We start from the raw sequence: 56,707 nt of genomic DNA, 5'->3' as shown, positions 1-56,707 counted from the left end.
CGATACAGCTTTCCGTCGGGGCTTCTGGTGCCCTCGGGATAGATGCCGAGCAGGTCGCCTCCGCCGAGCACCTGGAGTCCGGTGTTCAGCGAGGCCTCGGAAGCCTTGCCACCCGATCGATCGATGGGGATCTGTCCCGTCGCCTTCATGAAGAACTTCGTGGCCCAGCCTTTGAGGCCGCGGCCCGTGAAATAGTCGCTCTTCGCGAGGAAGGACATCGACCGGTCGATCACCAGAGGAAGGAAGATGGAGTCGGCGAAGGAGAGGTGATTGCTCGCGAGGATCGCCGCACCGTTCGCGGGCACGTTGTTGCGCCCGACGATCCAGGGGCGGAACACCGCCTTGACCACGGGGCCGATCACCACGTACTTCATCAGCCAGTAGAACATCGTGGTGAAGTCTAGCGCCGCGCCCGGCGTCCGTGGAGTCGACTCCTTGCTCCGACCATCCACGCGACCCAGTTCCACCTGAGGCGCGACTGGGTTCCATGCCCTAGACTCGGAAGCAAGTCCGTGCCCGACCGGTACCGAAGGAGCTGCCGTGGTCCAGTTTGAAGTCCCCGCGATCGTCCCCGCCGATCCCGACGCGAACGTCGCCGACCTGCTGGTGAAGCGCGTCGAAGCCACTCCGGATCGTGCGCTGTTCTCGGTTCCGGAGGGAGAGGGGTGGCGAGACATCTCGGCCGCCGACTTCCAGACGGCCGTGACCGCCCTCGCGAAGGGCTTCGTCGCCGCCGGCATCCAGCCCGGCGAGAAGGTCGGATTCCTGGCGCGCACGACGTACGAATGGACGCTCGTCGACTTCGCGCTGTTCTACGCCGGCGCCGTGATGGTGCCGATCTACGAGACCAGCTCGCCCTCTCAGATCCAGTGGATCCTCGAGGACTCCGGTGCCATCGCGCTCATCGTGGAGTCGCCTGAGCACTTCGCCCGCGTCGACGAGGTCCGTGGCGACCTCCCGCTGATCCGCGAGGTGTGGCAGCTGCACCTGGGCGCCATCGACACCCTGACCGCCCAGGGCGCCTCCGTGGCCGATGCCGAGATCGAACGCCGGCGCTCCCTTGCGGTCGGATCCGACATCGCCACGCTCATCTACACCTCCGGCTCCACGGGGCGCCCGAAGGGGTGCGTGCTCACGCACAGCAATTTCGTCGAGCTCTCCCGGAACTCCGCCAAGGCTCTGGACGAGGTCGTCCAGACACCGGGAGCCTCCACCCTCCTCTTCATCACGACTGCCCATGTGTTCGCACGGTTCATCTCGATCCTCGACGTCCATGCGGGAGTGCGCACGGGTCACCAGCCCGATACGCGCCAGCTTCTTCCGGCGCTCGGCTCGTTCAAACCGACGTTCCTCCTCGCTGTCCCCCGCGTGTTCGAGAAGGTGTACAACTCGGCGGAGCAGAAGGCCGAAGCTGGCGGCAAGGGCAAGATCTTCCGTGCCGCCGCCGACGTCGCCATCGAGCACTCCAAGCTGCTCGAAGCGGGCAAGCCGATCCCGTTCGGGATGAAGCTCAAGTTCGCCCTGTTCAACAAGCTCGTCTACAGCAAGCTCCGCGAGGCCATGGGCGGCAATGTCGTCTACGCCGTCTCGGGCTCCGCGCCCCTCGGCTCGCGGCTCGGCCATTTCTTCCACAGCCTCGGTGTGGTGATCCTCGAGGGCTACGGCCTGACGGAGACGACCGCGCCCGCCACGGTGAATCTGGCGGACAAGTCGAAGATCGGGACGGTCGGCCCCGCCCTCCCCGGCGTCGGCGTCCGCCTCGCCGACGACGGCGAGATCGAGGTGCGCGGCATCAACGTGTTCAAGGAGTACTGGAACAACCCCGAGGCGACGGCCGAGGCCTTCAGCGAGGGCGGCTGGTTCCACACCGGCGACATCGGCAGCTTCGACTCCGAGGGCTTCCTGACGATCACCGGGCGCAAGAAGGAGATCATCGTCACGGCCGGCGGCAAGAACGTCGCTCCGGCCGCGCTCGAGGACCCGATCCGCGCGAATCCGATCATCGGTCAGGTCGTGGTCGTCGGTGACCAGCGTCCGTTCATCTCGGCGCTCGTCACGCTCGATCCCGAGATGCTTCCGACCTGGCTCGCCAACAACGGCCTCGAGGCCACCATGTCGCTCGTGGACGCGTCCAAGAACGCGGCCGTCCGGGCCGAAGTGCAGCGCGCGGTCGATGCCGCCAATGCACGCGTCTCGCGAGCCGAGTCGATCCGGAAGTTCACGATCCTCGACTCCGAGTGGACGGAGGCCTCGGGGCACCTGACCCCGAAGCTCTCGATCAAGCGGAACATCATCATGAACGACTTCGCCGACGAGATCGCCGCGATCTACGACGAGCCCGTCGCGACCACGAATGTCCCGATCGGCGGCTGACCCGATCCCCCCGATGAAGAAGGGCCCCGCACGCGCGGGGCCCTTCTTCATCAGTCCGGCGTCAGAACCAGGAGCTCTCCCGCACTTCGCGCATGGCGACCTTGCGGACCTCCGGATCGAGCCGGGTCAGGAAGAGCTTGCCGTCGAGGTGATCGGTCTCGTGCTGCAGCGCCTGAGCGAGCAGGCCGTCCCCCTCGAGCACTACGGGGTCGCCGTCGAGATCGATCCCCTCGACGCGCGCCCAGGGATGGCGCTGCGCGTCGTGCCAGAGTCCCGGGACTGAGAGACAGCCCTCCCCCGTCGGCACCGGTTCACCGCGCACCTCGGTGAGCACCGGGTTGAGCACATAGCCGATGTCGCCGTCGATGTTGTAGCTGAAGGCACGCAGAGCGACGCCGATCTGCGGCGCCGCGACTCCCGCGCGCCCCGGCAGCTCGACGGTGTCGACGAGGTCGGCCACGAGTGCCCGGACCCCGTCGTCGATCACCTTGATCGGGGCGCAGACCGTACGCAGGACGGGGTCGCCGAAGATGCGGATCTCACGGACGGCCATCAGGCGGCCCTGGCCCGCAGGCCCTCGACCAGCAATGCCGCGAGTTCTCGGGCGGCGATGCGGGTCTCGGGCAGAAGGTTGGCGAACACGATCGTGCCACCCCCGGCGATCTGCGGGTCGTAGGGGACCCGCACGACACTCCGTGCACGTGTGCCGAAGTGCGCCTGCAACTCGTTCAGCCGCACGAGGGGCGTCCCGGGCGTGGACTGGTTGAGGACCACGATTGCCTCGCGCGCCTGCTCGGCATACCCGTTGGTCTCGAGCCACGTGAGGGTCTCGGATGCGAGGCGCGCCTCGTCGACACTCAGCCCCGAGACGATGACGACCTGGTCGGCGAGATCGAGAGTTGCCGACATCACCGAGTGGACGATCCCTGTTCCCGTATCGGTGAGGACGAGCGAGTAGTAGTGCGCCGCCACGCCGGCCACGTCACGGTAGTCGCTGTCGCTGAAGGCCTCGGCGATGCGCGGGTCGGCATCGGAGGCGAGGACGTCGAGGCGTGTCGCGTCGCGCGCCACGATGGCGGAGATGTCGTGGTATCCCTTGACGTCATCGTGGATGCGGACGAGGTCGCGCACGGACTTGCGGTGATGCGGACGCACGATGCGCTCGGCGAGTGTTCCGCGATCCGGGTTGGCGTCGACGGCGATCACGCGATCTTCCCGAGCGTCGGCCAACGCCATGCCCAGCAGCGCCGTGATCGTGGTCTTGCCCACCCCGCCCTTGCGGGAGAGTACGGGCACGAAGCGCGCTCCCCCCGCGAGCGGTGCGGCGATCCGCGCGGAGAGGGCCTTGCGCTCCCGCGCACGACGGCCGTCGCCGATGTTGATGCGACGACCGGAGACGGCGTAGAGGAAGTGGCTCCATGCCCCCTCGGGCTCCGGCTTCGCGATCCGGTGCGGGTCGAGCAACCGGTCGGCGGTGAGCAGATCGGCGGACTCGCGTGAGGACTCGCCCAGATCGTCCAGGCGCTTCGAGGTGAGCGTCACGTCCGTGCGGGCCGCCGGGCGAGCCGGTTTCGCCACGACGGGCCTCTCTTCTGGGGTGGACACGGTGGTGGTCTCCTTCTCAGCGGACGCCCGCACGGCGGATGCCGGTGCAGGAGGAGTCGTCTCGATCTCGGATCGAGCCTGGGAGAGGAACCGGGCGGCCGCGGCTTCCTCTGCAGCCCGCCCCTCGGCGGATTCCAGATCGTCGGCGACCGGCTCAGAGTCCGGCTCATCGATGACGACCGCATCGACGACGACCGCATCGACGACGACATCGTCGACGGGGATCACCGGATCGAGTGCGGTCACCTCGATCACGATCCGTTCCGTGCCGGGCGCCTCATCGATGACGGGTGCCTCATCGATGACGGGTGCCTCATCGATGACGGGTGCCTCATCGATGACGGGCGCCTCGTCGATGACGGGCGCCTCGTCGATCACGCCCGTGACGACGGGAGGTTCCACGGTCGACCCGACTGTGGGCTCGACGTTCGAGGAGGCCGCCGGCTCCTCCGCCGGTTCGACGACGGGGGCCGATCCGGAGACTGGCGCGGATGCGGCGGCGTTCGCCGATGGGGTCACAGGACGGGTCTGCGATTTCGGCAGCGTCTTCGTCTTCCCCTTCGTCCCGGACTTCGGGACCTGCTCCACGGCAGGCACCTGATCGATCACGAGGTCGCCGATGACCTCGCCGTCGACGACGCCGTCGTCGACGAGGTCATCCTCCTCGTTTCGGGGAAGGGTCACGCTGACCTGAGCGGTCCCGCCGAGGATGCCGATGCCGGCCGTGTCGAGAGACGCGGCTTCGTCGAGCACCCCCAGCGAGTTCTCCTCGGGGTCGGTGGTGTTCTTCGGTGTCACGATGTCGCTCCAAGCCTGCGCGAGCCTCGGGTGCGCACGCATGCGCGGCCCTCGCCCGCACAAGATTAGTGCGCCGGACGGATCACGACCAAAAGATCTCCGGCGTCCACCTGCTGCGTCTCGGCGATCGCGTGGCGCTCGACCACGCCGTCGACGGGGGCGGTGATGGCCGCCTCCATCTTCATCGCCTCGATGGAGGCGACGGGTTCGCCGGCCCGGACGACGGCTCCGACCTCTGCCTTCAGAGTGACGACGCCGGAGAACGGAGCCGCCACCTGACCGGGGACGGAGGTATCGGCCTTCTCGACCTCGATCGCATCGACCTTGATGGAGCGATCCCGGACGAACACCGGGCGGAGCTGTCCGTTCAGCGTCGTCATCACGGTACGCATCCCCTTGTCGTCCGCGTCGCCGATGGCTTCGAGCCCGACGTACAACCGCACCCCGCGATCGATCTCGATCTGGTGCTCCTGGCCGGCGACGAGGCCGTACAGGTAGTCGCTCGTGTCGAGCACCGACAGGTCGCCGAACAGCTCGCGACGCTCCGCGAACTCCGCACTGGGCGCAGGGAACAGCAGCGTGTTGAGTCGCGTCCGCCGTTCGGCGCTGGTCCCGCCGAGTGCCGCCTCGTCGTCTGCAGTGATCGCGGTGAGACCCTTACGCACGGAGCGCCCGGCGAGGACTTTGGTGCGGAACGGCTCCGGCCATCCTCCGGGAAGATCGCCGAGCTCGCCGGCCATGAAGCCCACGACCGAATCGGGGACGTCGTACTTCTCGGGATGGGCTTCGAAGTCGGCAGGGTCCGCCTTCACCGCCGCGAGGTGGAGGGCGAGATCGCCGACGACCTTCGACGACGGCGTCACCTTGGGCACACGGCCGAGGATACGGTCGGCCGCGGCGTACATGTCCTCGATGAGCTCGAAGTCGTCGGCGAGGCCGAGCGCCTTGGCCTGCTGCCGGAGGTTCGACAGCTGTCCGCCCGGGATCTCGTGGTGGTACACACGGCCTGTGGGACCGGGAAGCCCGGACTCGAAGGGCGCATACTGGCGACGCACCGCCTCCCAGTACGGCTCGAGGTCGGAGACGGCGTCGAGCGAGATGCCGCTGTCGCGTTCGGTATGGGCGAGGGCCGCGACCAGCGACGACAAGGACGGCTGACTCGTGGTTCCGGACAGCGGCGCCGACGCGGCGTCCACCGCATCCACGCCGGCGGCGCTGGCGGCGAGGAGCGTCGCGAGCTGACCGCCGGGGGTGTCATGCGTGTGCAGATGGACCGGCAGATCGAAGCGCGCGCGGAGCGCCGTGACGAGTGCGGCAGCGGCGGCGGGACGCAGCAGACCCGCCATGTCCTTGATCGCGATGATGTGCGCGCCGGCCTCGACGATCTGGTCCGCAAGGCCCAGGTAGTAGTCGAGGGTGTAGAGGTCCTCCGCGGGGTCGAGCAGGTCGCCGGTGTAGCAGAGCGCGACCTCGGCGATCGCGGTCCCGGTGTTGCGGACGGCCTCGATCGCCGGACGCATCTGCTCCACGTCGTTGAGTGCGTCGAAGATGCGGAAGATGTCGACGCCGCTGGCGGCGGCCTCCGCGACGAATGCCTCGGTCACCGCCGTCGGGTACGGCGTGTAGCCGACGGTGTTCCTCCCACGAAGGAGCATCTGGATCGCCACGTTGGGCAGAGCGGCACGGAGCTTGTCGAGGCGCTCCCACGGGTCTTCGCCCAGGAAGCGCAGCGCGACGTCGTAGGTCGCACCGCCCCATGCCTCGACCGAGAGGAGTCCAGGAGTGAGCCGCGCGAGATACGGTGCGGCAGCGACGAGATCCTTCGTGCGCACACGCGTCGCCAGAAGCGACTGGTGCGCGTCGCGGAACGTCGTATCGGTGATCGCCAGCGCCGTCTGCGCACGAAGGCTGCGGGCGAAGCCCTCCGGCCCCAGCTCGAGGAGCTTCTGACGCGAACCCGGCACCGGCTCCGAGGTCAGATCGATCGACGGAAGCTTGGTGACGGCGTCGACCACACCGGGGTGCACGCCGTGGGGCTTGTTCACCGTGACGTCGACCAGCCAGTTGAGGAGCTTCGTGCCGCGGTCCTTAGAGACGCGACCGCGAAGCAGCTCGGGCCGCTCGTCGATGAACGACGTGCTGACGTCGCCGGCGATGAACGCGTCGTCCTCCAGGAGCGCCTGGAGGAAGGGGATGTTGGTCGAGACACCGCGGATGCGGAACTCGGCGAGGGCACGACGGGCGCGGGCGACGGCTGCCGGGAAATCACGCCCGCGGCACGTGAGCTTCGCCAGCATGGAGTCGAAGTGGGGGCTGATCTGTGCGCCCTGATGGACCGTGCCGCCGTCGAGACGGATCCCGGCGCCCCCGGGAGAGCGGTAGGTCGTGATCTTGCCGGTATCGGGGCGGAAGCCCTGCGTCGGGTCCTCCGTCGTGATCCGGCACTGCAGTGCGGCACCGCGCAGATGCAGGTTCTCCTGCTGCAGTCCCAGTTCGGCGAGGGTCTGGCCCGAGGCGATGCGCATCTGGCTCTGCACCAGGTCGACGTCGGTCACCTCTTCGGTGACCGTGTGCTCGACCTGGATGCGCGGATTCATCTCGATGAAGACGACCTCGCCGGTGCGCTCCCCCGCGGTCTCGAGCAGGAACTCGACCGTCCCGGCGTTCTCGTACCCGATGGAGCGGGCGAAGGCGACGGCGTACCCGTGCAGAGCGGTGCGCACGCTGTCGTCGAGGTTCGGCGCCGGTGCGATCTCGACGACCTTCTGATGGCGCCGCTGCACCGAGCAGTCACGTTCGAACAGGTGCACGGTCTCGCCGGTCTTGTCGGCGAGGATCTGCACCTCGATGTGGCGCGGGCGCACGACCGCCTGCTCGAGGAACATCCTGGCGTCGCCGAAGGCGCTCTCGGCCTCTCGCATCGCTTCGGCCAGAGCGGGAGCGAGGTCCCCGGCCGTCTCGACACGACGCATCCCGCGGCCTCCGCCACCGGCCACGGCCTTGGCGAACAACGGGAATCCGATCTCCTCCGCCTGGGCGACCAGCGCCTCGACGTCATCGGATGCCTCGGTGGAGCGGAGGACCGGGACACCGGCTTCGATCGCATGGCGTTTCGCCTCGACCTTGTTTCCGGCCATCTCGAGCACGTTCGATGGCGGGCCGATGAACACGATGCCGTTCGCCGCCGCCTTCTCGGCGAGCTCCGGGTTCTCGGAGAGGAAGCCGTATCCGGGGTAGATCGCGTCCGCCCCCGACTCGAGTGCGACGCGGATGATCTCGTCGACATTCAGGTACGCGCGCACCGGATGCCCGCGCTCACCGATCTCGTAGGCTTCATCGGCCTTGAGCCGATGGACGGAGCCGCGGTCCTCATGCGGGAACACCGCGACGGTGCGCGCTCCCACTTCGACAGCCGCACGGAAGGCACGGATCGCGATCTCGCCGCGGTTCGCCACAAGGATCTTCTGGAACATGCACACCTCTGGGAGCTCGATGCGCAGCGTTTTCGATGCGCATGGGGCGGGGCTGAGTGTTCCCCCAGCCTAGGGGAAGGTAACGTGGTCTCCGTGCACGTACTCAGCGTCAGCTCTCTCAAGGGAGGCGTCGGCAAGACGACCGTGACACTCGGGCTGGCCTCAGCGGCTTTCGCCCGAGGCGTCCGGACTCTCGTCGTCGACCTCGACCCGCAGTCCGACGTCTCCACCGGGATGGACATCCAGGTGGCCGGACGACTCAACATCGCCGACGTCCTGGCGAACCCGAAGGAGAAGGTCGTCCGTCAGGCGATCACCTCCAGCGGCTGGGCGAAGGTGCACCCGGGCACGATCGACGTGCTCATCGGCAGCCCCTCCGCGATCAACTTCGACGGCCCGCACCCGAGTGTGCGCGACGTGTGGAAGCTCGAAGAGGCCCTCGCCTCCGTCGAAGCCGACTACGACCTCGTGCTCGTCGACTGCGCGCCGTCCCTGAACGCGCTGACCCGCACGGCGTGGGCTGCGAGCGACCGTGTCATGGTCGTCACCGAACCCGGCCTCTTCTCCGTCGCCGCAGCCGACCGCGCCCTCCGCGCGATCGAGGAGATCCGACGCGGACTCTCGCCCCGGCTCCAGCCGCTCGGCATCGTGGTGAACCGCGTGCGCCCCCAGTCCATCGAGCACCAGTTCCGCATCAAGGAGCTGCGCGACATGTTCGGGCCGCTCGTGCTCTCCCCTCAGCTGCCCGAGCGCACGTCTCTGCAGCAGGCTCAGGGTGCCGCCAAGCCGCTGCACATCTGGCCCGGAGACTCCGCCCAGGAGCTCGCCGCCGACTTCGACCAGTTGCTCGACCGCATCATCCGCACCGGTCGCATCCCCGTCCCCGAGAGCGGTCAGCAGAGCTGACCCTCCCGACGCGCACAGCGAAACGGCCGCCCTCTTCGAGGACGGCCGTTTTCTGTATGACGTGAGACGTCAGGCGGAACGCTTGGTGCGACGCGCGGACAGCTCGTCGACAGGGTCCGGAGCGGTGGCATCGAAGGCGACGAGCGTCGACTCCACCTCACGGAGCACCTTGCCGACGGCGATTCCGAAGACACCCTGACCGCGGCTGACGAGGTCGATGACCTCGTCGTTCGACGTGCAGAGGTAGACCGAGGCGCCGTCGCTCATGAGCGTGGTGCCTGCGAGATCGCGGATGCCGGCGCGACGGAGTTCCTCGACGGCGGTGCGGATCTGCTGCAGCGAGATGCCGGTGTCGAGAAGGCTCTTCACGAGCTTGAGGACGAGGATGTCGCGGAAGCCGTAGAGACGCTGCGAACCCGAGCCGCTCGCGCCTCGGACGGTGGGCTCCACCAGCTCGGTGCGAGCCCAGTAGTCCAACTGACGATAGGTGATGCCGGCGGCACGAGCAGCGACCGCACCACGGTAGCCGACCTCGTCATCCATGGCCGGAAGGCCGTCGGTGAAGAGGAGTTCGGGTACGAACCGCGGGTCGCCTGTGAGCTCATCCGCATTCATCTGAAATCCTCCCTGGAACGGTTATCTTCCACGGTAGAGCAGTGCCTGGGCACCAGCAATCACATCCGTGCCGCGGCGAAGGTGTGTCGCAATCAGTTCGTTACGAAAGCACGCGCGAGAGCGCATCCTTGACGAAGAGCGAGCGCACTTCGTCGATGCGCGTGGCGAGCTCGGGAGCGAGCTCGCTGGCTTTCGCTCGGGAGGCCGCATCGGTCCGGCGGAGCAGCGCGGACATGGCGGATTCGATGAGGGCGACCTCGCGCTCGGCGCCCTGACGCAGCGAACGAAGGTGCCGCGGCTCGATGCCGTGGCGGTCCAGGCCGACGAGACCGCGAAGCAGCGTCACCGTCGCCTCGGGGTAGCTCTCCTGAGCGGTGATGACGCCGGTGCTGATGGCGTCGTTGAGGAGCTGCGGGCCTGCTCCGGCCGCGGCGAGGAGCTCGTCGCGGCGGTACCGGCGGGGCGCCGGGGTGATCGACGGCGGGGGCACGAGAGCAGTCGCGTCTCCCCCGGCGTCGACGTCGTCGAGCTGTTCGCGGATGACGCTCAAAGGAAGGTAGTGATCACGCTGCAGCGTGAGTCCGAGCCGGAGGCGCTCGATGTCGGACGCCGAGAACTTGCGATAGCCGGAGTCGGTGCGCGAGGGGGTGACGATGCCCTGCACCTCGAGGAAGCGCAGCTTGCTGGAGGTCAGGTCGGGGAATTCCGGGGTGAGCCTTGCGAGCACCTGACCGATACTCAACAGACCCGCGGACGCAGAGCGTTCGCGGGCAGGAGAGGCCGCCATCAGGCGTTCGCCGCCGGGCGGTCGTGCGGAGAGGCGAAGAAGTTCAGACGGAACTTGCCGACGCGGAGTTCGGAACCGTCCACCAGGGTGCTGCGATCGACACGCTCGCCATTGACGTAGGTCCCGTTGAGCGAACGCTGGTCGATGATCTCGAACGTGGACCCCGCGCGCGTGATCTCCGCATGCCGGCGCGAGACCGTCACGTCGTCGAAGAAGATGTCGGCCTCGGGGTGACGGCCGACGGTCGTCACGTCGGTGTCGAGGAGGTACCGGGCTCCGGCGAGAGCGCCGGAGCGGACCAGCAGAAGCGCCGATCCCGCAGGCAGCGCGGCGATCGCCGACTGCTCGACGTCGGTGAGTTCCACTCCGAACGGCACGAACGACAGATCGGAATCGTGCCCGAACGTCTGCGTAACGTCGTGTCTCTGCTCACCGGAACGGTGGATCGCGGCTTCTCCGGCCGGTCGGCTGTCGCTGTCAGTCACTGTGCCCTCCTGGTTGTCCAGACTAACGGATGCCGAGCCGGTCGCGGGAGGCCGCTTCCACACTCAGCCACCCCATACCGAGGATTCATAGGCTGTACTCGTGAAGACCAAAGCTCTGAGCCGCTCGGCCGCCCCGATCGCCCTCGCCGCGACCCTGCTCGCCGCCCTTCTCGTGCTCCTCTCCCCTCTCTCCGCCTCTGCGCACGACGCACTCGTGTCGTCGTCGCCGGCGGCAGACGAGTCGGTCGAGGTCGTTCCCGCCGCGTTGACGCTCACCTTCAACGCGAAGCTGATCGGCGGCGAAGGCGCCACCGAGGTCGTCGTGACCGATCCGTCCGGCGCCACCATCACCGATGGTCCGGCGACCGTCGACGGCGCGATCGTCACGCAGCCCTTGACGGGCTCGGGGCCGGCCGGCGCCTACCACGTGATCTGGAAGGTCGTCTCCAGCGACGGGCACCCCACGTCGGGCGAGTACTCCTTCACCGTCACCGTCGGCGACGAAAGCGCCGCGACGACCGAACCCAGCGCCGCGCCGACCACGACGCCGCCGACGGCCGAGCAGACGGCAGCCCCCGCCCCCACGGCCACGACCGTGACGGAATCCGGCGATTCTGCCGACGGGTCCGCCTGGATCTGGGTGGTCGTGATCGTCGCCGTGCTCGTCGTCGCCGGCGTGGTCGTCTGGATCGTCATGAGCCGCCGCGGCGGAGGCCCCCGGACCGATTCCGACCCCTCCTCCGAGCGATAGGCTTAAGGCATGCCACACTACGACGTCGTCATCCTTGGTGCAGGTCCTGGCGGATACGTCGCTGCGGTTCGCAGCGCGCAGCTCGGTCTCTCCACCGCGATCATCGAGGAGAAGTACTGGGGCGGTGTCTGCCTCAACGTCGGCTGCATCCCCTCCAAGGCACTCCTGAAGAACGCGGAACTCGCCCACACCCTGAATCACAAGGCTGATTTCTTCGGAATCTCCGGTGAGTTCACGATCGACTTCGGCAAGGCCTTCGATCGCAGCCGCGAGGTGGCCGAAGGCCGCGTCAAGGGCATCCACTTCCTCATGAAGAAGAACAAGGTGACCGAGTACAACGGTCGCGGCACCTTCACCGGCCCCAAGGCGATCTCGGTCGCCAAGGCCGACGGCACGACCGAAGAGGTCACCTTCGACAACGTCATCATCGCCACCGGCTCCAAGGTCCGCCTGCTCCCGGGCGTCACGCTCAGCGAGAACGTGGTGACCTACGAAGAGCAGATCATGACCCGTGAGCTGCCCGAGTCGATCGTCATCGTCGGCGCCGGCGCCATCGGCATGGAGTTCGCGTACGTCCTGACGAACTACGGCGTCAAGGTCACGATCATCGAGTTCCTCGACCGTGCGCTCCCCAACGAGGACGCCGACGTGTCGAAGGAGATCACGAAGCAGTACAAGAACTACGGCGTCGACATCCTCACCTCGACCAAGGTCGAGTCGGTCGTCGACAACGGCTCCTCGGTCACCGTCACATACACCGGCAAGGACGGCCAGCAGAGCTCGATCGAGGCCGGCAAGGTCCTCATGTCGGTAGGGTTCGCCCCGAACATCGAGGGCTTCGGACTCGAGAACACCGGCGTGAAGCTGACCGAGCGCGGCGCGATCGACATCGATGACCACATGCGCACCAACGTCGACGGCATCTACGCGATCGGCGATGTGACGGCCAAGCTGCAGCTCGCCCACGTGGCGGAGGCGCAGGGCGTCGTCGCCGCCGAGACTATCGGCGGAGCCGAGACCCAGACGCTCGGCGACTACCGCATGATGCCGCGCGCGACGTTCTGCTCCCCGCAGGTCGCGTCGTTCGGTCTCACGGAGCAGCAGGCCAAGGACGAGGGGCGCGAGATCAAGGTCGCGACCTTCCCGTTCATGGCGAACGGCAAGGCACACGGCCTGGGCGAGCCGGTCGGCTTCGTCAAGCTGATCGCCGATGCCGAGCACCTCGAGCTCATCGGCGCACACATGATCGGCCCCGACGTCTCCGAGCTCCTCCCCGAGCTGACGCTGGCCCAGAAGTGGGACCTGACGGCTCTCGAGCTGGCCCGCAACGTGCACACCCACCCGACGCTGTCGGAGGCGCTGCAGGAGGGCTTCCACGGCCTCGCCGGTCACATGATCAACTTCTGATCGAGACTCCTCACGAAGGCCCGGTCCGCGGACAGCGGATCGGGCCTTCGTGCGTCTCCGAGGCCGTCAGAGGCCGCGCATGGTGAGGAGGCCGGTCGTCCATCCGCGCAGCGGTGCCGATCCGAGCCCCTGCATCAGCATCTCCCGTCCACGCACGACCGTCCGGGGAGCGGGAGCGCCCATCGACATGTAGAACGCCGAGCGGCGCTGCGCCCGGGAGGCCGATCTGCGCGCATGCCGTTCATATCCCGACAGGTCGGGCGCCCGACTCGGCAGCGTCCTGGCGAGGGCGGTGGCGAGGCGAACGGCATCCATCCACCCGAGGTTCATCCCCTGCCCGCCGATCGGACTGATCTCGTGCGCGGCATCGCCGAGGAGCACCAGCCGCCCGCGCTGCAGTCGCTTCGCCGCGTGCTGCGCGGCGACGAATGACGTCGGCATCGCGTCCGCCGCGGGGGCGACGGCGATTCCCGTGCGCGTCTCGATGGTCGCGCAGAATTCCTCGATGCTGCGCAGACCTCCGCCCTCCGCTTCCCGCACCACCCACCGGCGCTGTCCACCGGGAAGTGGGAACGACTCGACGAGTCCCTCCGGTTCGCAGTGCAGCACGGCGCGCGCGTCGGGTGTCGCATCGGCGAGGTCGACCATCGCATAGGAGGCCCGTCCGAGACGGCGGCGCCACCCGGCGTCGATCCGGTCACGGAGTCGGCTGCGCACGCCGTCCGCGACGACCACCACGGAAGCCGACAGCTCGTGCGGTCCGTCGGGGGAAGCGCATGCGATCTGCACGGCATCCGCGTTCTGCCGTACGCCCCGCACGTCGTGTCCGAGAAGCAGCGACTCGGGGGAGAGCGACTGCAGGCGTGCGCGCAACAGCGCGCCGGTCCGCGGCTGCGGGAGGATGAGGATCGGGTGATCCTGCCCGAACGTCAGAGTTGCCAGGGTCCGGCGGCGACTGCGCACCTCGCCGCCGTCGAGGCGCAGCGCCTCCGCCCGCACCGCGTCACCGATGCCCGCGGTATCCAGAGCCTCCAGCCCCGGACGGTGGATCCCGATCGCCCTGGTCCGCTCATCCGCATCCGTACGGCGCTCGCACACAGCGACATGCCTCCCCTCCTGCACCAGCAGACACGCCAGCAGCAGCCCGACGGGCCCCGCTCCCACGATCAGGACGTCATGGTCGGGCACGGTCTCTCTCCCACCGCAGTTCCAGACGAGCGGGCACACCCCCGCTGACGATCCAGCCACTCGGGGCGATCGCTGCGAGCTCGGAGACCGTGTACGAACGGCGGATGCTGATGAGGCCGTCCTCGCGGATGAACGAGTCCGCGAGCAGAGTTCCGGAGACCGGCCACGTCGCCGCGGCGAACAGCGCATGAGCCGTGCGGCTGCGGGCGATGTCGTGATGGGATACCAAGCCGTCTGGAGCCGCGAGCTGCACGGAGTCGCTGAGCACGGTCCGGAGTTCGGCGTCGTCGAGATGGTGCAGCACGTGGTTCGACAGCACCACGTCGTAGGTCTCGCCCGCCGCCACCAGCTCGGTCGTGAGGGCGCGGCGATACCGGATGCCGGCGCCGCGATCGTGCGCCGATGCCCAGCGGATCGCCCGCTCGTCGACGTCGAGAGCGGTGATCTCGGCGTCGAGCCCCTCATGACGCAATCGCCGGGCGAGCAGACGGCAGAGGTCGCCCCCGCCCGCCCCCACGTCCAGGATCCGCAACGACCGGGAGCGCAGAGCCCGAGGCCGGATGTCACGACGGTAGAAGGCTCCAGGGCGGGAGACCAGAGCGTTCACGAACCCGAACCGCCCGTAGGTCCGGGCCAGCTTGCGCGCATCGGCGTGCGGATCGTCCATCAGCTCGCGGGCGCCGACGTCCCGCGTGGCGAGGGACCGCCTCATGACTCGGTCGAGGCGACGACGGTCATCAGCGCGCTCTCGGCGGTGAGCCCCGGGCCGAACGCCATCGCAGAGACCCGGTCTCCTGCCCTCGCCCCCTCCTCCTCCAGGATGTGTTTGAGGACGAACAGCACGGTCGCGCTGGACATGTTTCCGTTCTGCCGCAGCACCTCCCTGGCCGGGTGCAGCTGCGCGTCACTGAGGTGCAACCGCTCCTGCACCTTGTCGAGGATGCTGCGCCCACCGGGGTGGATCGCCCAGTGCTCGACCACCTCCCCCACGCTGCCGGCCTCGAAGGCCTCGCCGAGACTCTCTTCCGCGGCATAGAGCGGACGGAGGGCGCCGATGATCGTCTCGCCGATGATCTGCGGAACCGCGGTGGAGAGGATCATCTCGAATCCGGTGTCGCCGATCGTCCAGGCCATGTCCTTCTCGCCCTCCGGCGCTATCGCGGTGTGGAAGCAGTCAAGGCGCAGCCCGGTCGAAGGAGAGGGAAGGCCGCGGGCCGTGACGATTCCGGCAGCCGCACCATCGCCGAACAGGGACGAGGCGACGATCGTGTCGGGGTCCTCCGAGGAGCGCAGATGCAGCGTGCACAGCTCCACGCTCACGACCAGGACGACCGCGTTCTCGTCCGCCGCGCAGAACTGACTCGCTGCGCGGAGCGCCGGCATGGACGCATAGCAGCCCATGAAGCCGAGGTGGAAACGCTGCACCGCATCGGACAGCCCGAGGGCGCGGACGATCTCGTACTCCGGGCCGGGGGCATGGAATCCGGTGCAGGAGACCGTGATGACATGCGTCACATCGGCGGGCCCGAGATCGGGGTCGGCCCCGATCGCTCGCCTCGCAGCCTCGACGAACAGCCGCGTGGCCTCACGCGTGTAGAGGTCGTTGCGTACTTTGGTGCCGGGGGCGAGCAGCCTCCCGGTTCGCCGGTCGAAGAAGACGGGATCGGTCGTGTCGGATGCGAGCGACAGCTCATCGATCACCGTGTGCCTGGCGTCGATCCCTGAGACGTTGAAGGACGTCGTGACGATGCGCTGCGCCAGCCTCCCGAGGTCGGGCTGCTGCGCGAAGACATCACGCACCTGCTCCTGGACGAGAACGGTGTCGGGGACGATCGTCTGCAGCGATCGAAGCACAGGCGGTCGGCTCATGGTGTCACTCAAGCACTGCGCACCGTCCCGGGGGAAGGGGTTGCGCGCGACCGCGGCCTGCCCTAGAAGCCGAGCGCCCGCGCGAGCTTGGAGCCGGATGCCGATTCGCGGCCTCCGGCTGCGCGGACGGCCTGCTCCACGGCGTCGAAGAACAGGGCACGCCCCGCGTCATCGGACGGCGCCGCGGGCCCGAGCTCCATCTCCCATTCCCGCCATTCGCGCTGCACGTTCTGACGCAGGTCGGTGGCGCGCACCCGATCGTCGACGAACTCGGCGACGATCCCGCCGGGGCCCGTGAGCAGATAGGCGGTGCGGTCGTTCTCGATGCGTGCGAGCGGGGTGAGGGGTGCGCTCGTCCACTCCGAGACGGTCTCTGCGACGGCGGGCGGGAGCTCATCGCCCTCGCCCAGCGGCCAGCCGATCTCGAGTCGCCCGTCACCCTGCCGCGGACCCTTCACATGCCAGCCCTCATCGGGCCCGCCGGTGCGACGACGCAGCGCCACGCCGCTCTGCGAGAGAGCACCGTCAGCGGTATCGAAGTACCGGGCATCCAGGATGCGCTCCTCGCCGGAGGTGACGGTGTCGACTCCGGGGATCGCGTCCCAGTGCGGCAGCGGCGTCTCGAGATCGACGTCGTACTTGCGCTCGACCTCGACCGTACGGGACGGTTCAGTCATCGTCGAGCGTGAGGTCCTCGAGAGACTCGTCGAACCAGTAGTCGACCTCGGTGGGCCCATCGTTCGGGCCGGTGTTCTGCGGTCCGCCTCGGCGGTTGTACACCACCTGCGTCTCGCTGTAGGGGACGATCAGCTTGTCGTCCGCGTCGCCGAGAGGGATGATCTGCCCGTCGAGCGGGCCGCCGTGAAGCCGTGCGAGTGCCATGTGCTCAGGGTAGCGCCGTCGGTGCGGTATCCGGGCGAGGCATGCGGATTCCTCCGAGGGCGGCGTCATCCGAGGACGACGCCGAGAAGGGCGCCGGCGATCATCCACGGCCCGAAGGCGATGCGGGTGGAACCGTCCGCTCTTCGCAGCAGGATGAGCACGAGCGCGTAGAGCGCCCCCAGCACGAAGGCCGCTGCCGCGCCGACCGCCAGTGCCTGCCAGCCGTGCCACCCCAGCACCAGGCCGATGACGGCGGCGAGCTTCACGTCTCCCCCACCCATCCCCGCACAGCTGATGACCCGCAGCACCGCGTAGAAGCCGCCGAGCAGCAGCATGCCGAGGAGGGCACGGAGGAACGGCCCGCTCTCCCCCGTGCACAGGGCATCGATCGCGCCGAGTCCGATCAGGGAGGCGAGCGTCGGCAGCACGATGCGGTTCGGGAGCCGGTGTGTGCGGACGTCGATCACGATGAGCCAGGTCCCGACGCCCAGCAGGAGACCGTGCACGAGGACGACGAGGGCGAGTCGGATATCCATCCCCGCAGAGTAGGAGATCGCCGACCGCTGCCCCGACCCCCTGTGGACAACCCCTGGCCAATGTCCGATGTACGAACTATTGTCAGTCGGACCCCTTGGTATATTAGAATATATCTTCGAGAAAGGATGCAGGTGATCGGGCTCGATGCCATCGCCCCGCTCTCCCCGGCGGGCGATTCCCGCGCGGGAGAAGTGCTGCGACTGCGCCGCGAGATCAGCCGGATGCAGCGGCGACGCAGCGAGCACGCGCTGCTCCCCCTCGACCCCGCCCTCGCCGCCCTCCTTCCGGAGGAAGGGTTGCAGACCGGCACCTCCTACACCGTCTCCCCGTCGCCGAGCCTCGTGCTCGCGCTCCTCAGCGCGGCGTCGCAGAAGGGACTCTGGTGCGCCGTTGTCGGCATGCCGACCCTCGGCGTCGAAGCGGCCGCCGCATTCGGCATCGACCTCACCCGGCTGATCCTGGTGCCCGCACCCGGCGATCGTTGGCTGGCGGCGACCTCCGCCCTGGCCGAAGTCGTTCCCCTGATCGTCGTGACTCCCGGCTCACGGGCTCGAGACGCCGACGTCTCCCGGCTGAGCGCGCGCCTGCGCGATCGCGGATGCACACTCCTGGTCACCGAATCTCCCGGCGTCGAACGCTGGCCGCAGACCGAGGGGACGATTCGCCTGCACGACCCGCACTGGCACGGCCTCGGTGCCGGCTGGGGACTGCTCTCCGACTGCACGGTCACGGTGACGGCTCGGACACGGCACAGCCCTCGCCCGTCGAGCGTGCGCGTGCAGCTGCCGGGCGGACACGGCGCCGTCGAGCCCACCGCCGTCGAGCCCATCGCCATCGCGCCCGCTGCCGTCGACCTCACCGCGCTGTCCGCCCCTTCCCACGAGTCTCCCGTGCCCGTCGAGCCCGTATCGCTGGAGCTCCTGCACTGGGCGGAGGCCGGATGAACAGCCCGCTTCGCGTCCTCGTGCTGTGGTTCCCCGATTGGCCGATGCGTGCCGTCCTCAGCAGCGCGCCCCCGCATCCGCCCGCAGCCCTGGTGCAGGCGAACACGATCGTCGCGTGCACCGCCTCCGCCCGGGAACACGGCGTGCGCACCGGCCAGCGTCGCCGGGTCGCGCAGGGGCATCTCTCGTCACTGCGGGTGCTCCCCCATGACCCCGAGAGGGACGAGCGCGCCTTCCTGCCTGTGCTGCATCTGATCGAGAGACACGCCCCTGGGGTCACGCTGCTGCGACCGGGGCTCGCGATCCTCCGCGCCCGGGGCATCTCCCGTTACCACGGAGGAGAGGCGGAGGCCGCAGAGGCACTCACCGCCGTCCTGACGGAGGCCGGTTTCCCCGAGGTACGTGCGGGGGTCGCCGATGGTCCCTTCACGGCGGAGATCGCCGCGCGCGGTTCCGCCGCGTGCACGGTGGTGCCACCGGGGGGCTCCCGGGAGTTCTTGGCGCCCTACCCCGTGCAGGTGCTGCGCGACGAACAGATCACCGGTCTGCTCGTCCGCCTCGGAGTGCGCACCCTCGGCGAGTTCACCGCCCTCGCCCCTCTCGACGTGCGCGATCGCTTCGGCGAGCACGGCGCGCGCCTGCACGCGCTCGCGGCCGGTGCCGACTCCCGGCCGCTGACACCGCGCCCACCCGATCCGGAGCTGGCGCGGCGGATCGAGTTCGACTCCCCGCTGGGCGGAACGGATCAGGTGGCCTTCGCGGTGCGCCAGACGGCTGATGCGGTGATGCTCGCTCTCGGCGACGTCTCACTCGTCTGCACCGAGGTGCGAATCGAGCTGACCGACGACAACGGGGCCGTCTACTCCCGCTCCTGGCTGCATCCGACCTGCTTCGACGCCTCCGACCTGGTCGACCGGGTGCGGTGGCAGCTGGAGGCTCTGGCCGCGCAGTCCGCCAAGGAACCGGTCGACGAGGCGCGGGCTTTCGGCGGCATCATGGCGGTGCGCATCATCCCCGCCGCCGTCGATGACGCCGCGCATCACCAGCCCGGTCTCTTCGGCTCCGGCACCGATGAGCGCCTGCACCACGCGGTCTCGCGCGTGCAGACCATGCTGGGCCATCAGGGCGTGGTCACCGCCGCCGTCGCGGGTGGGCGCTGGCTCGCCGACCGGCAGGTGCTCACACCCTGGGGAGAGCGCACGGTCCCTCCGCGCGACCCCGGCTCCCCCTGGCCGGGAAGCCTTCCCGATCCGCTGCCCGCCGAGGTCTTCCTCCCCCCGCGCCCCATCGCGGTGCTCGCCGCAGATGAGAGCACCATCGGCGTCGACGAACGCGGGGCGCTCTCGAACGACCCCGCCCGCATCGAGGGAGCGGCTGTGCAGGCATGGGCCGGCCCCTGGCCGGTGCACGAACGACGATGGACCTCGGGCGGAGGGAAGCGAGGGCACCGGCTCCAGATCGTCGACGACCACGACCGCGCGTGGCTGGTCTTCCACGCCGGCGAGCGCTGGTGGGCCGAGGGGAGGTATCGCTGATGGGGTGGCACAATCCCCCCTTGTCCTGGAACGAGCTGGAGCGCACCCTCAGCGGCGAGGAGTCACCCTCGCCTCCTCCCGGCTCCGAGCCTCGAGGGCAGCGGACGGACCCCGGACCGGTGAGCCGTCGCCGCACGCGCACGCCCCCCGTCGCCGCGCCCCGACCCGAAGACCCGATCCCCTATGCCGAGCTGCACGCCCATTCGTCGTACTCGTTCCTCGACGGCGCCTCCTCCCCGGAAGAACTCCTCGCCGAGGCCGACCGCCTCGGGCTGACCGCTCTGGCCCTCACCGACCACGACGGCTTCTACGGCGCCGCGCGCTTCGCCGAGGTGGCCGGCCTCATGGAGAGCCCGCTGCAGACGGTGTTCGGAGCGGAGCTCTCCTTGGACCTGCCCGCACCACAACGGGGTCACGCCGATCCCGCCGGCGAGCATCTGCTGGTCCTCGCCCGGGGCACGGAGGGCTATCACCGGCTCTCGGGGGCGATCACCGCGGCGCAGCTGCGCGGCGGTGAGAAGGGGCGCCCGGTCTACGACCTCGACGATCTCGCCGCACGTGCGGGCGGGCACTGGACGATCTTGACCGGATGCCGCAAAGGCGCCGTGCGCCGCGGTCTCGAGGCCGGAGACGCCGCCCATCCGCTGCGGTCGCTCGTCGACCTGTTCGGGAGCGAGCACGTCGCCGTCGAGCTCTTCGACCACGGAGACCCCCTCGACACCCGTCGCAACGACACCCTCGCCGAACTGGCCCGTCGGATGCGGCTGCCGGTGGTCGCGACCAACAACGTGCACTACGCCACGCCGGCGCAGGCGCCCCTCGCCGAGGCCGTGGCCGCGGTGCGCGCGGTGCGCAGCATGGACGAGCTCGACGGGTGGCTGCCCTCTCACGACGGTGCACACCTGCGCAGCGGGGCCGAGATGTCGGCGCGCTTCCGGCGCCACCCCGGAGCGATCTCGTACGGGCTCGAGCTGGCCGCGGCATCCGCCTTCCCCCTGCGCCTCGCACGACCGGCGCTGCCGCAGCAGAAGGTGCCGGAGGGGCACACGCCCATGAGCTGGCTGCGTCATCTGGTCTGGGAGGCGGTGCCTACGAAGTACCCGCGACTAGACGACGACGGCCGGCACCGGATCGCGCGCGAGCTCGACGTGATCGAGGAGAAGGACTTCCCCGGGTACTTCCTGATCGTGCATGGGATCGTCACGGAGGCACGACGGCTCGGCATCCTCTGCCAGGGTCGGGGGTCGGCCGCGGCGAGCGCGGTCTGCTACCTGCTGGGGATCACCGCCGTCGATCCGATCCTCTACCGTCTCCCCTTCGAGAGGTTCCTCGCGACGACCCGCACGGAAGAGCCCGACATCGATGTGGACTTCGACTCCGACCGCCGCGAGGAGATCATCCAGTGGGTGTATCGGGAGTACGGCAGGGAGCGGGCGGCCCAGGTGGCGAACGTCATCCAATACCGCCCGAAGAACGCGGTGCGGGATATGGCCAGAGCACTCGGCCATTCCCCCGGCCAACAGGACGCATGGTCCCGCCAGGTCGACGGCTGGGGCGTGGGTCTGGAGCCCGTCGAAGGACACGACATCCCCGAGAACGTGCTCGCCTACGCGGGAGAGCTGCTGAAGGCTCCTCGGCATCTCGGCATCCATTCCGGTGGCATGGTGCTCACTGCACGCCCGGTCGGCGAGGTCGTTCCCGTGGAGCACGCCCGCATGGAGAACCGCACGGTCATCCAGTGGGACAAGGACGACTCCGCCTTCATGGGACTGGTGAAGTTCGATCTGCTGGGTCTCGGGATGCTCGCCGCCCTCCAGCACTGCTTCGACCTGATCCGGGAGACCACAGGCGAAGAGTGGACGCTCGAGAGCATCCCCAAGGAGGAGGCGGGGGTCTACGACATGCTCTGCCGTGCGGATTCGATCGGAGTCTTCCAGGTGGAATCCCGCGCGCAGATCGGGCTGCTCCCCCGTCTGCAGCCGCGGAGCTTCTACGATCTCGCCATCCAGATCGCGCTCATCCGCCCCGGACCCATCCAGGGAGGCGCTGTGCATCCTTTCGTGCGGCGCAAGATGGCGAAGGACCGCATCGATGAGGAGAACCGGGAGCGCGCCCTGCGCGGCGAAGAGCCGGTGGAGTTCGTGATCCCGTATCCGCACAGCGATCTGGAGGACATCCTGAAACGCACGCTGGGCATCCCGATCTTCCAGGAACAGCTCATCCAGATGGCGACGGCGATCGGCGACTGCACGGCCGATGAGGCGGACCTGCTGCGCCGGGCCATGGGCTCCAAGCGCGGCCTGGAGAAGATCGAGAAGGTCAGGGACAAGCTGTACGCGGGGATGGCGCGGCGCGGACTCGTCGATGAGGCGGCCGATCGCATCTACGCGCAGATCCAGGCGTTCTCCAACTTCGGCTTCGCCGAGTCGCACTCCCTGTCATTCGCCCTTCTCGTCTACGCCAGCTCCTGGCTGAAGCTGCACTACCCCGCCGCGTTCCTCGCCGGCCTCCTGCGCTCGCAGCCCATGGGCTTCTACTCCGCAGCGACCCTCACTGCCGATGCGCGACGGCACGGGGTCGAGGTCCACCGCCCCGATCTGCATGTCTCCGGTGCGACAGAGACCCTGGAACCACTCGCCGGCGCCTCGGGGAACGGGCCCACCGGCCGGGACGAGTGCCTCACCGACCCTCAACCACCTGTCCTCCGCTTCGACCGTGCGGCACCGGATGAGTCGGCCGCGCACCGCAGGGACGGGGAGTTCGCGGTGCGACTGGGGCTCGGCGGCATCCGTGGGATCGGTGTGCCGATGGCGGAGAGGATCGTCGCCGAACGCGACGCGAACGGCCGGTACCGTGACTTGAACGACCTGGTGCGACGAACGGATGCCACCGCCGCGCAGCTGGAGGCCCTCGCCACCGCCGGCGCCTTCGACTGTCTGGGCCTGGAGCGTCGAGAGGCCATCTGGATGGCCGGCGCCGCGGCGGACGACCGTTCCCGGTTCCTCCCGGGGACGACGGTCGCGGTGCAACCGCCCCTGTTCGCCGATCAGACCAGCTACGAGCGTCTCTCCGCCGACCTGTGGGCGACCGGCGTGTCGACCGACGATCATCCGATGGCGCACTTCCGCGACGAGTTGCGCGCGCGCGGGGTTCTGACGGCGATCGACCTGCAGGGACACGAGGTCGGTCGACGCATCGAGGTCGCCGGTCTGGTCACCCACCGTCAGCGACCCGCGACGGCCGCCGGGATCACCTTCGTGAATCTCGAGGACGAAAGCGGTCTGGTGAACGTGGTCTGCTCAGCCGGGGTCTGGAACCGCTACCGCCGGGTCGCCCGCGATTCACCGGCACTCATCATCCGCGGCATCCTGGAGCGATCTGCGGAGGGCGTGGTCAACGTGCTCGCCGATGGGTTCGAGGATCTTCGCACCGGTCTCACGCATCGGTCCAGGGACTTCCGCTGAGGACGGCCGCCCCGACTCACCAGAATCGCTCGGGCTCCTCCACGGGAGGACGGTCGGCTCCACCCCAGCGGTCCGCCTCGGCCTTCGCGGCGTCGGCGGCTGCGTCGGCTTCACGGAGAGCGACCTTGGCGCCGGTCGGACCGGGCCCGATGGGGTCGACGAGCAGCGAGGTGTGCGCGCCGGCGCCACCCATCGTCACCGTGCAGCGCAGGACGCGCCCGATCCAGCGGGAGAAGTCGCCACTCGGGTCTTCTGCGCGTCGATAGCGGATGCCCGTGTCGAGGTCGACGATGGCGAGGATGACCGGTTCGTCGGTGAGCGGATCGGTCTGCTCCGTCACCTCGATGCGATGGCCGTGGGCGATGGCGACCTGAGCGGTGAGCACGAGCAGTCTGTCCATGAGTCCACCCTAGAGAAGGCCGTCAGGAAGACAACAGGGAGTCCCTCACGAGCAACATTCGTAAATTTCTTTGTCCCCCAAATGGCGGACAAGCGGATTAAGCGATATTCTGCTCTTCGTAGCGGGGGCTACGAGGCTGAGGACTGGGGAATCAGCCGTGAGCGCAGCGATATCTTCGCCGCCTCCCCTACCGTCCGGGAAGGGCGGTGAGCCCTCTCGACGACACCGTCTGGGGCGGGTCATCGAGAGGGCCAATCTCCCCGGTCGACGCGACGCATCGCGACACGGTCAGTCGAGCGGGATGACCTCGAGCGTGTTCGAACGCACCGGCTCCTGACCCATCTCGGGAGCGTATGGGCTCGGCGTGTACTTGCGGAGGTACTCGGCATCGATCGCGGCGTTGATCGCCTCATCGCCGACCCTCTCGAAGCGGACATCCTTCGTGACGCCACCCGCGGAGACACGTCCGCGCAGGCTGGCCAGGGCCGGGGCGTACCACTTGCCCGCAAGTCCCGTGTAGGAGCGGACGAACAGACGACCGTCGACCGCGACCGCCCAGATCCCCACGGTCTTCGGCATGGTGCCGTCCTCGAGCTGCGCGGAGAGATCGAACATCTCCGGCTCGGCGATGCGGCTGAGCTCGTCAGGGTTCCAGGTCGTCATGGGTCCTCCTCGGTATCGACGGATGCGGCAGAGTGCATGCTACGTCAGAACCGGGAAGACGCCTGACCGGTCACGGGCGGAGTGCCGACGAGGCGCGCGCGCAGCGAGTCGAGGAGCAGGCCGACCCCGAGCTCGAATGTACGATCCGACCGCGCACTCCCGCGCTCCGCACCGTCGATGAGACGCCCCAGAGTGCGCGTGCCGCCTTCGGGCTGCCAGACCTCGTCGGGAGAGGCGAGATCGAGACCGAAGCCGATCGCGAAGGCGTCGATGACGGCGATCACCGAGAGCACCTCATCGTCGGGGAAGCCTCCGTCGACGAGCACGGATGCGAGATCGTCGTATGCGGCGATCACCGCCGGGTGCGTGATCGTCTTCCCCACGAGCAGCGGAACGAGCTGCGGGTGGTCTGCGTACATCCGGCGTTGCGTGCGCAGCACCGCGAGCACGAACTCGTCCCAGGGCTCGCCGTGCCACTCGACGCGGTATCCCTCCACGAGTTCTCCGCGCATGAGCTCGAGGATGCCGTCCATGCCGTCGACGTGGTTGTAGAGCGATGACGGGCGCACGCCGAGCTCGCGGGCGATGGCGTTCACTCCGAACGGTTCGCCGGCTCTCGCGAGCGCGAGACCCGCCGAGCCGATGATCTCCGGGGACAGGAGCGGGGAGGAAGGCCTCGGCATCGGGGACTCGCTTTCTCCGGCGGACCGGGTATGAGATCTGGGGGTTCCGCGAGAACCCTCATCTGTGCATAATAATGAACACCATTCGTTTACGAACACCATTCGTTTACGCCTCGTGCCCCACCCGACGCACGTCCGCTGTCTTCCCTCTCTCCGCACAATGCCGTGCCGACTCCCTGGAGCCCCATGACCACTCTCGATCTCCGCACCCGAATCCCCCTCCGCTTCCCGACGGCGACGGCGACGTTCGCCATCGGGATCGCGGGGTACCTGGGCGTCAATCTGTCGCCCTACATGATCACCGCCGCGCAGACAGGCCTCGGCCTCGACGTCCTCACCGCCAGCTGGCTCGTCACCGCGACCCTCCTGCTCACCGCGGTGACCGGCTTGGCCATCGCCCCGCTGTGCGCCGGGGTGCATCGCCGCACTGTCGCGCGCGCCGGGCTCGGCCTCGCCGTCGTGGGCTTCGCGACCGCGGCCCTCGCGCCGGCGGCCATGCTTCCCGGGCTGCTCCTCGGCGGCGCCGGAGCAGGTGGCGCGGTCGCCGCATCGGGCGCGGCGCTCGCCGCTTTCCGCAACCCCGACAGGGTCGCCGGCTTCAACGGGCTCGCGAACCGCGGAGTCATCACGGTGGTCCTCGCCGTGATCCCGCTGATCGGCCTCGCCCCTCTCGACGTCTTCGGTGCGCTGGCGCTGTTCAGCCTGATCGGGCTGATCGCCTCGGCATGGCTTCCCGCCGCTCCGGTCCTCGCCCCGCAGGCGGGGGCGGCCGTCGCCGAGGCGATGCCGATCGAGATCCCTCCGACGGGCACCGTGCGCACCTCCCCCGCCCGCTCGCGGACCGTGACGATCGCCGGTCTCGGACTCCTCATCGTGTTCGCCCTGTGGGCGGCGAGCGAAGACTCCCTCTGGGCGATGGCGGGCATCATGGGCGCGGAACAGGCCGGCCTGACTCCCGAAGGGCTCGGCGTCGCCCTCAGTGGCGCAACAGCCGGCGGACTCCTCGGCTCGCTGCTGCTCATGATCGTCGGAGCCCGATTCGGGCGCGCGGTTCCCCTGGTCGTCCTGCTGGTCGCCGGGGGCGCACTCAAGATCGTGGAGGGGTTCGTCACCGATCCCACCGCCTTCATCGTGGTGTTCATCGCCTGGAACTCGATCTACGCCATCGCGTTCATGTACTTCGTGTCGACGTCCGCGGCACTGGATGCCGACGGGCGCTGGTCGGGGCCGCTGCTCGCCGTCTACCTGGTCGGGTCGGCGCTCACCCCGGTCATCGGCGCGGCCCTCGTCGGCGCCCTGGGATATCAGGGATTCGCGGTGGCGCTCGGCATCGCGAGCTTCATCCTGGCCGTCCCCACCGGGGCGATCGCCCTCATCTCGACCCGTCTGGAACGCATGACCGCACAGGAGATCGACGCATGACCCGCACCCTCTACCGCAACGGCCGCATCTTCACCGGGGACGAATCCCGGTGGAGCTCAGCGCTCGTGGTCGACGACGACGCGTTCGCGCATGTCGGCACCGAGGAGTCGGCACCGCACGCGGACACGGTCGTCGATCTCCACGGCCGCGTCGTGCTCCCCGGATTCACCGACGCGCACACCCACCTGCTCATGATGGGCGAAGCGCTCGGACAGGTAGGACTCACGGACGCCTCCTCTCTCGAGGAGATCCAGCGCCGGCTCCGCACCGCGCGCGAGGCCGCGCCCGGTGTGCTCCGCGGACGCGGATGGCTGTTCGATGCGATCCCCGGCGGTGAACCGACAGCGGCCATGATCGATGCGGTCGTCTCCGACGTTCCGGTCTACCTCGACGCGAACGACTATCACTCGTGCTGGGTGAACACGGCCGCGCTCGCCGAGCTCGGGATCACCCGCGACACCCCCGACCCCATCGGCGGCCGCATCGCCCGCGATGCGGCGGGCGATGCGACCGGGATGCTCTACGAGACCGCCGCGCAGCTGCACGCCTGGGCTCATCGCGACGCCACGACCACCGATGCGCAGCGCGATGCGGCGGTCGAGCGGGTCGTCTCCGCGTACCTCGCCGCCGGCGTGACCGGAGCCGTCGACATGGCTTTCGACGAGCTCGGGCTCGCCGCCCTCGGTCGTGCGGCCGCTCACGACAGCCTGCCACTGCGCATCGCCGCGCACTGGTTCATCGTCAATACCGGCGACGATGCCGCGAACCTCGCACAGGTCGCGCAGGCCGCCGCCCATGCGTCCTCGACGACGGCGGGGGTGCGGGTGCTCGGGATCAAGCTCGTGCTCGACGGGACGATCGACGCGTGCACGGCCGCCATGCGGGCACCCTACGCCGACGGGACGAACGCCGCGCCGATCTGGCCCGCCGAACGCCTGCTGCCGGTCGTCGCCGCGGCGGATGCCGCGGGACTGCAGATCGCGATGCACGCGATCGGCGATGCGGCGAGCACCCTCGCCCTCGATGCGATCGAGCATGCCGTCGCGGTGAACGGCGACCGCCAACGACGGCACCGCATCGAGCACCTCGAGTACGCGGCGCCGGGAACCGCGGAGCGGATGGCGCGGCTCGGAGTGACGGCGTCCATGCAGCCCGTGCACGCTGATCCCGCGATCTTCTCCAACTGGGCGGCACAGGTCGGAGACGAACGGGCCGACCGCGCGTTCGCCTGGTCGGAGTACGACGAGGCGGGCGCGCTCCTCGCCTTCTCCACCGATGCTCCGACGGCGCCGCATGAGGCCATGGCGAACATGTACGTCGCGGCCACCCGTGCTTCAGCTCTGGCTCCGGGCGTGCCGGCGATCCATCCCGAGCAGGCGCTCCCCCTGGAGCGTGCGATCGCGCATGCCACTCGGGATGCCGCGGCCTCGATCGGCGACGGGGACTGGCGCGGACGTATCGCTGTCGGATATGCGGCCGACTTCGTCGTTCTCGATGTCGACCCGTTCGAGGGGGATCCTGCTGCCCTGCTGACGACCCGTGTGGTGCGGACCGTGATCGCCGGCCGCACGGTGCACGAGGTGTAGCTCTCCGTCTGCATTTCCAGGATATCGCCGAGGTGGGGGCTTGCCGCAAGGCCCCCACCGTGGGGCAGAATCGACCCTCGCTCGTGCGAACTGCGCGCGGGCCTGAAGGAGATCCATGCCTTTCGACCCCTTCCATCTCCCCGACGATCTGCGCGCGAAGTCGACGGCAGAGCTCATCGACGCCGACCGCGATCACCTCCGCAGGATCGACGACGCCCTCGAGGCGCACCGTGCCGCCGTGACCTCGCGTCTGGCCGAGATGCGTCAGCGTTCCGCCCGGTTCGGAGACACGGCCGTGGAACGCGACCTCGAGATACGTCGCCTGAGCGGACGGCTGCGCGTGCTCGAGCGCTACGGCATCGACATCTGCCTCGGTCGGATGACCCCGGAACACGGCGACCCCGTGTACATCGGCCGCACGGGCCTGGCCGCCGCCGACGGCACCCGACTGCTGATCGATTGGCGGACCCCCGCGGCAGAACCGTACTTCGCGGCGACCATGGAGGATCCGCGCGGGCTCCTGTCCCGACGTCGATACCGGTGGGTCGACGGACGGATCAGCGACTACTGGGATGAGGCATTGACCGACACCGCATTCGACGGTTCGGCCTCGCTCGACGACCAATCCGCCTTCATCGCCGGCCTGGGCGCCCAACGCACGTCGCGCATGCGGGACGTGCTGGCGACGATCCAAGCCGACCAGGACGCGATCATCCGCGCGTCCTCGCCCGGCGCACTGGTCGTCGACGGTGGACCCGGCACGGGAAAGACCGTCGTGGCGCTGCACCGCGCCGCGCACCTGCTGTACGCCGAGCCGCGACTCACGCAGAGCGCGGGCGGCATGTTGCTCGTGGGGCCTCACCCGCACTATCTCGCGTACGTCGAAGATGTTCTGCCCAGCCTCGGCGAGGACTCCGTCCGGCTCTCGACCCTGCGCGATCTGGTCCCGGAAGGAGCAGCGGCCGTGGACGAGCAGGATGCGCGGGTGGCGCTGCTCAAGGCAGCCCTCGATCCCGTCGCGATACTCGATGCGGCGGCGATGTGGTTCGAGCGCCCTCCCTCGCACGCGATGCGCATCGAGTCGCCGTGGGCCGACCTCTGGATCAGCCGCGAGGAATGGACGGCACTGTTCTCCGGCGCCGACCCGGCGGTCTCGCACAACGTGGCGCGTGACGAGGTGTGGGAGGAGATCCTCGAGTTGTTGACAGACCAGGTGCACGACGATGACGTGCCTCCCCACATCGTGCGACGGTGGCTGCGACAGGACGAGGAGCTCACCGGGACGTTCGTGCGCGCCTGGCCGATGCTGTCGCCGGCCTCGATGGTCGCTCGGCTGTGGAGCTCCCCCGACTTCCTGCAGCGCTGCGCTGCGAGCCTCTCGCCCGGAGAGGTCGCGGCTCTGCAGCGCGAGGACCCCGAGAAGTGGACCGTCGCCGATCTCCCGTTCCTGGACGCCGCGCGCCGGCGGATCGGCGATCCCGACGCCGTCCGCGACGAGCACCGCCGCCAAGCCGTCGTCGCCTCGGCGCAGGAGCAGATCTCCCACGTCGTCGACCACCTGATCGAAGACGATGACAGCGAGATGAAAGTGATGTCCATCCTTCGCGGACAGGATGCGAGGAACGTGCTGCTCGGCGTCGACGCCCCGCCCGCGCTCCCGCCGGACGAGCTGGCGGGGCCGTTCGGGCACATCGTCGTCGATGAAGCGCAGGAGCTCAGCGATGCGGAATGGCGGATGCTCCTCGCCCGCTGCCCCTCACGCAGCTTCACGATCGTCGGAGACCGCGCACAGGCGCGGCACGGCTTCACCGAGAGCTGGGAAGCGCGGCTCACCCGCATCGGCCTCCGTGATGTCCGGATCGCCCACCTGGGCGTGAACTACCGGACTCCGGCCGAGGTGATGGCGGCGGCGGGACCGGCGATCCTCGCGGCGATCCCGGACGCCAATGTGCCGACGTCGGTGCGCGAGAGCGGAACGCCCGTGCGATACGACGTCGTCGCCTCGCTCCCCCGCCTGCTGGATGCCTGGCTCGATGAGCACCCGGACGGGATCGCGTGCGTCATCGGCGCCCCGGACCTCGCCCCGACAGCGCGCGTGCGATCGCTGACTCCCGAGGGGGCGAAGGGCCTGGAGTTCGATCTGGTCGTCCTCGTGCGCCCGGAGCAGTTCGGTGACGATGTCACCGGCGCCGTGGACCGGTACGTGGCGATGACCCGGTCGACACGGGAGCTGGTGGTCCTCCGGTGAGGAAGCCCGGGCCTCGTGTGTTCAGCCCACGAGCGCCCGGCCGGCACGGGCCTGCCATCGCTCATCGCGATGCTCGATCCGGATGGGGTACTCGAACGCCGCGGTCACGAGGGCGGTCGTGAGAACATCGCTCGCCGCCCCCTGCGACACGACCTCCCCCTTCGAGACCAGGGCTGCGTGAGTGGTCGACCCCGGCAGCTCCTCGAGGTGGTGCGTCACGAGCACCGTCGCGAGATCGGGTTGCGCGTCGTGCAGCAGGTCGAGGGTCTCGAGGAACTGCTCCCTGGCGGCGACATCGAGACCGGTGGAGGGCTCGTCGAGCAGCAGCAACGCGGGGTCGGGCAGAAGGGCTCGCGCGATCAGTGCCCGGCCGCGCTCCCCCTGCGACATGGTCGGCCAGGTGGCGTCCTGCCGCCCGCCGAGGCCCAGCATCCCGATGAGGTGGTCCGCCCTCGCGATGAGCGACGGCGACGGCTCCCAGCGGTTCATCATCTCCGTCGTCCCCGTCGCACCGGTCAGGACGACCTGCCGCACCGTCAGCGGCGAGCGCAGCGGATGACGAGGGTTCACATGTCCGATCGATTCGCGCAGCAAGCGGATCTCGACCCGCCCGAGCTGCTGACCGAGCACATGCACGGACCCTCGGGTCGGGTGCGCCTCCGCGCCGCACATGCTCAGGATCGTGCTCTTGCCCGCGCCGTTGGGTCCGATGAGGGCCCAGTGCTCCCCTGCACGGACGGTGAGGTCGACGCCGGTCAGGATCTGGCGCGAGCCGCGGACGACGTCGACGCCCCTCAGCACCAGCACGTCGGACGGGCGGTTCTCACGAGGCTTCTCCTCGGTCATGCCAGCGCGTCCCGCAGTGTGAGGAGGTGTGCACGGCTCCTCGCGGCGGCAGCGCCCTCGTCGCGGTCGACGATCGCGTCGACCTGGGCGGCGTGGGCGTCGTGGTCGGCATCATCGCCGAATTCCCGTCGGATGCGGAGCATCTCGATCATGGCCGCGCGCAGCCGGGGGGTGAAGCTGTCGAACAGGTCGAGGAGGACGGCGTTATGCGACGCGGCGACGACCGCACGGTGGAACGCGGTGTCGGCATCGACGTGACTGTCGATGTCGGAGCGATGCGCGTCGCGATCGGCCAGGGCGCGGCGGATGCTGCGCAGGTCGGAGGGCGTGCGTCGCGCGGCGGCGAGCGCGGCGGCTTCGGTCTCGATCGCGATGCGCGCTTCGATCACCGCGACGATGCCAGCCTTTCGCAGCACCGCGTCCCAGTCCTCGGGCGCATCGAGCGCGATGACGAAGACGCCGGCGCCCTGTCGTGAGGCCAGCACCCCGCGCCCGGCGAGCTGGCGGATCGCCTCGCGCACGGTGGAGCGGCCCACTCCGAGCTGCGGCGCGAGCGTCGTCTCCCCGGGGAGCTTCTCCCCCAGTGCCCATTCTCCGGCGCGGATCCGTTCCAGCAGGAGTGCCGCAGCCTGATCCGCCAAGGGTTCTCGCCTCACCTGTGCCATGCGCAATGCCAGCCTCTCGTCTACTTGTCTGAGGAGTTGTGTTACAGTCTAGCCATGTTCTCGTCAGAGCACCTTCTTCTTCGCCGCCACGGCGGGACGTAGCCGGACCGGCTCCCCGTCGTGGAGTCGAACGTGTGCCGGTCGCAGACCCTCGAAGAAGGACACCGCACCCGCCATGACCACGACATCGTTCCCCCACCCCTCCCCGGCCGCCGACCTCGATACCGACACCGGCTCCGACCGGACGCCGACCTGGAACAGGCAGCGACGTTCCCCGATGCCGTCGCACCGCTACCGCGACGTCTACTCCCGCGTCGACGTGCCCCTCACCGAGCGGGACTGGCCGACACGGCGTCTCACCGCGGCCCCGCTCTGGGTGCCCGTCGATCTGCGGGACGGCAACCAGGCGCTCGCCGAGCCGATGGACCCCGCGCGCAAGCGCCGCTTCTTCGAGCTGATGGTGAGGATGGGCTACAAGGAGATCGAGGTCGGATACCCGTCGGCGTCGCAGACCGACTACGACTTCGTGCGGCTCATCGCCGAGAGCGACATCGCCCCGGATGACGTGACGATCGTGGTGTTCACGCCCGCGCGTCGCGACCTCATCGAACGCACGGTCGCCTCCATCCGGGGCATCGCCAATCCGGTCGTGATCCACATGTACACCGCGACCGCCCCGACCTGGCGCAGCCTGGTGCTCGGGCACGAACGCGAAGCGCTGACGCAGCTCATCCTCTCCGGCGGCCGTGACGTGTGGGAGTTCGCCGGAGACCTGCCGAACGTGCGGTTCGAGTTCTCTCCCGAGGTGTTCAATCTGACCGAACCCGACTACGTGATCGATATCTGCGATGCGATGACCGACCTGTGGCAGGCGACCCCCGAGCGCCCGGTGATCCTCAACCTCCCGGCCACGGTCGAGGTCGCCACCCCGAACGTGTACGCCGACCAGATCGAATACATGCACAAGAACCTCGCCCGTCGCGATGCCGTGATCCTGTCGGTGCACCCCCACAACGACCGCGGGACCGGCATCGCCTGCGCCGAGCTCGCGGTGCTCGCCGGCGCGCAGCGGGTCGAAGGCTGCATCTTCGGCAACGGCGAGCGCACGGGCAACGTCGACATCGCGACGCTCGCCCTGAATCTGCACGCGCAGGGCGTGGACCCTATGATCGACTTCTCCGACATCGACGAGATCCGCCGCACGGTCGAGTACTGCAACCGGATCGAGGTGCACGCCCGCCACCCCTATGTCGGCGACCTGGTGCACACGGCATTCAGCGGGACCCACCAGGACGCGATCAAGAAGGGCTTCTCCGAGCATCGCGCTCGGGCTGCGGCCGAGGGCCGCGACGAACGGGAGATCGAATGGCGGGTCCCCTATCTGCCGATCGACCCCGCCGACATCGGCCGCGACTACGACGCGGTGATCCGCGTGAACTCGCAGTCGGGGAAAGGCGGGATCGCCTACCTGCTCGAAACGGCGTACGGGATCGAACTGCCCCGCCGCCTGCAGATCGACTTCGCGCGACACGTGCAGCGGCACACGGACACGATCGGCACCGAGGTCACGGCATCGGAGCTGTGGAGGGTCTTCGGGGAGGTGTACTTCGGCACCGGTGCCCGCACCGATATCGCGCTCGTCTCGTACGACACCGCCGAGTCCGACGGCGAGTCCCGCACACGGATCACGCTGCACATCGAGGGGCGCGAGCACACGAGCACCCATGCGGCAGGTGGTCCGGTCGAGGCCCTCACTGCGGCACTCGACACCCGGGGAATCCGTGTCGACGTCGTGAGCCTGCACCAGACCAGCGTCGGATCCAGCACCGACGGTGAGGCGCTCATCCTCCTCGAGCACCGCACGGAAGAAGGGGTCGCCTGGTCGGCAGGCCGCGGGCGCTCCGTCCTCTCCGCGAGCCTGTCCGCCGTGATCACGGCGGCGAGCCGCGCCGCATTCCCCGACGCGACGCCCGACTAGTCCTGGTCGCCGACGTGGCCGGGAGCTGTGAGAGAGAGCACACGCTCCACGAAGGCGGCGTACTCCTCCATGTAGTGCTCCAGGAACTTCTTCGTGCCGTCGTCCTCGACCTCGCCGTCCGGGCCGAACATCTCCGGTCGATACGTCAGGTACGCCTCGGGCGCGTTGAGCTGTGGGGCGTTGAGGAAGCTCAGCACGCTGCGCATCGACGACTGCATGACGGCGGTGCCGATGGCCCCGGTGGAGGCGCCGATGATGCCGGTGGGCTTGCGCGCGAACGAGTTGTGACCCCAGGGGCGGGAGCCCCAGTCGATCGCGTTCTTCAACGCACCCGGTATCGAACGGTTGTACTCGGGCGAGACGATCAGCAGTCCCTCCGCGTGTTCCACCGCCCGCTTGAACGTGGTCACGGCGGCGACCGGATCGAGCTCGTCGTCGCGGTTGTACAGCGGCAGATCGCGGATCGGGATCTCGACCATCTCGAGGCTGGGAGGTGCCAGCTTCACGAGGGCGGTCGCGACGACGCGGTTGATCGAGTCATGGGCGAGGCTCCCGATGAGGTAGCCGATCCGGTGAGTCATGCGCATTCTCCCTCGTTCGTTCCGCCGTGGTCGTTGGCGTTCAGGGTAGCCCCGTATGCCGAAACCGCAAGCCCGACGCGGCTCACCGGTCTCAGTGCACGAGAGCCTTGAGCACCACGAAGACAAGACCGAACGACGCCGTCCCCAGGGCGCCGAGTACGCGCGTGAGCAGGGGGCTCCCCCGACGGAGGAAGGCCACATAGCCGAGGAACGCGAGGATCACGACACCAGACCAGAGCGCGAGGTCGTTCGCGAGCCCGTCGGGCATGACGCGGGTCGTGCCGGCCAACAGGAAGACCGCCGGCACGGTCGCCGAGCTGAGCATGCCGAAGGAGTGCTTCACCGACGCGGCGAACGCCGCCCGAACCCCGACGGATTCACCGTGCTCGCGTTCATCGTGATCGCTGACCCTGGCCACGGTGCCGGCATACACATGAGCACCCCAGAACACCAGCACCGTGACGGCGACCGTCACCAGCACCGCCAGTGATGTCTCCCCGTGCGCCGAGGACACGGCCACCAGGCCGCTGACGAGAATCGTGCCGTAGACCGCGGCCTCGGTGCCGAATCCCGATCGCAGGGCCTGATGCACGCGAAGGATCCCGTCATCCGCAGTCGTTCTCCGCCTGTCCATACCCGGTGCTGCTCCTGATCCGTCGTGCCATCGCTACCATCGAGCTCCCATCATCCCTCGACGCGCAGGGGGACCTTCACATCGCCGCCCGCCTCCTCGGTGATCCGCTCCCCCATCTGCACGAAGGTCGGCGCCGAGATGAAGCCGCCGGCGAACAGCGCCTGCCCCTGGACGAAATCAGCGGAACGGCGGATGGCATCCTCGGAGGCGAAGCCGAAGACGTCGGCGAGCTCGGCGAGGTCGCGGGGCGCGTTGACCCGCATCAGCGCGAGGTTGTCGCACTGCGAGAGCACGTTGGGGTGGATCTTCGTCGGACGCTGTGTGGAGAGCAGCAACCAGAGCCCGAACTTGCGCCCCTCGGCCGCGATCTGCACGAGCTGCTCGGTGAGGGCTCGTTCGACGGCGGTCTCGGGATTCGGCGAGCAGAGGTTGTGCGCTTCGTCGATGACGATCAGGACGGGCCGTCGTTCCTCACGGTGTGCCCAGAGATGTTCGAGCACGGCGAGGGCCGCGACCTTCGGCTCGGCAGGGTGCTCGAAGCCGCCCAGGTCGAGGACCGTGGCTCGTGGGCGTTCTTCGATCACGTCGATGACCGATCCCGCGCCGCGTGACCAGAGCGCCCACTCCAGCACCTGCAGGTTCTCCATGCGGTTCGCGAGCCGCACCCGGGCGGGGTCACCCGAGGCTCGCAGACCGGGGAGCATATCGCGACCGTCGAAGACGTGCGCATCTCGTTCCTCATGGAGCAGAGCGTTGTACTCTTCCGCATCCGCGATCGGGTCCATCTGCAGAACGGCTGCCTTCGATGCCGGCACCAGATCGACGTAACGCACGTGCAGGCGCTCGCCCTCACCCGCGCCGGAGCGGAACACGCGGATGTCGAGTTCTGCCATGCGGTCGGTCTCGGATGCTCCTGCGGAGGCCCGCGTCTCCCGCAAGCGCGTGAAGTCGCTGTTCGGATCGAGGACGATCATCGGCAGCTCGGTGTGCAGGAGCAGCTGTTCCAGCACGACACCGAGCGCATACGTCTTCCCGCTGCCGCTCTGTCCGACCCAGAAGGTATGCCTGTTGAAGCGCCGGGCGTCGAGGTCGACCGGAGCCCCCGGGTCCTCGAGCGTCGTTCCGATGGTGAGGTTCGTCATCACTCCGGTACACCTTTCCTTCATCCCGTCATTCCTCGCGGCGGGGCGAGCCCATCCTCCGAGACCGATGCACGACATCATCCTCGCCCGGCTCGCCTTCGCACCAGTGCCGACATCCGTGGCCGCGGATTCCCGTGCGCAGTCCCGACACCCGAGAAGGCCGATTCCCCTCCTGCCCCGACGTTCCGACACCGCTGCGCTCCACTAATGTGACAACGTGGGCGCGGAGTGGAGACGACGGGTGCTCGTCGTCGAGGATCAGGGTGCCCTCCGCATGCTGGTGTGCGATCTGCTCGAGCGCCACGGCTTCCAGACCGCGTCAGCCGCCGATGCCGCCGAGGCGACACGCCTCTTCACCGAATTCGACCCGGACGCGCTGCTGACCGACATCGATCTGGGCTCGCGCCCCTCCGGGGCGGAGCTCGCCGCGATGCTGGTCGAACTCGCACCGCACATCGCGGTCGTGTTCCTCAGCAGCTACCCCCGTGCCGCCGCCGGTGCCACGGCGATGGGGATCGAGCAGGCCGTGTTCGTCGCGAAACAGGACCTCGATTCCCCTGCGGCTCTGCTCTCCGCGCTGGAACGTGCTCTGTCGACGCATCCGACACCTCTGCCGCCCTCGGCCGAAACAGGCGACCCCCTCGGCTCACTCACCAGGCATCAACTGGAGATCCTCGCGATGATCGCACGCGGATGGTCGAACGAGCGCATCGCCGTCGAGACCGGTGGCACGGTGCGCGCAGTCGAACGATCCATCAGCCGGTTGTTCGGAAGACTCGAGGTGACACGCGACCCGACCGTCAACGCTCGTGTCGCTGCGGCGGGACTCTACCTCGCCGCGTTCGGTCCCGCCCGATGAGGAAACTCCGCCGTGCGGCTGTCCGCGCCTTCGGCGGCGGCCGATTCCTCACCGTCTGGTCGATCGCCGCCTCCCTCCCCCTGTCCCTCACCGTCATGGCGCCCACGGGTGTCGGCATCGACACTCTGACCGCGCTTCCCGCCATGGTCGCGACCTGGCTCTGCTTCGCCGCGGCGCTCACGGGCATCGCCGCATGGGAACGTCGCGGCCGATCCCGGCGAGAGCGAGCAGCCGTCGTGACCGCCGGGATCGTCGTCTGCGCGGCGATGCGTCCGGTGACGCAAGACGGCTGGCTCCACCTCGCCGGCCTTCCCGCACCACCTTCGGGTCAGCTTCCGTACCGGATCGCGACGAACATCGTCGTCTGGATGATCGTGCTGAGCATCATCGCCGTGCTGGAATCCTCGCTCCGGTCACTGCGACGGACGAACGCCCTGCTGCGGTCCGTGGCCCAGGAGCTCGCCCGGGCACAGGACGATGCGCACGCGCTGGCGACCGATGCGCGGAACCTTCTCGACCGAGCGCAGTCGACCCTCGATGCGGCGATCATCGAGATGGAACCGACACCCACCGGCGTCCGAAGGCTCGGACACGAATGGATCCGCGAGTGGAGTCACCGTCTCGCCGAGCTCGCCGAGAAGAAGGAGGCCGGGAATCCGCGTCGAGCCCGCGACGGCTTCGGTGATCGCGCGGACCCGAGGTCTTCCCCCTCGCCTCGGTACGTCCCGTTCCGCCTCCCGCCGCCGGGTCTGGTCACCCTCATCTACGCGGTGTGCCTCCTCCCCTATGCGACCCGCACGCAGACGCCACTCGAACTGCTCATCGGGATCGCCGCCCTCGCCGCGGGAGGTGCGCTCGTCGACTTCCTGCCTCGACGCCGCGCGATCGCTCGGGTGCCCTACCACGCGTCCTTGCTCTTCATGATCCTCTCCTGCGTCGTCGGCATCGCGCTCGCAGCACTCGCGGCCGCGCAGGGGGTGGCTCCGTTGCTCGCCGCCGTCTCCGCCATCGCGTACATCGGGTTCGCGTTCGCCGCCGGAACATGCGCCGGCGCGCTGCACCGTCTCCGCAGCGAACAGCACCGACTGTCGAGCGCCGTCGCCGACGCCCAGCAGCTCGCACGTGCCGGCACCCGCCCCACTCGCGACGGCCTCAGAGCCGCCGCCGACCTCCTGCACGCGGACGCGCAGGGAGCCTGCATTCTGTTCGCGCTCGCACACCCCACACCCGATCCGGACGATATCCGGCGGCTGCGGGCTGAACTCGCGACGGTCGTGAGCCGACTTCCCGAGGCTTTCGCCACGGCCGACGATCCCCGTGCCCACACTTCCCTCACCGCACTCTTCGAGACATGGGCGCACGTCATCGAGCTCCGCGTCGACGTCGACGACGAGGCACGCGATGTTCTGTCCTCGATCCCCTGGGTGGTGCGAGACTGCTACGACATCGTCGCCGAGGGGCTCCTGAACGCCGCGAAACACGCGAGTGAGCGACGAGCGGAGGTGTCGATCCGTCGAGTGACGACCGGCGCCGGACCTCGGCTTCGCGTCCGTGTCTCGTCGCCCGGGATCGCCGCACGCGGCACACGTCTGCGCGCATCCTCACGGATGCAGGAGCTCGGCGCCCATCTTGTCCGCATCCCCGGCGGTGTCGCCCTGGAAGCCGCGTTCGCGCTTCCGCTGCGCGCGGCTGTCGTGTCAACCGAACATCGCGACGGAGAGCACCCGACCCCGCCGTAGCGTCGTCTGCGCCCCACCGAAGGGCACACGAAGACGATCGGACGAGACGTGAACCAACTGCATGACCTCCTCCCGCTGGCTGTGGGCATGCTCATCTCGCCGCTGCCCCTCGTGGCGATCATCGCGATCATCCTCGCTCCCCGCGGCCGGACGGCGGCGCCCGTCTACGCCGCAGTGTTCATCGCGATCTCCCTCGCGTTCGTCATGGTCGGCGCGCTCACCTCCGCCGGTTCCGCCTCGGGGTCTCCCTCCGCCACCGCGAAGACAGTCTCGTTCTTCCTCGCCATCGTGCTCGCACTCGGCTTCGCCGCGCTCGCCGTCGCGAGTTGGTCGTCTCGCCCCCGCCATGGCCAGCCACCCCAGACGCCGGCCTGGCTCGCGGCCCTCGATGCCGTCACCCCGGCGAAGGCGGCCGCGCTCGGCTCGATCATGGCGGTCACCAACACGAAGAACATCCCGCTCGCGCTGAAGGGCGGTGCACTGATCGGCGAGGCGCATCTCCCTCTGCTCGCAGCGGGAGGGCTCTGCATCGGGCTGGTCGTCGCCGGCACTCTGCCGCTGCTCGTCACGGCCGCCGTCGCCACGAGCAGATCGGCGGTCGTCACGAAAGCACTCGAACGGGTCAAGTCCGAGATGATCGCGCACAACGCGATGATCATGACGGTGCTGTTCGCGGTTCTCGCCGCGAACGAGGCCGCCCAGGTCATCCGTCACCTGTCCTGAAACACGACCATGTCAGGAGCCGCACGCATGTCAGACAACTCTCCCCCCGACGACGAGACGCGCGTCGTCACCGTCACGGCACCGGCCGGGACGTTCCGCGGCACGGATGCCGACGGTGCGCGCTCATGGCGCGGAATCCGCTATGCCCAGGCGCCGGTCGGTCTGCTGCGTTGGCGTGATCCCGTCGCGGCGCCGAGCGTCGAGGAGGAGATCGACGCCACCGTCTACGGCAACGTGTGCCCGCAGCAGATCAACCCCGCCGTACCGCTGGGCGACGACGCGGTGATGGACGAGGACTGCCTCGTGCTGAACGTGTGGGCACCGTCGGAGCGACCCGGGAGCGCCTTCCCCGTCATGGTATGGCTGCACGGTGGCGCCTACACGTTCGGCTCATCGAGCCAACCGCTGTTCGATGCGACATCGCTCGTCACGCGCGGCGAGGTCGTGGTCGTGACGGTCAACTACCGACTCGGCGCATTCGGTTTTCTGGATCTCGCCGGACTCCTGCCCGATGAGGGTTTCGATCGCAACCTGGCCCTGAAGGACGCGCTGCTCGCGTTGCGCTGGGTGCAGGAGAACATCTCGGCGTTCGGGGGCGACGCGGGCAGGGTCACGGTGTTCGGGGAGTCCGCGGGAGGAGGGCTGGTGACGACTCTGCTGGCGACGCCTTCGGCCGAAGGTCTGTTCGCCCGCGCGATCGCGCAGTCCTCCCCCGCCTCGAGCATGTACGGGACCGAACGGGCGCGTGACGTCGCCGCGCGGTTCGTGCATGAGCTGGGCATCGATTCGACGGATGCTGCGGCGGTCGCGGGGGCTCTGCGCGCGGCATCCGTCGATGACATCGTGGCGGCGAGCATGGAGGTGTACGCGGCCGTGCCGGACGACGCACCGGGGACCCTCGCGTTCGCGCCCGTCATCGACGGCGATGTTCTTCCGGAGGCGCCGGTGACCGCGCTGCGCGAAGGACGCGGGCTCCGGGTTCCGCTCCTGATCGGGACGAACAAGGACGAGGCGTCGCTCTTCAAGTTCATGAAGTCGCCTCTCATCCCGATCACCGACGACCGCATCCGACAGATGTTCACCGACATGGCCGAGGACAATCCGACGATCTCCCTTCCCTCCGCCGCTCAGGTCCGGACCGCCTACGAGAACGTGCGGCATGGCGCCGTGGGGCTCGGGATCGCCCGCGACATCGGATTCCGTCTGCCGACGCTGTGGATAGCGGAGGGTCACAGCACCGTGGCGGATGTGTGGCTGTATCGCTTCGACCATGCGGCGCCCTTTCTCCGTCTGATCGGTCTCGGTGCGACGCACGCGACCGAGCTGCCGTACCTGTGGGGCAACCTGTCGAGCGGCCCCAAGGACCCGACGTTCCGGCTCGGCGGCCGCCGAGCCGCGCAGGAGATCTCGGTGCGGATGCAGGAACGCTGGGCGGCGTTCGCGCACGGACGCACACCGGATGCGGCGACCGCGAAGGATGCGCCGACCTGGGCGCCGTATTCTGCATCGGATGCGGCCGGCCGCCGTCAGACCCTCGTGATCGAGCGGCAGGACACTCTCGTCGCCGACCTCGATGCTCCTCTACGCGCGGCATGGGGCGACGACGTGCTCGATTTCCGGTGAGCGCTCGTGCATCCGAAGGGCCGACCGTGCGGCGACGTACCATTGGCCGATGACGCGACCTCTCATCAACTGGCACACTGCTCAGGCCGAACATCTCACGGCAGGTCAGCGCGCGGCTGATCGGCTTCGGAACGGGATGGGATCATGGCCGTTCATCGGGGTGTTCGTGCTCTTCATGATCGCCTGGGCGATCGTCAACAGCACGGCCCTCATGTGGGATCCCTACCCGTTCATCCTGCTCAACCTCTTTCTGAGCATGCTCGCCGGGCTCCAGGGAGCGATCCTTCTGATCGCCGCGAAGAGGCAGGATGCCATCGCCGCCGCCCTCGCACAGCACGACTACGACACGAACCTCGCCGCGAAGAAGGAGATCGAGGACCTCATGTCGATCAACCGGATGCAGCTCGAACTCCTGACGGAGCTGCGCGCCGCGGTCACGAACGACGGAGACGGGGCAGCGACGTCCGCGCGCTGACCTGCTCGACGAGCAATGTCGGGAACGGTGAGGGAACCCTCGTCGACGAAGCATCTGCTCGTCCAGAGAGGGTGAGACCACGTTCTTCTGCACGCTCTTCTGCACGCTCTTCTGCACAGTCTTCTGCGCACCGGCCCGTGACCTCTCGTGCTCGGCAAGAGCATCAGCTCGTCGCACAGCGAAGCGGACCGGTGGACCGGGGACAGTCGGCGTGCGCGGCGGCGCCAGACATGCAGAAGGCCCGGAGACTCTTGCGAGTTTCCGGGCCTTTCTCGGTCGGGCTGACAGGATTTGAACCTGCGACCCCTTGACCCCCAGTCAAGTGCGCTACCAAGCTGCGCCACAGCCCGTTGTTCTGCGCTCTCGCGCAGGCAACTCCCCTATCTTAGCCGTATCTCCACCCCCTCCGCGAACCGAGGCGTTGCGAGTGTCGGATGCCCGGCGTAGCGTCACGGCATGGTGACGATCACGACCGAGGTGGCGACGACCGCTCGTTGGGATGACGTGCAGCACGCGCTCACCGGAGGCGGGGATGGAGCAAGCTGTCAGTGCATCTGGCCGGTGCTCAGCAACAAGGACTGGAACACGACAACGACTCCGCAACGCATCGAGATGTTCCGCGCCGAGATCGACGACGGCCCGCCGCCGGGAATCATCGCCTACGTCGGCGGCGAGGCCGCAGGTTGGATCCGCATCGGTCCCCGCACCCGCCAGGCGCGTGTTCCCCGCACCCGCATCATCGCGGCGGCCAGCACCGAGCCGTTCGACGACGAATCAGTGTGGGCCGTGACGTGCTTCGTGGTGCGCCGAGAACACCGCGGTGCCGGGCTCAACCTCGAACTCCTGCGCGCGGCGGTGGATTATGCCCGCGGCTCCGGGGCCCGCCTGATCGAGGGGTATCCCGTGGACACCGGGGGCGAGAGGAAGCGCACCAACGACCTGTTCCACGGCACCCTGGGCACGTTCCTCTCCGCCGGCTTCACGGAGAAGACCGAGCTCAAACCTGGTCGCGCGCTGGTCACCCTCGATCTGACCCCATGATGACGATCGCCCAGAAGCCACTAGCGTGAAAGGCATGACCGACGAGAACGCGACCATCGACGATCCCGAGCTCGGCAGGTTCGCCCGTGCCCGTTCGGAACTCACCGACGGCACGGTACTGACGCACGATTGGTTCGTCGGCACCACCTCCGTCGAGGGCACCGAGGTCGAGCTCATGCTGGAGGGCACGAGCTCCGACGAGGTCGCACCGCTCCTTCCCCGCATGCGCGACGCGGTGAAGCGACTGGACATCGTGCACCGGATCGCCACCGACGCGGTCGTCGCGAATTTCAGCACGGGTGCCCCTGAACCCCGCGAGCTCGACGAAGCCGCCTCCGACCTCACGATCGAGGCGATCGAGGCGGCCTCCGACGGCACCGTCATACTGCACCTCACCGACAACTGCGGAGAGCACTTCCCCGAAGGCTACTGGCCGGCCGTGCACCTCAGTGTCGACGACAGCGTCACGCAGGTCGCCGTCGAATCGTGAACAGCGGGATGACGCCGGGGCCGACGCGGGGGACGGCGATGCCCGTCGCCCCCGGTCAGGGCGAACCCTACGATGGCGGGATGCAACGTCGCGCCCCGCGCCACGCTCTCATGTGGGCCTTTCTCCCGTTCGCGGTGATGTCCCTCCTGCACGTCATCCTCCTGACCATCGACAACCCGCTCGCTGCGCCCACGAAGCTGCTGCTGATGCCGTTGCTGGCCGTTCCGGTGCTGGTCTCCGCGCGACGCCTCTCCCCGCGGATCACGCTCGTCCTCCTCGTCGCGGCATTGTCGTTCTCCTGGCTCGGCGACGGTGCCGGCACCTTCTTCCCCCAGGGCCCGGAGCTGCCTCTGATGCTGACCTTCTTCGGCATCGCCCACGTGGCATACATCGTGCTGTTCGCGCGCCACCTGTCCGTCCGGCGCATGCCCTGGTGGGCGCTGGTGTACGCCGCCTGGTGGGTGGGGATGATCACGGCCCTGGGTCCGCACACGGGCGACCTGCTCATCGCCGTCGCCGCCTACGGGCTCGTGCTCGGCGGAACCGCGGCATTCTCAGCGCGCTGTCACCCCCTCATCGCGGTCGGCGGGGCCTTCTTCCTCGCCAGCGACACCATCCTCGCCTTCCGCCTGTTCCTCCCCGATTCGCTGCCGTCCTGGAGCAGCCCTGCAGTCATGCTCACCTATACGATCGGCCAAGGCCTGATCGTTGCCGGCGCCCTCGTGACGCTGCGGAAGAGGAGCACTTGATGGATGCCGCCCGTGTCGACAGCTGGCTCTGGGCCATCCGCGTCTACAAGACGCGGTCGGCCGCGACGACCGCATGCCGAGCGGGGCATGTACGGGTGAACGGAGACAAGGTGAAGGCCGCGCAGCAGGTTCGCATCGGAGATGAGCTGCGCATACGCATTGCGGGATTCGATCGGATCCTCATCGTCCGTCAGCTGCTGGTCAAGCGCGTGGGGGCTCCGGTGGCCGCGCTCGCCTACGAGGATCGCACTCCCGAGCGCGAGCCCCAGGCAGCGCTGGGACTCCGCGACCGCGGGGCCGGACGCCCCACCAAGCGAGAACGTCGCGACATCGACAAACTGCGCGGGCGGAACGACGAGAGCTTTCACTGATATCCCGGCATGCACCGCCATCACACCTTACGATATTCGAAGCTTTGTTCTAATCTGGAGGTATGCCACTCTCGACTGATCTCGACCTCGATCTCGAGCAACGACGGCGCGTCTTGGACGCGTGGGTCGACACGAGACGTCGGATCGCCGCACTCGAAGCCGAGGCCGCAGACCTGCTGACGGAGCAGATCGCCATCCTCGACGCCGATGTCTCCGCGAGCCCTTTTCATCGCGAGGCGATCCATCGCTCGATGATCGCGGAGTTCTCCGCTGCCGGACACGTGTCGAAAGGCTCGATGGAGTTCGCCTTCGCCGATGCCCACGCCCTTCACACCCATCTCCCGGCCGTCCGTGCCGCATTCGCCGACGGCATGATCAGCGTCGGACATGTGCGAGAGATCTCCAGGGCCTGCGCGGTCGTCGCCGAAGCGATCCGCAACAGGAAGGCCGATCCCGCGGTCATGGAACTCTTCGAAGCCGCGGCGCTCGTCGTCGCCGAACGCGACACGGCCGCACGCACACGCGCCCATGTACGCCAGGTCGCGGCTGCCCTCGTCGGCGAGACGCTCGTGGAGAGGCACCGCCGCGCTGCAGAAGAACGATGTGTGACGGTGAGAGCACTCGACGACGGCCTGGCACTTCTCACCGCGGTGCTCCCCGAGTGGATCGCCACCGCGATCTCCGACCGACTCAACCGGATGACGCGCGAAGTCGTGCGGGCCCGAGACACCCGCGAGATCCTGCCCCAGCCCTGGTGGTTCGACGAGGAGGTAGACCACCCCGATGAGCCTCCCCTCGACGACCCATCGGTCGACTTCGTCGATGGTGGCGTGATCCACGGTGCTGATGGTGACACGTTCGCGACAGATCCCGAACTGACGCACTTCCCGGCCGACACCCGAACGTGGAAGCAGACCGAGACGGACCTGTTCTCGGATCTGCTCCTGACCGCAGATCCGAGCACCGCACACGGCGACGCCCTCGACGGCATCCAGGCCCGCATTCAGGTGACCGTCGCGGCGACCACACTCGCCGGCGTCGACGACCGCGCTGCCGAGCTCGACGGACTCGGCCCCCTGAGCCCCGACATCGTCCGGGAGCTGGCGGGGCGCAACACCGGCTGGACCCGTCTGTTCCTCGACCCAACAGGCATGGTGGTCGAGACAGACACCTATACGCCGACCGAGGGGATGCGACGGTTCCTGCGCGCGCGTGACCGACACTGCCGCTTCCCGGGGTGCCGCATGCCGGCGCACCGCAGCGAGATCGACCACAACCACGATCATGCGAAGGGAGGGAAGACCAGGCTCGACAACCTCGGCCACTTCTGCCGGGGCCACCACACGCTCAAGCATCCGGACATTCCCGATCCGTATCGCTGGACCGCTCAGCAGGAGAAGGACGGCAGCATCACGTGGCACAGCCCGCTGGGCCGCGACTATGCCGACCCGCCGCCCCGACGCGTGATGTTCGTCTGAATCACGACGTCGGGACCCCAGCGCCCAGGACCAGGGCGCGCGGGGCTTGGGCGCGCGGGACTTGGGGCGAAAGTCAGCCGTTGGCCGCGAAGAGATCGAGCAACCACCCGGCCGAACGGATGTGCGCGGCTCCGGCGCTCTCGGCGCGATCACGGAGGCCCCTATCGCTCGTGACGGTCACGACCAGCTGCTGCATCGCGACACGGCGCTCGACTTCGGCGACGATCGCGTCATCACCCGCGGCTTCCGCGCGGATCACCGAGACCGTGCCGGCCTGGTCTTCGATACCTCGCGCCTGCCCCTCGACCACCATCGACACGTCGGGGAACCACTCATCGCCTGCGAGTTCCAGCGCGTGCGCGGGGACCGCCAGTCCCTCCAGACGCGCACGAAGACGAGCTGCGGCGCCCGCACGGTCTTTCCACCACCCATCAGGGACCGAGCCGACGACATTCGCGGCATCCACCACGATCGCCGGCCGCACGTCGAGCAATTCGAGCAGCGCCGGCCACGACGAACCGAAACCGGGGTGCAACGGTCGTGACGACACCTGATCGACCGGCACCCACTCGAGCGCGACGCTCTCGGGGTCGCTGATCACCGGCTCGAAAGGCTCACCGACATCGGCGACGACGGTCGTGTACGACCAGATACCCAGATCGAGAACGCTCGTGAACCGGGCGCGCACGGCACCGTCCGGCACGCCCGCCTCTTCCTGGGCCTCACGGATCGCTCCCGCGATCGCGCTCTCCCCCTCGTGGAGTGCGCCGCCCGGCAAGCCCCAGGTTCCACCGAAGTGACTCCACGCGACACGATGCTGCAGCAGGATGCCACGTGCGGGGTCATAGGCGAGAAGCCCGGCAGCACCGAAGCGCCCCCAGTACTTCTCCCCCGACTCCGCGATCACCCAGGCATCGCCGGGGTTCCGCGGCCCCTCGGGGCGACGCGGTTCACCGAAAGCAGGAGGTACGACAGTCACCCCTTCAGCCTTTCACAGCATCGGGGTCACAGCACCACGGCGCGACATGCGCCGGAACAGATCAGCGCTGACGCTTCTCGCGCACGCGCATGTTGATCACGATCGGCGTGCCCTCGAACGAGTAGAGCTCGCGCAGACGCCGCTGGATGAACCGGCGGTACCCGGGGTCGAGGAAACCGGTCGTGAACAGCACGAACGTCGGCGGGCGCGTCGACGCCTGGGTGCCGAACAGGATGCGCGGCTGCTTGCCACCGCGCAGCGGGTGCGGGTGCTCCGCCACGAGTTCTGCGAGGAACGCGTTGAACTTGCCCGTCGGAATACGACGGTCCCAGTTCTCCAGGGCCGTCTCCAGCGCGGGCACGAGCTTGTCGAGGTGACGCCCGGTCTTCGCCGAGATGTTCACCCGCGGGGCCCAGGCGACGTGCGCCAGATCCTGCTCGATCTCACGCTCGAGGTAGCGACGGCGGTCGGCGTTCTCGAGATCGTCGTCGTTCAGACGGTCCCACTTGTTGAAGGCGAGCACGAGCGCGCGGCCCGACTCCAGCACGAGATCGATGATGCGTACGTCCTGCTCACTGATCGACTCCGAGACGTCGAGCACGACGACGGCGACCTCGGCCTTCTCCAGCGCGGCCGAAGTGCGCAGCGAGGCGTAGAAGTCGGCCCCCTGCGCCATGTGCACGCGACGACGAATACCGGCGGTGTCGACCAGACGCCACATCTTCCCGCCGAGTTCCACGACCTCGTCCACCGGGTCACGGGTGGTGCCGGCCAGATCGTTGACGACCACGCGCTCCTCGCCTGCCGCCTTGTTCAGCAGTGACGACTTGCCCACGTTCGGACGACCGAGGATGGCCACGCGGCGCGGTCCGCCGATCTCCTGCTTCGCGACGGCCGAGACCTCGGGAAGCTTCTTGAGCACGGCATCCAGCAGATCGGCGACGCCGCGTCCGTGGATCGCCGACACGGGCCAGGGCTCGCCGAGGCCCAGGCTCCACAGCGCTGCGGTCTCCGGCTCCTGGCGGGCGTCATCGATCTTGTTGGCGACGAGGAACACCGGCTTGCCGCTCTTGCGCAGCAGCTTCACGACGTGCTCGTCGGTCGACGTCGCCCCCACCATCGCGTCGACGACGAACAGCACCATGTCGGCGAGGTCGATCGCGACCTCGGCCTGCATCGCGACCGAACGGTCGATGCCGCGCGCGTCGGGCTCCCACCCGCCGGTGTCGACGAGCGAGAAGCGACGGTCGGCCCACTCGGCCTTGTACGTCACGCGGTCACGGGTGACACCGGGGGTGTCCTCGACCACGGCTTCGCGGCGGCCGAGGATGCGGTTGACCAACGCGGACTTGCCCACGTTCGGTCGTCCGACGATCGCCACCACGGGAAGAGCCGGGCTGTAGTGGATGCCGTCTTCGCCGAGCGTGATGCCCGCGAGGAGTTCCGCGTCCTCATCGTCCAGCTCGTAGTCGGAGAGGCCGGCGCGCAGCGTCTCCGCGCGCTGCTCGGCGAGATGCTCGTCGAGCTGGTCCATCTTCTCGGCGAGCTGGTCGGGGCCGCCTTCGTATTCGTCGTCAGCCACGGTGTGCTCCTTGGATTCGTTCGATCACCGTGAGGACGGCGTCGATGGTCTGGGGGAAATCGAGTTCCGTCGAATCGACGACCTCGACGCCTTCTGCGGCGTTCAGGAAGTCGACGACGGCGCTGTCTGAGGCGTCACGCTTGTGTAGCGCCGCGGCGACAGCAGCCGCGTTCTCGCCGGCGAGTTCACCGGCACGTCGTGCAGCCCGTACCTCGGGAGCTGCGGTGAGAAGGATCCGCACCGGAGCGTCGGGGGCGACCACGGTCGTGATGTCACGGCCCTCCACCACGACGGCGGGGTACGACGACTCCGACACCAGACGGCGGAACAGCTCGTTGACCTGCGCGCGAACCTCGGGCACGCGTGCCACGCCGCTCACCGCGCCGGAGACCCTCGGGTCTCGGATGGCCTCGGTGACCTCGACGTCGCCGACGAGCACCGTCCGCTCGTCGGGGTCGAGCCCCAGCGTCAGAGGGAAGTCTGCCGCCGCAGCGCGCACGGCCTCAGGGTCTTCGGTGTCGGCGCCCCGATCGAGCACATGCCAGGCGAGTGCGCGGTAGGCGGAGCCGGTGTCGAGGTAGCCGAAACCGAGTGCGCGGGCGACGGCCTTCGAAACGCTGGACTTGCCCGATCCGGCCGGCCCGTCGATCGCGATGAACTTGTGCGCGTCGGTCACCGAAGCGTCCGCAGCAGAGGTCGAGATATCAGTCATTCGTGCTCCCAGCGATGCGCCATCCACGTTCCTGCAGCCCGGTGATCGCGCCATGCAGCGCCGCGGGATCGACGCTGATCTCGGCGAGGCCGAACTGCGCGCCGGGCGAATGCTCGAGGCGGAGGTCCTCGACGTTCACACCGAGCTCGCCGAGCTCTCCGAACAGGCGGCCGAGCTGACCCGCGGTGTCGTCGACCATCACGACGAGGGTTTCGAAACGCTGATTCTGTCCGTGCTTGCCGGGGAGCCGTTCGACGCCGTCGTTTCCTTGCCGGATGGTCTCGGCGACGATGCGGCGGGCGCCCGGAGCGCTCGGCTCACGCAGGGCATCGGAGATCTCGCCGAGGTCGGAGGCCAGCGCATCGAGGATCTCGACCACGGGTGCCGCGTTCGCCCCGAGGATCTGCACCCAGAGCTCGGGGGCGGATGCCGCGATGCGTGTGGTGTCGCGGACGCCCTGGCCTGCAAGGCGGAGCGCCCCCTCTTCCGCTTCGGCGAGGCGACCGGCGAGCAGGCTCGCGACCACCTGGGGCACGTGCGAGGTCAGCGCGACCGAACGATCGTGCTCCTCCGGAGTCATCTCGAGAGGCGTCGCTCCGACGTCGAGCGCGAGGGCCTCGACGAGGGCGAGGTCGGAGGCTCTCGTCTCCTCATCACGGCACACCACCCAGGGGCGCCCGATGAAGAGGTCGGCACGCGCTGAGATCGCGCCCCCGCGCTCACGACCGGCGAGCGGGTGAGAGCCGATGTAGCGGGTGAGGTCGACACCGCGCGCCTGGAGTGCACGGAAAGGCTCGAGCTTCACGCTCGCGACGTCGGTGACGACGGCCTCTGGGAACCGTTCGAGTTCGGCCTGGATCACGTCGGCAGTGACATCCGGCGGCACCGCGACAACGACCAGGGAAGGCTGATCGTCCTCGTTCGAGATCCTTCCGGCGCCGTAGTCGACGGCGAGACGCAGTTGGGCGGGCGAGGCATCGGTCAGGACGACATCTACCCCCTTCGCGCGGAGGGCGTGGCCGATGCTCGCGCCGAGGAGTCCGGCGCCGACGATGCGGACGGTACCGGAGAGGCGCGGCGCGACGACGCCCGCTCTCCGCCCCGTGGGCGCACTCGTCGTATCGGTCATTCGTTCTCCTGCTCGCCTGGCGCCTCGGCGACACCGGAATCACGGCGCGACAGGGTCAAAAGCGCGCCGAGTTCGATTTTACTCAGTTCCCGCGTCTTCCCGGCCGGGAGGGTTCCCAGGTGGAGCGGACCGAACTGCCGGCGGACCAGTTCGGTGACGGGGTGGCCCACCGCCGCGAGCATGCGTCGCACGATGCGGTTGCGACCGGAGTGCAGCGTCAGCTCGACCAGGCTCTCCTCGCGGGAGGTGTCCAACAGCCGTGCCTTGTCGGCGGCGATCGGTCCGTCCTCCAGCTCGATGCCCTTCGTCAGCTTCGAGATCGTCTGCGGCAGCACTGTGCCCTCGACCTTCGCGATGTACACCTTCGTCACGCCGAAAGACGGGTGGGCCAGCACGTGGGCGAGCGCGCCGTCGTTCGTGAGGATCAGCAGACCGCTCGTCTCGGCATCGAGGCGGCCGACGTTGTAGAGGCGCTCCTCGTACTTCTCGGTGAAGCGACGCAGGTCGGGGCGGCCGCTCTCGTCCTTCATGCTGCTCACCACGCCGGTCGGCTTGTTGAGCATGACGTAGCGCTTGGAGACGTCGAGCTGGATCGCGGTACCGTCCACGTCGACGAGGTCGCGCTCGGGGTCGATCCGTCGCCCCTGCTCGGACACGACGATGCCGTTGACGCGGATGCGGCCCTCGGCGATGTACTGCTCCACCACGCGGCGGGAGGCCACGCCTGCCGCGGCGAGCACCTTCTGCAAGCGCACGCCCTCGGGCGCGGCCTCGGAGTCTGTCGAGGCGTCGAAGCCTGTCATCGGATGGTCCCTTCGTCGAAGCCGTCTGCACCGTCATCGAGCAGCGGGGAGATCGGGGGCAGCTCGTCGAGCGAGTTGATGCCCAGGTGCTGCAGAAGCGCGTCGGACGTGCCGTAGTTGATCGCGCCGGTCTCGGAATCCGCGAACAGCTCCGTGATCAGCCCGCGGGCGAGCAGCGTGCGCACGACGGAATCGACGTTCACCGCGCGGATGGACGCGACCTGGCTGCGCGTCACCGGCTGCTTGTAGGCGATGACCGCCAATGTCTCGAGCGCGGCCTGCGACAGTCGCGCCGGGGCCTGCCCTCCGACGAACTCGGCCACCATGGCATCGAGATCTTCGCGGACGTACAGTCGCCACCCGCCGCCCACCTCGCGCAGCTCGAAGCCGCGCCGTGGTCCCGTGCCCCGCCCGTCGTAGTCCTCGACGAGCATCTCGAGCGTCTGACGTACCGCTGGCACCGGCGACCCGACGGCGGCAGCCAACGCGACGAGGCCGATCGGCTCATCCACGATGAAGAGGATCGCTTCGACCCGCTCGGCGAGGGGAATCTCGGGTGCCGTCCCGGCAGGGTCCGAGGTCTGATCCTCCGACACCGTGGGGTCGGACCCCTCCGCGTCGTCGGTCTCCATCACAGCGTCGGTCTCCGTCACGTCATCGGTCATAATCGGCTCCCAGGGTCGCCAGCGTCTCGTCCGACCAGGAGTCGGCGGCCCAGCGGAGCGTCAGCTCGCCGAGCGGTTCCAATTGTTCGAAGGACAGCGCCGCGTGCCTATAGAGCTCCAGCACCGAGATGAAGCGCGCGACGACGATGCCCGGCTCCGTGACGCCCGCGACGAGCTCACGGAAGCTCACCGACTCGGTCCCACGCAGCAGTGTCACGACGATCGCCGCCTGCTCGCGGATGCTGACCAGCGGTGCGTGCAGATGGTCGAGCCCGACGTGCGGGATCTCCTTGGGTGCGAACGCCAGCAGCGCGAGCGCGGCGAAGTCGTCGGCGCTCAGTGACCAGACGAGCTCCGGAGTCTGCCGCCGGTGCTTCTCCTCGAGGGGAACGGCACGGACGTGTCGGCGATCCTCCCGCTGCAGGCAGCGGGCGAACCACGTCGAGACCTCCTTGAAGGCCCGGTACTGCAGCAGGCGGGCGAACAGCAGGTCACGCGCCTCGAGAAGGGCCACCGCCTCGGCATCCACCAGCTCGCCCTGCGGCAGGAGTCCCGCCACCTTCATGTCGAGCAGGGTCGCGGCCACGACCAGGAACTCGGAGGCCTGGTCGAGGTCCTCATCGTCGTCGAGTTCCCCCAGATACGCGATGAATTCGTTCGTGACCGCGCTCAACGACACCTCGGTGATGTCCATCTCATGTTTCGAGATGAGATTCAGCAGCAGGTCGAAGGGGCCGTCGAAGTTCGACAGGGACACCCGGAAGCCTGCCGTGTCTGTGGCCGCGGCATCGCCCGCGCTCTCCTCGAGCGTTGCGTCGACAGGCCCCTCGCTAGGCGACGGCGCCACGGGCGACCAGCTCCCGCGCCAGCCGCAGGTACGCCTGAGCGGCGGCATGCTCGGGGGCGAACTCGGTGATGGGCACGCCCGAGACCGACGCGTCGGGGAACTTCACGGTGCGGCCGATCACGGTCTCCAGCACATCGTCGCCGAATGCCTCGACGACCCGCTCCAGAACTTCTCGGGAGTGCAGCGTGCGCGGGTCGTACATCGTCGCCAACAGGCCGTCCATCGTGATCGACGGGTTCAGCCGGTCGCGGACCTTGTCGATCGTCTCGATCAGCAGCGCCACACCGCGCAGGGCGAAGAACTCGCACTCGAGCGGGATGATCACGCCGTGCGCCGCGGTCAGCGCGTTCACGGTGAGGATGCCGAGGGACGGCTGGCAGTCGATGAGGATGACGTCGTACTCCCCCGCCACCTGGCGCAGGACACGTGCGAGGATCGTCTCGCGCGCGACCTCGTTGACGAGGTGGACCTCTGCGGCAGAGAGGTCGATGTTGGCCGGCATGACGTCGAGACCCTCGACGCTCGAGTGCACGATCGCATCGTGCGCGTCGCGCTTGGTGTCCAGCAGCAGGTCGTAGATCGTCGGCACATCGTGCGTCGGGATGCCGAGGCCGGCCGACAGGGCACCCTGCGGGTCGAAGTCGACGGCGAGGACCTTCCGGCCGTACTCCGCGAGGGAAGCGGCGAGGTTGATCGAGGTCGTCGTCTTGCCGACGCCGCCCTTCTGGTTGCACAGCGCGATGATGCGCGCCGGGCCGTGCGACTTCAGCGGCTCCGGGATCGGGAACCCGTGATAGGGGCGGCCGGTGGGTCCCATGGGGGTCTCGTCGGCCTTCTGCGCCTTCGCCCTGGACTTCGCCACTTTCTCAGCCACCCGTTCTCCTGCTCCGTCGTGCTTGGTCGATTGTACCGGCCGGGCCCCCGCTCAGCTGCCTCGGCACGCGGCAGACGCCAGGCCGGCGCCGCGAGGTCACCGGGCGCGCGGGTGCGACGTCGCGTAGATGTCGCGAAGGGCGTCGACCGAGACGTGCGTGTAGATCTGCGTCGTCGCGACCGAGGAGTGGCCGAGCAGTTCCTGCACGACACGCACGTCAGCACCCCCTTGCAGGAGATGCGTCGCGAACGAGTGCCGCAGCGTGTGCGGCGATACGTCCACGGTGATCTGGGCGCTCTCGGCTGCCGCGCGGATGACGAGCCACGCGCTCTGGCGGGAGAGCGGGGCGCCTCGTGCCCCGAGGAAGAGCCGGGCCGAGGCGCGACCCTTGGCGGCGAGGGCGGGGCGCACACGGGTCAGATACGTGTCCACGGCGGCGCGCGCGTAGGAACCCAGCGGCACGATGCGTTCCTTGGATCCCTTCCCCCGCAGCCGCAGCACATCGCCGTGCGCCAGGTCGTCCACATCGAGGTCGATCGCCTCGGACACGCGCGCACCGGTCGCATAGAGAAGCTCGAGCAGAGCGCGATCACGGATGCCGAGCGGCGCCTCGGGAGACGGCGCGGCGAGCAGACGCTCGACCTGTTCGATCGTGAGGGCTTTGGGCAGCCGTCGCGGCGCCTTCGGCGGGCGGAGCCGGCCACTCGGGTCGTCGGCCTCTATGCCCTCTCGTGCGAGGAAGCGGTGCCATCCCCGCACCGACGACTGCAAGCGTGCGAGGCTCGTCGACGCGGGTGGCGGCTCCGCGGAGGCCCGTTCCGCGATGAATCGGTCGATCGTCGCCGGCGTCACCTCGCCGGTGTCGTCGATCCCCTCGGCGACCAACCACTCCCGGTATCCCTCGAGGTCGCGCCGGTAGGCCGCGATCGTGTGCGCGCTCAGACCACGCTCGATCGTGACATGACGCAGGTAGGCGTCGAGGGCGCGCTCGAGCTGCATCCTCAGCCCCGGTCGTGCAACCTCTGCGAGGCCGCCAGCACGCCGATCGCGAGGATCCCATTGCGCATCCGACCCTCCATGACCGCAGAGACCGCATCGGCCAGAGACACCCATTCCACCCGGATATCCGCTTCCTCGTCCTCGCGATCGTGCGCCGCACCGGACGGTTGGACGCCGGTCGCGAGGAACACGTGGATGATCTCGTCGTTCCCACCGGGCGTCGTCCACGAGGAGACCAGTGGCTCCCAGTGAACGGCGACCAGGTCGGCCTCCTCGGCGAGCTCACGCCGGGCGGCCTCGAGAGGCTCTTCGCCTTCCACATCGAGCAGTCCGGCCGGGAGCTCCCAATCACGATGGCGGATCGGGTGGCGGTACTGCTGGATCAGCAGCACCCGCCCCTGTTCGTCGAGGGCGACGATCGCCACCGCGCCGGTGTGGGCGACGTACTGCCGCACGATCTCACCGTCGCCATAGCGCACGCGGTCAGAGCGCACGTCCCAGACCCTGCCGCGGTAGACGAGGTCGCTCTCGAGAACCTCCGGCTCGAAGGTCTCGTCCCGGAGGCTCTCCGTCGACTCCGTCATCATCGCTCGATTGCTCGATTCAGTCGTCCGCGCTGACGTCGAACAGCTCGCTTGCGCGGTGCCGATCGATCGCCGCGCCCACCAGCCCGCGGAACAGCGGGTGCGGGGCGGTCGGACGCGAACGCAGTTCCGGGTGCGCCTGGGTGGCGATGTAGTACGGGTGCACGTCGCGGGGCAGCTCGACGTACTCGACGAGGTCGAGCTCCGGGTTGAGTCCGGAGAACACCAGCCCCGCCTCGGAGAGACGGTCACGGTAGGCGTTGTTCACCTCGTAGCGGTGGCGGTGACGCTCGGAGGCCTCAGGGGCGCCGTAGAGCTCGCGGGCGAGCGAGCCTTCCGCCAGGGCTGCCTGGTACAGACCGAGGCGCATGGTGCCGCCGAGGTCGCCACCGTCGAGGATGTCGACCTGCTCGGCCATCGTCGCGATGACCGGTTCTGCGGTCTCCGGGTCGAACTCGCTGGACGAGGCCCCGACGATGCCGGCGACGTCACGCGCGTACTCGATGACCATGCACTGCAGACCGAGACACAGGCCGAGCGTCGGGATGCCCTGCTCGCGCGCGAACTTCAGCGCGCCGAGCTTGCCCTCGATGCCACGGATGCCGAAGCCGCCGGGCACGCAGATGCCGTCGAGCTGTGCCAGCTGCTCCTGCGCGCCTTCCGGCGTCTCGCAGAGATCGGAGGGGATCCAGCGGATGTTGACCTTGGTCTCCTGCGCGAAACCGCCGGCCTTGAGCGCCTCGGTCACCGAGAGGTACGCGTCGGGCAGGTCGATGTACTTGCCGACCAGACCGATCGTCACCTCGTGCTTGGGGTTGTGCACCGCGTGCAGCACCTTGTTCCAGCGGGTCCAGTCGACGTCGTCCGCCTTCTGGTCCAGGCCCAGCCGTCGCACGATGTACGAGTCGAGCCCCTGCTCGTTCAGCGTCGAGGGGATGTCGTAGATGCTCGGCAGGTCGACGGTGTTGATGACGCCTTCGACGTCGACGTCGCACATGAGAGCGATCTTGTTGCGGTTGCTCGCGCTGACCGGACGGTCGCTGCGGAGCACCAGGGCATCGGGCTGGATGCCGACCTGGCGGAGCGCCGCGACGGAGTGCTGCGTCGGCTTGGTCTTCTGCTCCCCCGACGCGCCCATGAACGGGACGAGCGATACGTGCACGAAGAACACGCTGTCGCGTCCGAGCTCGTGACGAAGCTGGCGCGCGGACTCGAGGAACGGCTGCGACTCGATGTCGCCGACAGTGCCGCCCACCTCGGTGATGATCACGTCGGGGCGCGGGTCTTCCGAGGCCTGCAGGCGCATGCGGCGCTTGATCTCGTCGGTGATGTGCGGGATCACCTGGACCGTGTCTCCGAGGTACTCGCCGCGGCGCTCTCGCGCGATCACCTGCGAGTAGATCTGACCCGTGGTGACGTTGGCGGCCTCGGACAGGTTGATGTCGAGGAAGCGCTCGTAGTGTCCGATGTCGAGATCGGTCTCGGCGCCGTCGTCCGTCACGAACACCTCACCGTGCT

Annotated in this window: 53 protein-coding genes and 1 tRNA gene (1 of these 54 cut by a window edge); 21 read left to right on the top strand and 33 right to left on the bottom strand. The window is 68.7% G+C overall.

Annotated elements, in window-relative coordinates; genetic code table 11:
* Window positions 1–389: the 5' portion of a lysophospholipid acyltransferase family protein gene (locus L687_RS29080; RefSeq protein ID WP_021199324.1), read on the bottom strand. The gene continues 301 nt to the left of window position 1, outside the view; the window shows 389 of its 690 coding nt (coding positions 1–389); it begins with the start codon at window positions 387–389; its stop codon lies off the left edge, out of view.
* 151 nt (window positions 390–540) lie between these two features.
* Between L687_RS29080 and L687_RS29075 the strand changes: the two genes are divergently transcribed.
* Complete coding sequence (locus L687_RS29075; RefSeq protein WP_021199323.1) at window positions 541–2,373, top strand: AMP-dependent synthetase/ligase; 1,833 nt, start codon at window positions 541–543, stop codon at window positions 2,371–2,373.
* A gap of 61 nt (window positions 2,374–2,434) precedes the next feature.
* Here the strand turns inward: L687_RS29075 and def are convergent, their stop codons facing one another.
* The 3 genes from def to L687_RS29060 all read right to left on the bottom strand — a co-directional run bounded on the left by def (window position 2,435) and on the right by L687_RS29060 (window position 8,249).
* Window positions 2,435–2,926, bottom strand: coding sequence for a peptide deformylase (def, locus tag L687_RS29070; RefSeq protein WP_021199322.1), 492 nt, complete (start codon window positions 2,924–2,926; stop codon window positions 2,435–2,437).
* On the bottom strand, window positions 2,926–4,776 hold the full coding sequence (locus tag L687_RS29065) for a MinD/ParA family ATP-binding protein (protein ID WP_031207072.1): 1,851 nt from the start codon (window positions 4,774–4,776) through the stop codon (window positions 2,926–2,928). The genes def and L687_RS29065 overlap by 1 nt, the downstream gene beginning before the upstream one ends.
* A 65-nt stretch (window positions 4,777–4,841) precedes the next feature.
* A complete protein-coding gene (locus L687_RS29060; RefSeq protein WP_021199320.1) occupies window positions 4,842–8,249 on the bottom strand; it encodes a pyruvate carboxylase in 3,408 nt (1,135 codons plus the stop codon).
* Between the two features lie 93 nt (window positions 8,250–8,342).
* Here L687_RS29060 and L687_RS29055 point away from each other — a divergent pair, with 93 nt between their 5' ends.
* On the top strand, window positions 8,343–9,155 hold the full coding sequence (locus L687_RS29055; protein ID WP_029258366.1) for a ParA family protein: 813 nt from the start codon (window positions 8,343–8,345) through the stop codon (window positions 9,153–9,155).
* Between the two features lie 69 nt (window positions 9,156–9,224).
* Here L687_RS29055 and L687_RS29050 read toward each other — a convergent pair whose 3' ends face one another.
* From L687_RS29050 to L687_RS29040, 3 genes are all read right to left on the bottom strand, one after another.
* The gene (locus L687_RS29050; RefSeq protein ID WP_021199318.1) at window positions 9,225–9,770 is read right to left on the bottom strand and encodes a MerR family transcriptional regulator; all 546 of its coding nucleotides are present in this window, start codon (window positions 9,768–9,770) and stop codon (window positions 9,225–9,227) included.
* A 100-nt stretch (window positions 9,771–9,870) separates the two neighbouring features.
* Window positions 9,871–10,557, bottom strand: coding sequence for a transcriptional regulator FtsR (gene ftsR / locus L687_RS29045; RefSeq protein WP_021199317.1), 687 nt, complete (start codon window positions 10,555–10,557; stop codon window positions 9,871–9,873).
* Entirely contained in the window at window positions 10,557–11,042 is a 486-nt protein-coding gene (locus L687_RS29040) for an FHA domain-containing protein (protein WP_021199316.1), read from the bottom strand. Before L687_RS29040 ends, ftsR begins: the two co-directional genes overlap by 1 nt.
* 100 nt (window positions 11,043–11,142) lie before the next feature.
* Between L687_RS29040 and L687_RS29035 the strand changes: the two genes are divergently transcribed.
* Both L687_RS29035 and lpdA read left to right on the top strand, forming a co-directional pair.
* Window positions 11,143–11,793, top strand: coding sequence for a copper resistance CopC family protein (locus tag L687_RS29035; protein ID WP_021199315.1), 651 nt, complete (start codon window positions 11,143–11,145; stop codon window positions 11,791–11,793).
* 9 nt (window positions 11,794–11,802) lie between these two features.
* Window positions 11,803–13,200, top strand: coding sequence for a dihydrolipoyl dehydrogenase (gene lpdA / locus L687_RS29030; protein WP_021199314.1), 1,398 nt, complete (start codon window positions 11,803–11,805; stop codon window positions 13,198–13,200).
* A 66-nt stretch (window positions 13,201–13,266) separates the two neighbouring features.
* Here lpdA and L687_RS29025 read toward each other — a convergent pair whose 3' ends face one another.
* From L687_RS29025 to L687_RS29000, 6 genes are all read right to left on the bottom strand, one after another.
* Window positions 13,267–14,388, bottom strand: a complete 1,122-nt coding sequence (locus L687_RS29025; protein WP_021199313.1) for an FAD-dependent oxidoreductase — start codon at window positions 14,386–14,388, stop codon at window positions 13,267–13,269.
* Complete coding sequence (locus L687_RS29020; RefSeq protein WP_021199312.1) at window positions 14,375–15,100, bottom strand: methyltransferase domain-containing protein; 726 nt, start codon at window positions 15,098–15,100, stop codon at window positions 14,375–14,377. The genes L687_RS29025 and L687_RS29020 overlap by 14 nt, the downstream gene beginning before the upstream one ends.
* Window positions 15,097–16,257: a type III polyketide synthase gene (locus L687_RS29015; RefSeq protein WP_031207069.1), complete on the bottom strand. Its 1,161-nt coding sequence runs from the start codon at window positions 16,255–16,257 to the stop codon at window positions 15,097–15,099. Before L687_RS29015 ends, L687_RS29020 begins: the two co-directional genes overlap by 4 nt.
* A 62-nt stretch (window positions 16,258–16,319) precedes the next feature.
* On the bottom strand, window positions 16,320–16,934 hold the full coding sequence (locus tag L687_RS29010; protein WP_021199310.1) for a CYTH domain-containing protein: 615 nt from the start codon (window positions 16,932–16,934) through the stop codon (window positions 16,320–16,322).
* Window positions 16,927–17,139 carry a hypothetical protein gene (locus tag L687_RS29005; RefSeq protein WP_021199309.1) on the bottom strand — a complete coding sequence of 71 codons (213 nt, stop codon included), beginning with the start codon at window positions 17,137–17,139 and terminating at the stop codon, window positions 16,927–16,929. The genes L687_RS29010 and L687_RS29005 overlap by 8 nt, the downstream gene beginning before the upstream one ends.
* Before the next feature lie 65 nt (window positions 17,140–17,204).
* Window positions 17,205–17,675, bottom strand: a complete 471-nt coding sequence (locus L687_RS29000; RefSeq protein WP_021199308.1) for a prepilin peptidase — start codon at window positions 17,673–17,675, stop codon at window positions 17,205–17,207.
* A gap of 126 nt (window positions 17,676–17,801) precedes the next feature.
* On the opposite strand from L687_RS29000, the gene L687_RS28995 reads away from it, so the two are divergent.
* From L687_RS28995 to L687_RS28985, 3 genes are read left to right on the top strand one after another with little or no spacing between them, the layout of a single operon-like run.
* Entirely contained in the window at window positions 17,802–18,620 is an 819-nt protein-coding gene (locus L687_RS28995; RefSeq protein WP_021199307.1) for a hypothetical protein, read from the top strand.
* Entirely contained in the window at window positions 18,617–20,155 is a 1,539-nt protein-coding gene (locus L687_RS28990) for a DNA polymerase Y family protein (RefSeq protein ID WP_021199306.1), read from the top strand. Before L687_RS28995 ends, L687_RS28990 begins: the two co-directional genes overlap by 4 nt.
* Window positions 20,155–23,619 (top strand): error-prone DNA polymerase, encoded by a 3,465-nt coding sequence (locus L687_RS28985; RefSeq protein WP_021199305.1) that lies wholly within the window; start codon window positions 20,155–20,157, stop codon window positions 23,617–23,619. The genes L687_RS28990 and L687_RS28985 overlap by 1 nt, the downstream gene beginning before the upstream one ends.
* Before the next feature lie 16 nt (window positions 23,620–23,635).
* On the opposite strand, the gene L687_RS28980 is transcribed toward L687_RS28985, so the two are convergent.
* The 3 genes from L687_RS28980 to L687_RS42760 form a co-directional block, all read right to left on the bottom strand.
* A complete protein-coding gene (locus L687_RS28980; protein WP_021199304.1) occupies window positions 23,636–24,019 on the bottom strand; it encodes a hypothetical protein in 384 nt (127 codons plus the stop codon).
* Window positions 24,020–24,307: 288 nt separating this feature from the next.
* Window positions 24,308–24,682, bottom strand: coding sequence for a DUF2255 family protein (locus L687_RS28975; RefSeq protein WP_021199303.1), 375 nt, complete (start codon window positions 24,680–24,682; stop codon window positions 24,308–24,310).
* A 44-nt stretch (window positions 24,683–24,726) separates the two neighbouring features.
* Complete coding sequence (locus tag L687_RS42760) at window positions 24,727–25,365, bottom strand: TetR/AcrR family transcriptional regulator C-terminal domain-containing protein (protein ID WP_021199302.1); 639 nt, start codon at window positions 25,363–25,365, stop codon at window positions 24,727–24,729.
* A gap of 186 nt (window positions 25,366–25,551) precedes the next feature.
* Here L687_RS42760 and L687_RS28965 point away from each other — a divergent pair, with 186 nt between their 5' ends.
* The 3 genes from L687_RS28965 (at window position 25,552) to helR (ending at window position 30,621) form a co-directional block, all read left to right on the top strand.
* Complete coding sequence (locus L687_RS28965) at window positions 25,552–26,787, top strand: hypothetical protein (protein ID WP_021199301.1); 1,236 nt, start codon at window positions 25,552–25,554, stop codon at window positions 26,785–26,787.
* Window positions 26,784–28,373: an amidohydrolase gene (locus tag L687_RS28960; RefSeq protein ID WP_021199300.1), complete on the top strand. Its 1,590-nt coding sequence runs from the start codon at window positions 26,784–26,786 to the stop codon at window positions 28,371–28,373. Before L687_RS28965 ends, L687_RS28960 begins: the two co-directional genes overlap by 4 nt.
* 115 nt (window positions 28,374–28,488) lie before the next feature.
* The gene (helR, locus tag L687_RS28955) at window positions 28,489–30,621 is read left to right on the top strand and encodes an RNA polymerase recycling motor ATPase HelR (RefSeq protein ID WP_021199299.1); all 2,133 of its coding nucleotides are present in this window, start codon (window positions 28,489–28,491) and stop codon (window positions 30,619–30,621) included.
* 21 nt (window positions 30,622–30,642) lie between these two features.
* Here the strand turns inward: helR and L687_RS28950 are convergent, their stop codons facing one another.
* Together L687_RS28950 and L687_RS28945 are read right to left on the bottom strand one after the other, a co-directional pair.
* The gene (locus tag L687_RS28950) at window positions 30,643–31,467 is read right to left on the bottom strand and encodes an ABC transporter ATP-binding protein (RefSeq protein WP_021199298.1); all 825 of its coding nucleotides are present in this window, start codon (window positions 31,465–31,467) and stop codon (window positions 30,643–30,645) included.
* Entirely contained in the window at window positions 31,464–32,132 is a 669-nt protein-coding gene (locus tag L687_RS28945; protein WP_021199297.1) for a FadR/GntR family transcriptional regulator, read from the bottom strand. The genes L687_RS28950 and L687_RS28945 overlap by 4 nt, the downstream gene beginning before the upstream one ends.
* A 175-nt stretch (window positions 32,133–32,307) precedes the next feature.
* On the opposite strand from L687_RS28945, the gene L687_RS28940 reads away from it, so the two are divergent.
* Window positions 32,308–34,110: a 2-isopropylmalate synthase gene (locus tag L687_RS28940; protein WP_021199295.1), complete on the top strand. Its 1,803-nt coding sequence runs from the start codon at window positions 32,308–32,310 to the stop codon at window positions 34,108–34,110.
* Here L687_RS28940 and L687_RS28935 read toward each other — a convergent pair.
* The 3 genes from L687_RS28935 to L687_RS28925 form a co-directional block, all read right to left on the bottom strand.
* On the bottom strand, window positions 34,107–34,691 hold the full coding sequence (locus L687_RS28935) for an NADPH-dependent FMN reductase (RefSeq protein WP_031207067.1): 585 nt from the start codon (window positions 34,689–34,691) through the stop codon (window positions 34,107–34,109). The two genes, L687_RS28940 and L687_RS28935, sit on opposite strands and share 4 nt — an antisense overlap.
* Before the next feature lie 91 nt (window positions 34,692–34,782).
* Window positions 34,783–35,325, bottom strand: a complete 543-nt coding sequence (locus L687_RS28930) for a hypothetical protein (protein WP_021199293.1) — start codon at window positions 35,323–35,325, stop codon at window positions 34,783–34,785.
* Window positions 35,326–35,375: 50 nt separating this feature from the next.
* Window positions 35,376–36,467, bottom strand: a complete 1,092-nt coding sequence (locus tag L687_RS28925) for an ATP-binding protein (RefSeq protein ID WP_021199292.1) — start codon at window positions 36,465–36,467, stop codon at window positions 35,376–35,378.
* A gap of 217 nt (window positions 36,468–36,684) precedes the next feature.
* Between L687_RS28925 and L687_RS28920 the strand changes: the two genes are divergently transcribed.
* From L687_RS28920 to L687_RS28900, 5 genes are read left to right on the top strand one after another with little or no spacing between them, the layout of a single operon-like run.
* Window positions 36,685–37,326: a response regulator gene (locus L687_RS28920; RefSeq protein ID WP_031207062.1), complete on the top strand. Its 642-nt coding sequence runs from the start codon at window positions 36,685–36,687 to the stop codon at window positions 37,324–37,326.
* On the top strand, window positions 37,323–39,065 hold the full coding sequence (locus L687_RS28915; RefSeq protein WP_021199290.1) for a hypothetical protein: 1,743 nt from the start codon (window positions 37,323–37,325) through the stop codon (window positions 39,063–39,065). Before L687_RS28920 ends, L687_RS28915 begins: the two co-directional genes overlap by 4 nt.
* Window positions 39,066–39,113: 48 nt before the next feature.
* Entirely contained in the window at window positions 39,114–39,788 is a 675-nt protein-coding gene (locus L687_RS28910) for a GAP family protein (RefSeq protein WP_021199289.1), read from the top strand.
* A gap of 27 nt (window positions 39,789–39,815) precedes the next feature.
* Window positions 39,816–41,411 (top strand): carboxylesterase/lipase family protein, encoded by a 1,596-nt coding sequence (locus tag L687_RS28905; RefSeq protein WP_021199288.1) that lies wholly within the window; start codon window positions 39,816–39,818, stop codon window positions 41,409–41,411.
* 49 nt (window positions 41,412–41,460) lie between these two features.
* Window positions 41,461–41,886 (top strand): DUF1003 domain-containing protein, encoded by a 426-nt coding sequence (locus tag L687_RS28900; RefSeq protein WP_046398908.1) that lies wholly within the window; start codon window positions 41,461–41,463, stop codon window positions 41,884–41,886.
* Between the two features lie 276 nt (window positions 41,887–42,162).
* Here the strand turns inward: L687_RS28900 and L687_RS28895 are convergent.
* A tRNA-Pro gene (locus L687_RS28895) sits at window positions 42,163–42,236 on the bottom strand.
* A gap of 106 nt (window positions 42,237–42,342) precedes the next feature.
* On the opposite strand from L687_RS28895, the gene L687_RS28890 reads away from it, so the two are divergent.
* From L687_RS28890 to L687_RS28870, 5 genes are all read left to right on the top strand, one after another.
* Entirely contained in the window at window positions 42,343–42,927 is a 585-nt protein-coding gene (locus L687_RS28890) for a GNAT family N-acetyltransferase (protein ID WP_021199286.1), read from the top strand.
* 34 nt (window positions 42,928–42,961) lie between these two features.
* Window positions 42,962–43,417 carry a hypothetical protein gene (locus L687_RS28885; protein WP_021199285.1) on the top strand — a complete coding sequence of 152 codons (456 nt, stop codon included), beginning with the start codon at window positions 42,962–42,964 and terminating at the stop codon, window positions 43,415–43,417.
* Between the two features lie 80 nt (window positions 43,418–43,497).
* A complete protein-coding gene (locus L687_RS28880; RefSeq protein WP_031207059.1) occupies window positions 43,498–44,166 on the top strand; it encodes a lysoplasmalogenase in 669 nt (222 codons plus the stop codon).
* Complete coding sequence (locus tag L687_RS28875; protein WP_021199283.1) at window positions 44,166–44,537, top strand: RNA-binding S4 domain-containing protein; 372 nt, start codon at window positions 44,166–44,168, stop codon at window positions 44,535–44,537. The genes L687_RS28880 and L687_RS28875 overlap by 1 nt, the downstream gene beginning before the upstream one ends.
* A 62-nt stretch (window positions 44,538–44,599) precedes the next feature.
* Entirely contained in the window at window positions 44,600–46,015 is a 1,416-nt protein-coding gene (locus L687_RS28870) for an HNH endonuclease signature motif containing protein (protein ID WP_021199282.1), read from the top strand.
* A gap of 73 nt (window positions 46,016–46,088) precedes the next feature.
* Here L687_RS28870 and L687_RS28865 read toward each other — a convergent pair whose 3' ends face one another.
* From L687_RS28865 to L687_RS28815, 11 genes are all read right to left on the bottom strand, one after another.
* Complete coding sequence (locus L687_RS28865; protein WP_029258968.1) at window positions 46,089–46,994, bottom strand: NUDIX hydrolase; 906 nt, start codon at window positions 46,992–46,994, stop codon at window positions 46,089–46,091.
* A 61-nt stretch (window positions 46,995–47,055) separates the two neighbouring features.
* The gene (gene der, locus L687_RS28860; RefSeq protein WP_208323601.1) at window positions 47,056–48,528 is read right to left on the bottom strand and encodes a ribosome biogenesis GTPase Der; all 1,473 of its coding nucleotides are present in this window, start codon (window positions 48,526–48,528) and stop codon (window positions 47,056–47,058) included.
* Between the two features lie 40 nt (window positions 48,529–48,568).
* Complete coding sequence (cmk, locus tag L687_RS28855; RefSeq protein ID WP_021199279.1) at window positions 48,569–49,288, bottom strand: (d)CMP kinase; 720 nt, start codon at window positions 49,286–49,288, stop codon at window positions 48,569–48,571.
* Complete coding sequence (locus tag L687_RS28850; protein WP_021199278.1) at window positions 49,281–50,417, bottom strand: prephenate dehydrogenase; 1,137 nt, start codon at window positions 50,415–50,417, stop codon at window positions 49,281–49,283. The genes cmk and L687_RS28850 overlap by 8 nt, the downstream gene beginning before the upstream one ends.
* On the bottom strand, window positions 50,414–51,220 hold the full coding sequence (locus tag L687_RS28845) for a pseudouridine synthase (RefSeq protein ID WP_021199277.1): 807 nt from the start codon (window positions 51,218–51,220) through the stop codon (window positions 50,414–50,416). Before L687_RS28845 ends, L687_RS28850 begins: the two co-directional genes overlap by 4 nt.
* The gene (scpB, locus tag L687_RS28840; protein ID WP_021199276.1) at window positions 51,217–51,885 is read right to left on the bottom strand and encodes an SMC-Scp complex subunit ScpB; all 669 of its coding nucleotides are present in this window, start codon (window positions 51,883–51,885) and stop codon (window positions 51,217–51,219) included. The genes L687_RS28845 and scpB overlap by 4 nt, the downstream gene beginning before the upstream one ends.
* On the bottom strand, window positions 51,875–52,732 hold the full coding sequence (locus L687_RS28835; RefSeq protein WP_021199275.1) for a segregation and condensation protein A: 858 nt from the start codon (window positions 52,730–52,732) through the stop codon (window positions 51,875–51,877). The genes scpB and L687_RS28835 overlap by 11 nt, the downstream gene beginning before the upstream one ends.
* The gene (locus L687_RS28830; protein ID WP_168441067.1) at window positions 52,716–53,549 is read right to left on the bottom strand and encodes a ParA family protein; all 834 of its coding nucleotides are present in this window, start codon (window positions 53,547–53,549) and stop codon (window positions 52,716–52,718) included. Before L687_RS28830 ends, L687_RS28835 begins: the two co-directional genes overlap by 17 nt.
* A gap of 153 nt (window positions 53,550–53,702) precedes the next feature.
* A complete protein-coding gene (xerD, locus tag L687_RS28825; RefSeq protein WP_021199273.1) occupies window positions 53,703–54,605 on the bottom strand; it encodes a site-specific tyrosine recombinase XerD in 903 nt (300 codons plus the stop codon).
* Between the two features lie 2 nt (window positions 54,606–54,607).
* On the bottom strand, window positions 54,608–55,192 hold the full coding sequence (locus L687_RS28820; RefSeq protein ID WP_021199272.1) for an NUDIX domain-containing protein: 585 nt from the start codon (window positions 55,190–55,192) through the stop codon (window positions 54,608–54,610).
* A 16-nt stretch (window positions 55,193–55,208) separates the two neighbouring features.
* Window positions 55,209–56,707, bottom strand: a 1,499-nt coding sequence (locus L687_RS28815) for a CTP synthase (RefSeq protein ID WP_021199271.1), incomplete at its 5' end; no start/stop codon positions are given.

The sequence above is a fragment of the Microbacterium maritypicum MF109 genome (genome assembly GCF_000455825.1).
Classification (GTDB): domain Bacteria; phylum Actinomycetota; class Actinomycetes; order Actinomycetales; family Microbacteriaceae; genus Microbacterium; species Microbacterium maritypicum_A.
Note: the sequence above shows the minus strand (reverse complement) of the source record. Positions and strands in the feature narration are given on the sequence as shown.

Coding starts and splice junctions, on each gene's coding strand:
- L687_RS28985 (WP_021199305.1), top strand. CDS start 20,155: ATGGGGTGGCACAATCCCCCCTTGTCCTGGAACGAGCTGGAGCGCACC.
- cmk (WP_021199279.1), bottom strand. CDS start 49,288: ATGACTGATATCTCGACCTCTGCTGCGGACGCTTCGGTGACCGACGCG.
- L687_RS28930 (WP_021199293.1), bottom strand. CDS start 35,325: ATGGACAGGCGGAGAACGACTGCGGATGACGGGATCCTTCGCGTGCAT.
- L687_RS29050 (WP_021199318.1), bottom strand. CDS start 9,770: ATGAATGCGGATGAGCTCACAGGCGACCCGCGGTTCGTACCCGAACTC.
- L687_RS28875 (WP_021199283.1), top strand. CDS start 44,166: ATGGATGCCGCCCGTGTCGACAGCTGGCTCTGGGCCATCCGCGTCTAC.
- L687_RS28870 (WP_021199282.1), top strand. CDS start 44,600: ATGCCACTCTCGACTGATCTCGACCTCGATCTCGAGCAACGACGGCGC.
- L687_RS28935 (WP_031207067.1), bottom strand. CDS start 34,691: ATGACTCACCGGATCGGCTACCTCATCGGGAGCCTCGCCCATGACTCG.
- L687_RS28945 (WP_021199297.1), bottom strand. CDS start 32,132: ATGGCACAGGTGAGGCGAGAACCCTTGGCGGATCAGGCTGCGGCACTC.
- lpdA (WP_021199314.1), top strand. CDS start 11,803: ATGCCACACTACGACGTCGTCATCCTTGGTGCAGGTCCTGGCGGATAC.
- L687_RS28980 (WP_021199304.1), bottom strand. CDS start 24,019: ATGGACAGACTGCTCGTGCTCACCGCTCAGGTCGCCATCGCCCACGGC.
- L687_RS28960 (WP_021199300.1), top strand. CDS start 26,784: ATGACCCGCACCCTCTACCGCAACGGCCGCATCTTCACCGGGGACGAA.
- L687_RS28905 (WP_021199288.1), top strand. CDS start 39,816: ATGTCAGACAACTCTCCCCCCGACGACGAGACGCGCGTCGTCACCGTC.
- L687_RS28925 (WP_021199292.1), bottom strand. CDS start 36,467: ATGACGAACCTCACCATCGGAACGACGCTCGAGGACCCGGGGGCTCCG.
- L687_RS29010 (WP_021199310.1), bottom strand. CDS start 16,934: ATGACTGAACCGTCCCGTACGGTCGAGGTCGAGCGCAAGTACGACGTC.
- L687_RS29000 (WP_021199308.1), bottom strand. CDS start 17,675: ATGGATATCCGACTCGCCCTCGTCGTCCTCGTGCACGGTCTCCTGCTG.
- ftsR (WP_021199317.1), bottom strand. CDS start 10,557: ATGGCGGCCTCTCCTGCCCGCGAACGCTCTGCGTCCGCGGGTCTGTTG.
- L687_RS28845 (WP_021199277.1), bottom strand. CDS start 51,220: ATGACAGGCTTCGACGCCTCGACAGACTCCGAGGCCGCGCCCGAGGGC.
- L687_RS28890 (WP_021199286.1), top strand. CDS start 42,343: ATGGTGACGATCACGACCGAGGTGGCGACGACCGCTCGTTGGGATGAC.
- L687_RS29015 (WP_031207069.1), bottom strand. CDS start 16,257: ATGAGCCGACCGCCTGTGCTTCGATCGCTGCAGACGATCGTCCCCGAC.
- L687_RS28820 (WP_021199272.1), bottom strand. CDS start 55,192: ATGATGACGGAGTCGACGGAGAGCCTCCGGGACGAGACCTTCGAGCCG.
- L687_RS28830 (WP_168441067.1), bottom strand. CDS start 53,549: ATGGGACCCACCGGCCGCCCCTATCACGGGTTCCCGATCCCGGAGCCG.
- L687_RS28900 (WP_046398908.1), top strand. CDS start 41,461: ATGACGCGACCTCTCATCAACTGGCACACTGCTCAGGCCGAACATCTC.
- L687_RS28995 (WP_021199307.1), top strand. CDS start 17,802: ATGCAGGTGATCGGGCTCGATGCCATCGCCCCGCTCTCCCCGGCGGGC.
- L687_RS42760 (WP_021199302.1), bottom strand. CDS start 25,365: ATGCCGAGGCCTTCCTCCCCGCTCCTGTCCCCGGAGATCATCGGCTCG.
- L687_RS29060 (WP_021199320.1), bottom strand. CDS start 8,249: ATGTTCCAGAAGATCCTTGTGGCGAACCGCGGCGAGATCGCGATCCGT.
- der (WP_208323601.1), bottom strand. CDS start 48,528: ATGGACCAGCTCGACGAGCATCTCGCCGAGCAGCGCGCGGAGACGCTG.
- L687_RS29020 (WP_021199312.1), bottom strand. CDS start 15,100: ATGAGGCGGTCCCTCGCCACGCGGGACGTCGGCGCCCGCGAGCTGATG.
- L687_RS28975 (WP_021199303.1), bottom strand. CDS start 24,682: ATGACGACCTGGAACCCTGACGAGCTCAGCCGCATCGCCGAGCCGGAG.
- scpB (WP_021199276.1), bottom strand. CDS start 51,885: ATGACCGATGACGTGACGGAGACCGACGCTGTGATGGAGACCGACGAC.
- L687_RS28880 (WP_031207059.1), top strand. CDS start 43,498: ATGCAACGTCGCGCCCCGCGCCACGCTCTCATGTGGGCCTTTCTCCCG.
- def (WP_021199322.1), bottom strand. CDS start 2,926: ATGGCCGTCCGTGAGATCCGCATCTTCGGCGACCCCGTCCTGCGTACG.
- L687_RS28915 (WP_021199290.1), top strand. CDS start 37,323: ATGAGGAAACTCCGCCGTGCGGCTGTCCGCGCCTTCGGCGGCGGCCGA.
- L687_RS28990 (WP_021199306.1), top strand. CDS start 18,617: ATGAACAGCCCGCTTCGCGTCCTCGTGCTGTGGTTCCCCGATTGGCCG.
- L687_RS29005 (WP_021199309.1), bottom strand. CDS start 17,139: ATGGCACTCGCACGGCTTCACGGCGGCCCGCTCGACGGGCAGATCATC.
- L687_RS28940 (WP_021199295.1), top strand. CDS start 32,308: ATGACCACGACATCGTTCCCCCACCCCTCCCCGGCCGCCGACCTCGAT.
- L687_RS28850 (WP_021199278.1), bottom strand. CDS start 50,417: ATGACCGATACGACGAGTGCGCCCACGGGGCGGAGAGCGGGCGTCGTC.
- L687_RS28885 (WP_021199285.1), top strand. CDS start 42,962: ATGACCGACGAGAACGCGACCATCGACGATCCCGAGCTCGGCAGGTTC.
- xerD (WP_021199273.1), bottom strand. CDS start 54,605: ATGCAGCTCGAGCGCGCCCTCGACGCCTACCTGCGTCATGTCACGATC.
- L687_RS28950 (WP_021199298.1), bottom strand. CDS start 31,467: ATGACCGAGGAGAAGCCTCGTGAGAACCGCCCGTCCGACGTGCTGGTG.
- L687_RS28965 (WP_021199301.1), top strand. CDS start 25,552: ATGACCACTCTCGATCTCCGCACCCGAATCCCCCTCCGCTTCCCGACG.
- helR (WP_021199299.1), top strand. CDS start 28,489: ATGCCTTTCGACCCCTTCCATCTCCCCGACGATCTGCGCGCGAAGTCG.